The following is a 57,671-nucleotide window of genomic DNA, read 5'->3' on the forward strand; positions in this document are numbered from 1 at the left end:
TCCGTGGAAGGTGAAAATACCCCTGCGGGGGAAGGAGCCTATACGGATACCCCGGGACCAGAGGAAACCGTCCGGGCAGAGGCGGTAGTTCGAACGGCCCTGACCTATACAGGTACCCGTTATCGCTATGGAGGCACCACCCGCAAGGGCATGGATTGCTCGGGCCTGCTGTATGTGGCTTTCCAGGAACACGATTTCCCCATCCCGCGTGTATCCCGCGAAATGGCGGATGCGGGCAGGCGCGTACGGGTCCAGCAATTGCGGAAGGGCGACCTGCTTTTTTTCAAGACCACCCGGCGGGGCGGTAAAATCAACCATGTTGGAATGGTGGTGGAAGTCGCAGGTGACGATGTGAAATTCATCCATTCCACCACATCCAGGGGGGTGATTGTATCTTCCCTCCGGGAGGGCTTCTGGAATTATGCCTTTGTAAAGGCAACCCGGGTATTCTGACATGGCCCCCCGGCGCACCCCTTCGGTCTGGATGGCCCTGGGGATGTGCTCCGGTATTTCCACTGCTTTCCTTTTGCATCCTGACCCCGGGACCTATGCCATGGTGTTGGTCACCTCCCTGTTCCTGTTGGCCGTCTCCCTGTACCGGCTACCCGCCTCCCTGTGCCGGTTAACCGCCTCCCTTTTCCCCATACCCGCCGGAATCCACCGGAAGCGGCCCCTTTGGCCCCGTATGTTTATGGGTGCCGCCTTCCTGGCATTTTTTGCGTTTGGCGGATGGTCGGCCTCCCAGCGCCTTCCCACGAACCAGCCCCGGCATTACATCCATTTTCCCGCAGATACCAATACCTCCTGGCAGGTCCGCCTTTCGCAGCGGCTGCGGCCTACCCCCTACTCCCTCCGTTGGGTCGGCGTGGTGGAAAGAAGGCAGGGGGAACCTGCCCAGGGCAAAATCCTGGTGCAATTGCCCCCGGACACCCCGCAAAAAGGTTGGAAACCGGCCGATGTCCTGATCATCCGCGGGCAGGCCGAACCGTTTCCCGAACCCCTCAACCCCCACCAGTTCGACTATGGGCGCTATATGCGCTCCCTGGGAATTGCCGGGCGCATCCGCCCTGTCCATAATGGGGTCTTTCATTTTCCCTCCGGTGCCAGGGGGATCGCGGAACATGCGGGGAGGTTGCGGCACCGGGTACTGGGTCTACTCGAAAATACCCGGTTCGGGGCCGAAACCAACGGGATGCTGCAGGCACTCATCCTGGGGGAGCGTTCCGGGCTGGACCCGGGGCTCTACCGGGCCTACCAGGAAGCAGGGGCCGTACACCTGCTGGCGGTTTCCGGGTTGCATGTAGGGATCTTTGCCGGGCTGGCCGGTTGGCTATTCTGGCCCCTGCGCAGGCTCAAGCGGGGCAAATGGCTGCATTTCCTGGCCGGTTTGCTGCTGCTGTGGTGCTATGCCGCTCTGGCGGGATTCGGTCCCTCCGTGGTCAGGGCCTCGGTCATGTGCTCCTTCCTTTCCTATGCCGTACTGTTGAACCGACGGGGCGACAGCCTGCATTTCCTGGCGCTGGCCGCGCTGATCATGCTCGGGCTGCTGGACCCGCTTTGGTTGTTCCAGGCCGGATTCCAGATGAGCTTTGCCGCGGTCTGGGCCATCCTGTCCCTGTATCCGTTCTGTATCCGCAAGTGGCCCTTTAAGCGGGGTATCGGAAAGAAAATCGGCCAACTGCTATGCGTCAGCGGGTGTGCCCAACTCGGTGTCCTGCCGGTCAGCCTGTACTATTTCCACCAGTTCCCCCTCTTGTTCTGGGTATCCAACCTGTTGCTCGTCCCGCTCATGGGCATGGTGATCGCGTCGGGGTTTCTGCTGCTCCTGCTGGCGCTGACGGCATCCGTGCCGCCCTGGCTGCCAGGTCCTGCCGAGGCGTTCTTCGCCACCTTCAACCAGCTGGTGCACATCCTGGGCGGGCAGGGAAAGTTTCTCCTTACCGGTATTCCCTGGGACGGCATCCAACTGGCCGCCAGCCTGCTGGCACTGGCCGCATTTGGGAAATATACCGAAACCCTCCGGATCCGGTGGCTCGGCTATGCCGGGATCCTCCTGGTAGCCGTACAGGTACAGGACCTCCTGTCCACGCTTCAAAGCGCCCAAACACAGGAATGGCTCGTCCCCCACCGCTACGGGCAGAGCGCCCTGCTGATCCGGCAGGGCAGGGAATTAAGCCTCTGCACAACAACTGCCGGGGAATTTGAGGGCCTGGTCCGGGATTTTTCAACCGGGGAGCGAATCGGGAAAGTTTCCATAGCCCCCCTGTACCCGGCCTATGTCCTGGGGGGCAGGCGGTTTTTGCACATCGATGGCAGCGGGAATTACAACCCGGGGGGTGGTGCCCCGGCCTACCTGCTGCTGACGGGGTCGCCAAAAATCCATTTGGGCCGGGTACTGGACGAACTCAGGCCCGGGGTCGTCATCGCAGACGGCAGCAATTACAGCAGTTTTATCCGGCGTTGGGAAACCAGCTGCCGGGAGCGGGGCATCCCTTTCCACGACACGGCAGTGCAGGGCGCATACCGGTCGCCCATGGCCCGGTTGGCTAGTGTACGTTCCCCATCAGGCGCTTCATCAGGGGTGCCGTGACGAGCACGATGACCGCGGCACCCAGGGCATACTGGGCGATGAGTTCAAAACCCCCCGTATATGTATCCAGTGTCTGCAGGCCGCGTACGTCCGGGTCATCGCTTTCAATGGCGAGCTGTTTCCCGATAAAGCCCACCACCTGGAAGGCGAAGGCCGAGGAAAGGAACCACACCCCCATCATAAAAGCGACGATCCGTTTGGGCGACAGGTCGGTGATCTTGGATAGCCCCACCGGGGACATGAAAAGCTCCCCCACCGAAATCAGGAAGTACATGATCAGCAGGTAGGAGAACGGCACCATCCCGTTTTCATCCGCGCTGCCACCGCTCATCGCCAGGATATAGAAACTGATGCCGGCAAAGGCCAGCCCCAACCCGAACTTATAGGGGGTTCTGGGGTTGAGGTTCTTTTTGGAGAGCCAGGTAAACAACATGGATATGGGGATGGACAGGATGATGATCCACATGGAATTCAGCGCATTGGTCTGGGCTGCATCGATTACAGAGAGGTTGACGTTCCGGTCGGCAAAAAGGGTGATCACACTACCCGACAATTCGTGAAAACCCCAGAAGATGGTCATAAAAAGGGTAATAAGCACCGCCATAAACAACTTCTTCCGCTCATCGAGGGTAGCCTTGTACATGATGTAGCCCAGATAGCCCAGGATGAAAAAGGCAATCCCCTTGAAGATGATGTTTACGATATTCTGGTCCTCGAAGAAGCTGCCCGATTCACCAAGGGGCCTGTAGGAGGCCAGCAGCAGGGCCACCACGGGTGCGGAAAGGGCCGCGATCAGGGGTACCATCGTTTTCTGGGGGATCCCGGCCAGGCGCTTGTCAAGTACCTGCTGGCTGGGGGCCTTCCCCCGGTCCCCGAACACGTTCTTTTTGATCCCGCTCCAGAAGAAAATCAAACCCGTGAGCATCCCGATGCCGGCAAGGCCAAAACCGTAATGCCAGCCGAACTCCCGGCCCAGCCACCCGCAAAGCAGGGGGGCGACAAAGCCGCCGATGTTGATCCCCATGTAGAATATCACAAAACCCGAATCCTTGCGCGGATCCCCCTCCTTGTAGAGCGAGCCCACAAACGTGGAGATGTTTGGTTTGAAAAAGCCGTTGCCCACCACGATGAGCGCCAGGGCCAGGTAGAAGGCCACATTGTGTTCCACCGCCAGTACAAAATGGCCGATGGCCATGAGGATACCGCCCAGGAAAATGGACCGCCGCATCCCCAGGATGGTGTCGGAAACCCGCCCGCCGATCACCGTGGAGGCATATACCAGGGAACCGTAACTCGAATAAACAGCCGCCGCCGCATAGTCCCTTTCCACCAGGGCTTCAAAGATAACGTTGACCATGTACAGGGTGAGCAGCGCGCGCATCCCGTAAAAGCTGAAGCGTTCCCAGAGTTCTGCAAAAAAGAGATAAAAAAGGCCCTTTGGATGCCCAAAGAGCTGCTTTTCTTCCATGAATTCAGAGCGTGTTTCCATCGGTTGGTTGGGTTTGGTTATCAGTTGGTTTTTTTTACAGGTTCTCCAGGACAAACCGGGTCATCTTGGCATACAGGTGGAGCCTTGTGTTCCCCCCGTATATCCCGTGGTTTTTATCCGGGTAGATGGCCCATTCAAAGGGTTTGTTCGCCTGGACGAGCGCTTCGATCATGCGCATGGTATTCTGCACGTGTACATTGTCGTCGGCCGACCCGTGTACCAGCAGGTAATCCCCCTTTAACCGTTCCGCAAAGGACAGGGGGGAATTTTCGTCGTACCCGCCGGGGTTTTCCTGGGGGGTCTGCATGTAGCGCTCCGTATAGATGGTGTCGTAAAAGCGCCAGCTGGTGACCGGGGCCACCGCGATGGCCATTTCAAAGGTGTCGTTCCCCTTGAGGATGCAATTGGTGGACATAAAGCCGCCATAGCTCCATCCCCAGATACCGGTGCGTGCCGCATCGATATAGGGTCGCTCACTCAGCGCCCTGGCGGCGGCAATCTGGTCTTCCACCTCGTATTTCCCCAGTTCCTTCTGGGTGACCTTTTTAAAATCCCGGCCCTTGAGGCCCGTCCCCCGGCCATCCACACAGGCGATTATATACCCCTCGGAGGCGAGCATCTGATGCCAGTAGTCATTGCTGCCGTGCCAGCGGTTTGCCACCTGTTGGGAACCGGGTCCGCTGTACTGGAACATGAACAACGGGTACTGCTTCCCCGGGTCAAAATCGACCGGTTTGATCATGTACATGTTCAATTCGTTCCCGTTCACCTCCAGGGTGCTGAACTCCTTGGCGGCCATTTCGAACCCGGCCAGGCGGTCCAGGAGGGCCTGGTTGTTCCGGAGTTCCTTGATCGGCGTGCCGTCTGCTGCATCGTGCAGCGTATACCTTGGCGGGGTATCCACATTGCTGAAGGAATCGATAAAATAGCTGAAGTCCGCACTGAAAGTGGCCTGGTGCGTCCCGGCTCCCTGGCTGAGCCGGCGGGTGCCCCGGCCCCGGTCGGAGACGCTGTAGATATCCCTCAGGATGGAGCCCTCGGTGGTAGCCTGGTAATAGATGCGCCCCTTCCGGGCGTCATAGCCGTAATACGCAGTCACTTCCCACGGGCCGCTGGTCAGTTGCCGAAGCTGTGCCCCATCCCGGTCGTGGAGGTAGATATGGTTGAAGCCGTCCTTCTCGCTGGTCCAGATAAAGCGGTCGTCCGGGAGGAAGGTGAGGTTATCGGTCACGTCCACATAGGCGGCATCCACCTCCTCGAGCAATACGCTGCTCGCAAGGCTTCCCGCATCCACCTTATGCAGGACGAGGCGGTCCTGGTGGCGGTTCAGCGTCTGAACGCTCAGGTGGTCGGGATGGTTCATCCACTGGATCCTGGGGATGTAATAGGCTTCCCCCAGGTCGACCTCCCGGGTGGATCCGGAGGCGAGGTCGTGGATAAAGAGCGTAACCACCGAATTTGTTTCCCCGGCTTTGGGGTACTTGAATTGCTGGGGGCTCGGGTACAGGTCGCTGCCGTAGACATCCATGGAAAATTCCGGCACCTCCCGCTCGTCGAATCGGAGGAAGGCCAGCTTGTTGCCTTCGGCATTCCATTCAAAGGCCCGCACAAAGGCAAACTCCTCTTCGTAGACCCAATCGGTCACCCCGTTTATGATGGCGTTGCGCACCCCATCCGTGGTTATCTGTTGCAGGGCGCCCGAGCTGAGGTCCAGCACAAAGAGGTTGTTTTCATCCACAAAAGCCACTTTCCCGCCATCGGGGGAAAGGGTGGGTTCCTGAATCTTGCGGTCGGAAACCTGGGTAAGGCGCTGGCTGTCCAGGTCGTATACGTAATATACCCCCAAACGCGACCTCCGGTAGATGGGTTCCACCTGGGTGGCAATCAGCAGTTTCGATTCGTCCGCGCTAAAGGTATAAGAGGTGAAAAAGGGGATCCCCCGGGCAGAATCGGTCTTGAGGAGGGTGGCTACCTGCTGCTGGGTCCGGTATTCATACTTGTCGACCGAGGCTATCTGTCGCTGCCGGTCCGTATTCAGGACGGTATAGTGCTGCCCGTCCTGCATGGACCTCAGGGCTTCAAGGCCCTCGGTGCGGAATGTGCCCCCCCATATATCTTCCAGGGTGATTTTTTGCGTTTGGGCCAGCAAGGCAGGGGCCGATAATATCCAGAGCAGGATCAGCCCGTTTCGGAATTTCATAGGATCGGGAAAAGGGTTACAAACTTTCAAGTTTATGAATATTTTGCCAGAAAGCGCAACAATAGGCCCAAATTCTTACCCTGTCCCCGGGGCCTCAAAAGCGCCGCAACTTTTGGGGTGATTCCGTATCTTTAGCCCCAGAACCCCAAGTAAATGTCCGATCCCGTCCAAGGATTCTCCCGGTTTACCAAAGAAGAAAAAATCCAGTGGATTGCGCGCCGCTACACGGCCCATCCCCAACAAACCGAGGAGCTCCTAAAAAAATACTGGAACGCCGACGATCAGCTACAGCGGCTCCACGATGAATTCATAGAAAATACCATCAGCAACTTCTACCTTCCCCTGGGGGTTGCCCCCAATTTCAACATCAACGGTGACCTGTATGCCATCCCGATGGCCATTGAGGAAAGTTCCGTGGTTGCCGCGGCCAGCAAGGCCGCCAAATTCTGGGGTAGCCGGGGCGGTTTTCGCACCCGGGTCCTCGGGACGCGAAAGGTAGGCCAGGTGCACTTCCGGTTCCCGGGCGACCCCGGGACACTCAAGGCCTTCGTCGAGGCGGCCATGCCCGCCATTATGCAGGATTCCGAGGGACTCACGAGGAACATGGAGCGGCGCGGGGGCGGGATCAGTTCCATTACCCTCCGGGACAAACGCAACGCACTCCCGGGATACTACCAGTTGCATTGCGAGTTTGAGACCCGGGATGCGATGGGGGCCAATTTTATCAATTCCTGCCTGGAGCAGTTTGCAGCCACCCTGGTGGCAGAAGCCCGAACATACCCCGCTTTCAGGGATATGGACCAACCGATCGAGGTGCTGATGAGCATCCTCTCCAACTATGTCCCCGACTGCCTGGTCCGTGCCGAAGTGAGGTGCCCGGTGGCCGACCTGGACCAGGATTTCGGGATGGACGGGAAGACGTTCGCCAAGCGGATGGTGCAGGCGGTACAAATTGCCGAAGCGGAGCCCTTCCGCGCCGTCACCCACAACAAGGGCATCATGAACGGCATCGATGCGGTGGTGATTGCCACGGGCAACGATTTCCGGGCAGTTGAAGCCGGAGTGCATGCCTATGCTGCCCGCAGCGGCACCTACCGGAGCCTGAGCCATGCGGAAATCTCTGAGGGGGAATTCCGGTTTTCCCTGGAGGTCCCCCTTGCACTGGGCACGGTCGGCGGGCTGACACAGCTCCACCCCCTGGTCAAAATGGCCCTGGAGATCCTTGGGAACCCCTCCGCACCCAAACTAATGGAGATTACGGCTGCCGCGGGGCTTGCACAGAATTTCGGGGCACTGAGTTCCCTGGTTACTGTCGGGATACAGCGCGGCCACATGAAGATGCACCTGTTGAATATCCTGAACCAGCAGGGTGCGAGCCAGCAGGAAAAGGAATACCTGATCGATTATTTCCGTACCCATACGGTGAGCCACAGCGAGGTAATGGAGCAATTGAACCTATTGCGGAACCCCGGATGAAAACCGAATTTTTTGCGCATGGCAAATTGTTGCTGTCCGGCGAATATGCCGTGTTGGACGGCGCCCTCGCCCTGGCACTGCCAACACGCCCCGGGCAGCACCTCAGGGCAGAAACCGGGAGTGGCGCGGAGCTTCACTGGACCAGCCTGGAAGCCGATGGCAGCATCTGGCTGGAGGCCCGCTTCGGCCCCGGGGAACTGGACGCCCCTTTAGAAAGCCGCAGATTCCCGGCAGCACCAAAGCAACGCCTGTTGTACCTCCTGCAGGCTGCAGTCCGGCTACATCCCGGTTTCCGGGATCGGATTTCGGGTACCCGGGTGGAGACCCGGCTGGACTTCCCCAAAAACTGGGGCCTGGGGACTTCCTCTACCCTGGTGGCCAACCTGGCTGCCTGGAGCGGTGCGGACCCCTATGAACTCCTTGCCCTTACCTTTGGCGGCAGCGGGTATGACCTGGCCTGTGCCCGTGCCGGGGGCCCCATTTTTTACCAAAAGCGCAATAACGGGCAACCGCTCGTGGAACCTGTGGATTTCCGTCCCCCGTTTACGGATTCCCTCCACCTTATTTACCTGAACGAGAAACAGGACAGCCGGGAAGGGATCCGTCGGTACCTCAGCCTGGGAAAACCTTCGCCTGCCGCCTTAGAGGAGGTATCCGATCTCAGCCGGGCCCTGGCGGCCGCAGCAGACCTGCCAACCTTCCGGGAAATCCTCGAACGGCACGAGGCCCTGGTATCCTCCTGGCTGGGGATGCCCCCGGTAAAGCATCGGTTGTTCCCCGATTACCCCGGGAGCATCAAGAGCCTGGGGGCCTGGGGAGGGGATTTTGTACTGGCCGCCGGCCAACCCGGGGACGCTGCATATTTCCGGGAAAAAGGCTACGCCACCTGCCTCAGCCTCCGGGAACTGGTACTGCCGTAAGTAACCCCACAAAAAAAATCCCGCAGCTGCCAGGCAGTGCGGGACCTTTTGATTTTCTGCTACCGCATCAATAATAGATGGCGCGGTTATCCTCGATTTCCGCCTTTTCGCGAAGGGCCTGGTAAACCTCCCCGCTGACCCTCGGGCCCAGGCTGCTGCGCAGCGTCTTGGCGTAGGGCGCATAATTGTCCAGGGCTGGCGCCTCGGTTTTGGAGGTCACTTCGAGTTTGAACACCCCGGTCTCGCCTTCGATCAGGTCGGAGGTGCTTCCCTGGTCCATAACCGCGGCAGTACCAACTACCAGGGGTTCCCGGCCAGCACCCGGGATGGTCGGCGATTTGATGTTCAGGGCCGTAGCCGTGGAGACGGCCACCCCGTTGGAGGAGGCGATCTCGTCAATGGATTTACCCTGGTTGGCCGCGGTGATGATTTCGGCTTTACGCTTCCGGCGCAATTCCGGCAGCACACGTACGGAAGCGTCTTCGACAGCCATGGTCCCGGCCCTGTAAGTACCGGTAAGCTGTGCGATGGCGTAGCCGTTGGCGAGGTCAAACCGGCGGATGTCCCCGATTTCGGTATCCCCGTTGAAGGCCCACTGCACGATACGCCGCTGGGCCCCGAGTCCCGGGAGGTTTTCATCCATTGCCCCTATTTTATTTACCGGGCGTACGGTATATCCCTTTTCCTCGGCGATGGTGCGGAAAGTCTCCGGGCTTTCGGTGACCGCCATTTCCAGGCTGGTTGCCTCGGTAAACAGGGTGTTGACCGTTTCATCGGAGGGTTCGATGGTGCGGGACAGGGTCGCCAGGCGCACCACGTCCCGTTTGTCGTCGACTTTCACGACATGGAAGCCGAATTCGGTTTCGACCAGCCCGATGGTACCCACCGGGTTCTCAAAGGCAAAATCGTTGAAGGCCTCGGTCATCACCCCTTCCTGGAAGTAGCCCAGGTCCCCGCCGTTGGGCGCGGAGGGTCCGTCCGAATTTTCCCTGGCCAGCTGGGCAAACTGCGCATCCGCCTTGCGGGCTTCGGCAAGCAGTTCTTCCGCCTTTTCCCGGGCCTCTTCCTGAGTCCTTGTAATGGATGGGTTGGCGCGCTCGGCCCCCTGGTAGGTGATCAGTATGTGGCTCGTTTTCACCGAACCGTTGGGTTTGCGGTCCATCATCCGGCTTACCTTGAAGTTGTTGCCGTCGCGGTAGGGCCCGAAAACCTCCCCGACCTCAAGGGCCATCAGGGTATCTGCCCATTGGGCGGGCAACTCGGCTTTCGCCTTGTAGAGGGTATCGTATTTGGTATCGGAATTCCGGTCCAGGAAGGCCATCATGTCATTGGTGTTCCGGAAGCCCGGGGTAACCACCGTGGAATCCAGTTCCTGCCGGTATTCCATTTCGTCTTCGAGCAGGGCTTTGAGGGATGCCTCGATTGCCGCCTCATCGGCAGCAGAAGCCTTTTCCTCAAAGTATACATAGCGGATGTCGCGGGCCGCCTCCTGCTTGAACTCCTTGGGGTGTTCCTTGATGTAGGCGGCGATTTCCTCCTTGGAAATCGATACGGTGCTGTCCGGGACCGAGGTATAGGGTACCCGGACGTACCGGATATCCACCTTGTCGTTGGCCAGGCGGTAGTCCATCTCGCCTTCATTCAGCGTGGCGCCCACCCCGGCGCGGACCAGGTCAAAATAGGTCTGTTCCTTGGCGGCCTGTATCAGTGCCGCTTCGCTTTGCAGCCACAACTGGTATTGCTGGGGCTGGTTGACGCGCAGCTCGGCGATAAAATTCCGGAAGGCATCCTCGTCGAAATTTCCATTGGCATCCTGGAATTGCGGGTTCTGGGTGAAGTTCGGGTTATTGCGGATCAGGTCCATGATCTGGTCCTGCTGGATTTCGATACCTAGTTTCTCGAATTCCTGGCTGAGGATGGTGGTCCGCACCGTCTGGTCCCAGATGGAGTTCACGATCTGGGTGGAGGTCGCCTGGGGCCCGAAACTGCCTTCGGCCGCTTCCATCCTGGCCCGGAAGTCATCGATGGAAATCGGTTCCCCGTTGATCTCGCCAACGGCCGAACCCACTTTGTCGGATCCGAATCCGCCCCTTGTCAGGACATCCGAAACCACAAAGGCAAAAAGCGCCATCCCGATGATCAGGATAAGGACGGTGGTCCGCTTACGTATCTTCTCTAAAATCGCCATGCTAAGGATTGTTTAAATCAGTGGGCGAAATTACCATTTTCCAACCAATAATAAAAGGGAAAATAACCGGCTTCGGGAAAGGCCTTATCCACCCTCCTGTACCTCCAGGGTCACCAGGTCGATCTTGTTGTTGGAGACCTCCAGGATACGGAACAAAAAGCGGCCCAGGCGGATCTCGGTATCCTTCTTGGGGATCTCCCCGGTTTCGTTGAGGATCATCCCGCCCAGGGTGCCGTATTCGTCGCTTTCGGGCAGTTCCAGCCGGTATTGCTCGTTCAGGTATCCCACCTCCAGGCGGGCCGAAAACTTATAGGTATCCTCCCCGGTCTTCTCCTCGAACAGGTCCGTGGAATCGTGTTCATCCTCGATTTCACCGAACAGCTCCTCAATGATATCCTCCACGGTGAGGATGCCAGAGGTGCCCCCGTATTCGTCCAGCACCACCGCGATACTCTTGCGCTTCTTGGTCAGGATGTTCAGGATGTTCTGGATGAGCATGGTTTCCGGGACGAATTCCACCGGGAGCAGGATGCTCTTGATGGTCTTGGGTTTTTTGAAGAGTTCGTAGGAATGGATATACCCGATGATGTTGTCGATGGTATCCTTGAATACAAGTATCTTGGAATAGCCGGTCTCCGTGAAGAGCCTGGTGAGGTTGCGGGGGGTTTCATGCAGTTCCACCGCCGTGATCTCGGTGCGGGGCACCATCACCTCCCGGGCCTTTACCTCTGAGAATTCAAGGGCATTCTGGAAGATCTGGATTTCCGAATCCACCTCATCCTCCTCCTCCACGGTTTCCATTTGTTCGGTGATATAGTCTCCAAGTTCGAGCTTGGTAAAGGAGAGTTGCACCTCGTCCCCGTCCGAGCGGAAAAGCGTCTTGAGGATAACGTCCGAGATAAACATCACCCCTTCCGACAGGAGCCAGAAAAGGATATAGAAAAAATAGGCGGGAAGTGCCAGGAGCTTTAGCAGGGAATTGGAGTAGATCTGGAAGAGCACCTTGGGCAGGAACTCGGCGGTAAAGAGAATGATCAGGGTGGAGATCACCGTTTGGGTCACCAGGGAAAAATCGGTCAGCAGGGCCTGCAGAAAAGGGTTCTCAAGGGGCAATAGACGCCCGAACCACCCCATGAGCAGGTCCCCCATATAATAGGCATACACCACCAGGGCAATGTTGTTGCCTATGAGCATGGTGGTGATAAACTTGGAGGGTTTGGCCGTCAGGCGGGAGAGGACACCCGCAAGCAGCCCCTGTTGCTTCTTCTCGATTTCGATGTGGATCCGGTTGGCCGACACGAAGGCGATCTCCATCCCTGAAAAAAAGGCCGAACAAACCAGCGAAATAACAATGATGGCTACCATACCTGCCCGGGTCCTTTAGGAGTTTTCCTCTTCCCGTCGCTTCTCAAAGCGCTTGCGGTACCGGCGCCTGAAGAAAAACATCCCCAGGGAAACCGCGGCGAAGAAAATAAAGAGGTAGCTCCGCTGCCTGTCCACGTTCCAGAATTGCGTCAACTCATATATGGAGATGATCGCAATGACCAGGTAGATGTATTCGGTGTATTTGAGGATTTTAATCATGATGGGTCTTCTTCTTCCTCCGGGACCTCCATTTGGCCGCCGGTCTGGTGTGCATTAAAATAAGTAAAATCCCGGTTAAAGTCCATCCCCGTTCCATTCAGCAGGGTGCCTTCCTCCGGGTTGGTAAGCGTAAACCGGCCTTCCGTGAAAATCCAGTCGTTATTCCGGTCCCAGAAGAGCTGGTCCGCGACCAGCCGCTTCCCGTCGTGGGTTTCCAGCACCACATGCCCCTGAAGGTCATAGATGTTCGTCTGGGCGTAAATGATGGCATAATCGGCCTCGATGGTGCTCAAACGCCCCTGGTCGTCGAAATACTCCACCCGCAACCCGTCGGGGAAGGTCCGGTACTGGAACTCCAGGTTGGTAAAATCCTCGCTCAGGGGGCTCCGAAGCACCGCGATGACGCGGGTATCGCTGGAATCCTCGCTGGAGAGGTCCTGGCGGGTCTCCGTATAGGTAAGGGAAAAATCCCGGGAGACCCCCTGAGGATAGATCGGGTCCGCCGCTTCGTTCCCGACCCGCTTATAGCGGTCTTCACAGGCTAAAATGCACATTGCCACGGCAAAAGCCATGGCAATGAGCGCTAAACCGGGTATGTTCGGTTTCATAGGTTCTTAGAGGTTCGGCACCGTCACGCTGCCGCCCACCCAGCAGGAGAAAGACACGGTCTTTCCGGCCATCCCGGATTGGAATATATCCGTTTTGGATGGGGCCTTCGCTGCGTAGCTGGCTGCAGCCTGGTTGGCCGTAGCGCTCACAGCAGGATCTACCCGGGCCGCCTGGCGAGCCAGGTCCGCAGCCTTCCAGTAGATGGCGCGCTTCTCAAAAGTGGTGCTGCCGCAGTCATTGGCGCTGGAGGCATACAGATTGGCGATGAGCAGGTAGGCCTTGCCGTTGGAGGCAAAGGCATTGATTGCCTTCTGCGCGTAGCTCCTGGCCTGGGACTTGCTGAATTTCCGGGCAATGGTAGCCGATTTGTAGAGGATATCCGACTTCTTGCGGGCATCCGTTTCCAGGCTGGCTGCCTTGTCGAAGTCTGCTATCGCCCCCTGGTTATCGCCGTCCTTGGCCTTTAGGGTACCTCCATAGAGATAGGCGCTTGCCGAGGGTTCCAGGGCGAGTTGGGCTTCGAAAAGCTTGCGGAAAAGCGGGTCGTCCGTACATTCCTTGGAGAACATGCGGCCCACGGCGCGTTTTACCCAGGTAATGTCCCCTTTCTTCTCTGCAAAATTCTTTTCGTACAGCGGGATCAGGTTGGCGCAATCCGCCAGGCTACCCAGTTTGGAGTCGATGCTGCCGGAGATTTTCCCGTAGTTCTCGGAGTAGCTGTTGTAGGCCCGCAGCTGCTGCTTCTCCTTGGAAGTCAGCGTTCCGAGGGAATCTTTGGGCAGGAGCTTGTTGATCTGCACCAGGTACTTTTCGTTTTCCTCCTCAATCTTTTCGGTGACGTTGTCGTACACGTCGAATACTTCCTGCAGGTCCTTTTTACCGGCATTGTGCAGGTCTACCAGGGAAGAGAAATACAGGTAGAGGGCCTTCGGGTTGTCAAAATTTGCCCGGTCCTTCTCAAAGGCCTGGGAAAGCATGCTGTAGAGCTGTTCATCCGTCGCCTTTTTATAGTCGTAAAGGCGGGAGGCCTTGTCGCTGGCTACCTGGGCTGCCGAGTAATTGCTGGGGAAATACTCCATGCTCTTGTCATACAGCGTCATCAGGTCCTTGATATACGCTTCTTTTTCGGCCCCGGAAGCATTCTCTATTTTATAGTCCAGGATGCGTTCCCCGTAGGAGAAATTAGCCTTGTTGATCCCCGGGCAATTTTCATATACCATTTTCCAGGGGGTGTAAGCTGCCTCATAATTCTTTACCTTGACATGCTCGGCATAAATGGAGAGATTGGTCATACATTCGGGATTCTGGGCTTGTCCGAAAACCATTGAGAAAGCCCCGAAAACCGCAATGATCATCAAGTAAAAATCCTTTTTCATCTTATTTGTCATTTATTAGAGGGGTGGTAAAATACTAATTTTTTATCAATTAATTCGCCTCTTCTGGAACCATCTGTTGGTAAAGGAAAGGCCCAAACTCACTTTGAAGTAGCTTTCCCTCACTAAGCCATTCATCGTGGTGCCCCTCCTTCCGAGTTCGAATCCGAGGTTCAGGTTTGAAAATTCATTTTCCATTCCCAGCGGTACTCCTAGTCCAAATGTTATGCCAAAGTTTTCAAGCGGCTTGTTATTTATGACATAACCCGTGTTATCCAGACGCAGGCCGGCCCGGTAGGTAACCCGGCTGAAGTAGGAATCGATTGAGGTGTAATCGGGGATGTAGAACCCGCCCAGAGCCATGCTGCTCCCGTTTTCATACACCACGTTGTCCCCTTCCAGGAAGTCATTCTGGAAATCGCTGAATTGCTGCAGACTGTACTCCCCGCCCACAAACCAGTGCTTATCCTCCCCGTAACCCAGGCCGAGGGAATACGTGGTAGGTACCTTGATTTCGGTAAAGCGCAGGAAATCCCGGTCCAGGTTTACATCGATCCCTTCGATTTCCACCCCGGTTAGCGGTACAAAAGAGGCGATGCGCCGGTTGTTGGAGGAAACCAGGTTGGTCTGGGTGTTGATGCGGAGGGAAGTAAACAGCGTATGCTTGCTGCTCACCATGGGTTCGTAGGTGAGGGCATAGTTAAAGTCGAACCCGCTGATGTCCGACGTCCGCCGGTCCAGTGTACCGTAGGCAATCCCCTCATTTACCTGTACCCTTGAGGTCTCTACCCGGCCAAAATGGAAATTCATGGTGGCCCCGACATACAGCCTGGGAAGGATCTGGAACCCGGCGGATACAAAAGCCTGGTTGACCCCGCCTTCGCCCCTGTACTGGTTGGCGATGGAATTCCCCTCGGCATTGGTACGAAGGTCCTCCAGTTCATAGCCAACGGAACTGTAAGGCTTGATACCGAGGGCCAGACCCGCCTTCTGGGCGATCAGCGGAAACGCCAGACCGAGGTACTCAAAATTGGAGACAGATGGGCGCTGTTGCTGGTTGTAGGTCTCCAGCCGGATTTCTGTATGGGTAAACCCCGCGGCGTAGGCGGTGAGGCCCAGCTTCCCAAGGGATGCCGGGTTGTTGAGCTGCAGGTGGATACTGTCCGTATACACGCCCAGCCCCCCCATCATCTGGGTTTCGATGCTGTTAACAGACCGGAAATCGCCGATGCCCAGAGAAGAATAAGGAGAAAGCGTGCCGTTTTGAGCGGACACTGAATACATCGCAATACTCACTATTGCGAGAACCAATCGTTTTACCATCTAACTTTTGTTGTATTCCAGCAGCTGGTTTAAGCCCTCCAGGAGAAAATTAGGAAGGGCAAATATGGTATTTTTTAACCGGTTAGACAAAAATTGGGCATCACCCCCTGTTAAAATAACTGTTAAATCTGAATATCTGGATTTATATTGATCGATCGCCCCGTCCAGCTCAAAAAGGAGGCCGTTGACCACCCCGCTGTGCATGCTGCTCCGGGTGGCGTTCCCGATAAGGTCCAGGGGCTCTTCCGGCTCCAGCATGGGAAGGCGCGCCGTAAACTCATTGAGGGCCCGGTAACGCATACGGAGACCTGGCGATATCGCCCCCCCGAGGTATTCCCCGTAGTCGTTTACAAAATCAAAGGTAATGCAGCTCCCCGCGTCGATCACAAGGCAATTCTCCTTGTGGTATCTGTAAAATGCCGCAGTGGCGAGTGCCATGCGGTCGGCCCCCAGGGTCTGGGTGGTGGCATAGGAGTTCCGGTACGGCAACCGCGTCTGCCCGGAAACCACATGCACCCTGCAAAAAACCGTGAGCGCATCCCGGTAGCACTTTTCCAGGCGACCCACCGAGGCCAGGATCGCATTGTCGATGGCCGGGTACCGGCTGAAAACCGATTTCACATGCCCTGTAAAATCCTCCTCGGCCGTGGATTCCACGTGCAACAGGCGACCCTCGCTGAAGACCCCCAGCTTGATTTGCGTATTCCCTGCGTCGATGACCAGATTCATACTTCAAAGATCGGAAATTGAAAAAAAACACCCTCCTTTTTTTCCGAATTTGTTGGTTATTCCCGGATTTGAAATTATATTTGCCCCCGCCTTTACAGGGTCCTCCGCGACCCCGTCCGAGGCAAGCTGAAATCCCGGTACCTTAGCTCAGTTGGTAGAGCAACGGACTGAAAATCCGTGTGTCCCTGGTTCGATTCCTGGAGGTACCACTTAAAGCGCAAAAACCCGCTCCGAATGGAGCGGGTTTTTTGTTTCCGGGACGCGTCGAAAGCTTGCTTTCGCAAGCGGACAGGGAACAAAAAACACCCGCTGGCTCGCCAGCGGAGGGTTTTTGCATTTTCAGGCGGGGGACCAAAGGAACAACGAGCGCAGCGAAGTTAGTCCTGGCACCCAGTAAAACTGGTGGACCAAGGGAACACCGACTGAAAGGAGGTATCTCCTGGCACCCGGTGAGGCGGGGGACCAAAGGAACAACGAGCGCAGCGAAGTTAGTCCTGGCACCCAGTAAAACTGGTGGACCAAGGGAACACCGACTGAAAGGAGGTATCTCCTGGCACCCGGTGAGGCGGGGGACCAAAGGAACAACGAGCGCAGCGAAGTTAGTCCTGGCACCCAGTAAAACTGGGGGACCATGGGAACACCGACTGAAAGGAGGTATCTCCTGGCACCCGGTGAGGCGGGGGATAAGCCAAGGGTGAGTTGGCCGTGTGGCGCACGAATAGAATCAAGTAATCTATTATTTCTTAAAGCTTACCTGCAAAATTATAATCCCTTTGGGATATCATTAAAGCCCATTTCAACAATTAATTTGTCCCATCGGGGATCGTCATATAGAGGTTCGAAGGGAGGCTCCACCTTAAGCCAGTACAACTCCACTTCCTTGTCTTCAATCGCTTTGTCAAGCCACTGAAAAGCGGCTTCATGATCACCGGTTTGGGCACTAACCATAGCAAGGTGAAATGCCGGACTGCCAATGGGTGAATTGGCAGTCTGGTCCTTAAGTTCTTCCATTAGGGATTCGTATTCTTCTAGATTACCGAGTTTGTAATGAGCTGCTGCCAGGTAACCCAGGATTCGGGCAGGTCTAATACCAGGTACCTGATCAAAATACGATTCCCCAACATTGATAACCCTCCTGTACTTTTCCAATGCGTAAAAGACACGCACGGCCGTTCCCTGAATAACGCCAGTTTTGAACTTTTCCAGGGCCTCTTCTATGGTCTGTATAGCAGCATCATCCATTCCGTTGAAATATTCGGCCAGGCCCTTGGCGGTCCATGGACTTGGCTCGTATGGTGATTCCCTCACGCTTTCTATAGCCCACTGGTAATGCAGTTCTGGATTGTCACCCAATGCAGGTAAAAACAGGTTGCCCGAGCCTCTCTTTTTGGGAGTCAATTCCACACCTTTCATATACATTTCGTAGGCATCAAGTTCCTGTTTATACCAGATTTTGTTAATAGCCAAGCTAATATAGGCTTGGCCATAGGTGGGTGCTTTTTGAATTGCGAATTCAAATAGTCTATTTGCTTTTTCGATGTTCTCCTCATAATCATCTATTGATTCTCCGTCCCATGTATACTGAGATGACCAGTAGTATCCCAAATCGACGTAAGCCGCATAGAATGAGGAATCCAGTTCAATCGCCTGTTCGAGGTATTCTTTTACAATAGGGGGTTCTGCACCAATAACCTTACTTCCTTCATACCTCGCTTTTTGCAACAAGTCCCAGGCCTGTGTGTCTGATGTTCGTTCAGCAGCCGGTATACTGATCTCTGAGAATTTAAACTCATAATTGAGTTCACGCCCGATTGAGGTCGCTACATCATCAATGATTTCGTTGATTGAAGCCATGTCCTCGTCAAAATTTTTAGACCAAAGCTGTGAAAAATCATCACTGGAAATTAATTTGACAATGATTTTGATTCGATCTCCAACCCGTATTACACTTCCCTCCAGGTAATGTGTCAAATCGAGGTTTTCCGCAATACTTTCAGGACTGGAATTGGTGCTCTCCAAATAAGCGACCGAGGGTCGTGTGATTACCCTGAGCCCGTCAATATTTTGCAGAGAATTATTTATGACATCTACCAATGCAGAGGCGAGCCATTCGTGGTCCGCAGCCGGACTATTATCCCTGAACGGCATAACCGCAATAGACTTTACCGTTATATCCGATTCTATTTGAGTATTGGGAGTCTTATCTGGTTCTGCCTGGGAACGCCCAAATTGATTGTACAATAACAAGACTACCGCCAGTGACAAAAACCCAATAATCACCCGGTTCAGGCGGCGTCCCTTGATCCCGGAAGGTGTTTTTGACTCCGGCAGATCATCTGTTTTCTTAATTCCGTCGGGTGTCACATCATAAACCCAGGAAAAGACGAGATTGACAGGAAATCCCAGTGCGAGCAGAATAATAAATGCTTTTAGAACAAAGGGAGGGGTGTCAAATGCGGGCAGCACCGCAGAGGCAACCTCAATCAGCACCCAGGCCACAGCCAGGTAGGCCACCGCCGATTTAAAGACTTTGCGCCTTTTAAGCTCTTCAAAGTATTTTTTGAAATCCATGTGGCCCTCAAGATACTAAAATCCGATAGCTCACTAGGGCGCTTCATGCTCCAAATCAATTAATTTCTTATCTTGAAACGTAAGGGTTGCCACCGCAAAACCCTTGGGACTAGAATACTATATAACGTTAGACTGTATAGACGATGATTTAGACCACTGATTGTTTCCCAGAAGAAAAGCTCTAAAATAAAATCAGCCGCTATGAAACTGTTTCGTATTCTGTCCATCCTAACCTTTATTTTGACTCTGACTTCAATTAATGCACAAAAGGCCAAACCCTACAAAGCCTGGGTAAAAACAATTACAGGGACAAAGGTTAAAGGAATCTTGTATTCTGCTGACCAAAGCGGGCTTCTGCTTGTGGATAAAAATCTCATGGATACCATCGCCAGCCTCGAAATAACCAATATCGATGTACTGAAAGTGAGGAAGAAGGGAAATATTGGTAGGGGTGCCTGGATAGGTGCCGCCAGTGGGGCATTAATGGGTGCTGTATTGGGCTATGCAGAAGGTGATGCCCCTCCCGATTGCTGGCTCTTTTGCCAAACGGCGGAAGAAAAGGCATTAATGGTTGGTATTGTCCTTACCGTGCCCGGGACGGGAATAGGGGCACTGATTGGAACGGGAAGGAAAAAATACTTAATTGGTGGTGCTGCTGATTCGTATTTACCGATCCTCCCGGAGTTGCAGGGATATGCGCTACATTGAATATACCCCCTGACAGCCCCGGAGAAGGGGTCCCGGGAGCAGTCCGGCACTCCCAAGCAGTACGCCGGACAGGAGCAGCATCTCCCGCGCATTATGCCTGCAGACTGAATAGCCCCAGCAGCAGGAAAGCCATTGCAAGTACAAAGGACAGGTAGAACTGATAGTACAGGCTACCTGTCTTACCCTTTTCCCGCAGGGTCACTTCCTTGTACAAAGGGAGATACCGGAAGATTTTTCCCTTGATAAAAAACCCACTGTCGAACAGGCTTACCTCCCTGCCCCTTGACTTCAGGTATTTCATGATTGAAATACTCACCGCCAAATTAAACCATAGAAAAACAAGGGTGATAAATCCAAAAAGTATCGGGATTTTCATGATTCCACTTACCCATTAAAGTTGGGATAACCGGTCCTTTAAATTGACCACTTCATAAGATAACAAGAATTCATGGTGGGACCAATCCCTGCCCAGTAAATTGTACAACCTCTTCCGAAAACCCTTTTGATTTATCTTGTACCTTTAGAAGTAAAGCGCTTTTCATAAAGTAAAGCGCTTGCCGCAAATGTTACCCGGAACCATGAATAAGGCCAGTTTTTTCCTGTGCATCCTGTTCTTCGGCCTGACGACCTCCCTTCCCTCCTATGGCCATACCGGCCATACAGACCCGGAGCTGGAAGAAATCAACGATTATCTGATGGCCATCCAGTTAATGCGCCACTACGATCCACAGGCGATTGGCATATTTGAGAAATGGCGGGAACTCCGGGAGGCCTCGTGGAAGATCAGGGAACTGACAGATAATGAAAATCTCCTGGTCAACTCTGGCAGCGTACTGGAGCAGATCGCCCAGGCCAGGAGCCTGCAAAAAGACCTTTTATTGGCATGCCGCAACTATTTCCTGCAACTGGAAAGCAAGCAACCGGTAATCCGGTTTGCGTTTGGTGCGGAATCTGTCAGTACAAGCTGGGATGACCCCGTTTTTGAGGTGGAAGTAGAACACCCCCGGGTGGTACTGGTCAAACTGACTAACCAGACCCCTGAACCGCTTACGATCAATATGTCGGGGGAATACAGCGATGACATCCTTTTTTGGAAAAAGGACATCCTGCTAAAGGGGGCAGGTTCACGGTATACCTTTGTAGTTTTAAAACCTTTCCGGGAGGGGATTTCGGAGAGCGTGCTTCATGTAAGCAATGAAAAAGGCCGGCAGGCAGAGGCCCATATTGTCCTACATGGAGTTGGCATGAAATCGGTTCCCTCACGGGTCTATCCCGGGAAATCCATAGACCTGCTGCCGCTGTCCGCATACGACCATGTAGGAAACGACCTGTTGCCGGATTTTAAACAGGCGATCCGTTTTAAGGTGTCTGATGCGCAGACGGGACGCGCGTTGACCGCCCGGGTGGAAGTAAAAGACAAAAACGACAATCTGTACTGGACGCCCCTGAAAGGCCCTTCTTTTGCCATCGATCGGACCAGGGGATGGAATACGACCTTGTGGGAGTTTCAGCCCGGGCCCTACTTTTACATTGCGGATGAGGCCCGCCTGGGTGTGGACCCCAAGGGAAAAACGGCCACTTTGTACCATGGATTCGAGTATAAACCAGTGACTGTAGAAGTACCCGATGACGGTTTGGTCAACGTTGCGCTGGAGCGCTGGATAAATATGCCCGAACTTGGCTGGTATTCGGGACAGACCCATATACACACCACCGACAGCGGCGTACCTGTCATGTTCTCCAGGTTCTGGCCCTTGATCACCCGGGCCGAAGACCTCCACGTATCCGCCATCCTGACGCTGAAAGGGGAATGGGATACCCATGCCATCTACGCAAATGAATATCCCATGGGGTTGCGGGAAGCGTTCAGTACCGGGGAACACCTGGTTACGTACGACCAGGAATACCGCAGCAATCCCTACGGGCACCTGATCTTCCTCGGGCTGGACTACCTGATGCAGCCCATCAGTTCCGGGGCGCTGGGGGAACTGGCCGGGCCGGATTATCCGCCCAATGCACTGGTCTTGCAGGAAGCAATAGATGACGGGGGGACCACCATCGGCGCACATTTTGGCAATTATATCACAAATGGAGAACCCGTTAAAACCCCATGGCCATCGACCGGTTTCGAAATGCCGGTGGATGTGGCCCTGGGGAAAATCCACCTTGCCGAGATCTATGGCAACGGGGGCCAGCAAAGCGTATGGTACGACCTATTGAACTGCGGGTTTCGGGTCATGGCCACCGCGGGGCCTGACTGGGATATCAAAGATACCCCTAGGGTTTACGTCAACCTCGAAGGAAAACCTTTTACGCTGGCCAATTGGCGAGCGGCTTTGCAGTCTGGAAGAAGCTTTATTACCAAGGGCCCGATGCTTTTCTTCAGTGTAAATGGGAAATTGGCCGGATCGGAAATCAACGTAAGCGGGAAAAGGGCAATACTGAAAATTGAAGCCAATGGGCTGACCCCCGATGGAAAATTGCCCGTCGAAGTCGTATTCAATGGGAAAACAATCCGGTCAGGGATCGATCTGAATGAAAACATCACCGTTGAAGATTCCGGCTGGCTGGCTGTGCGGACAGCCGGGGCCCATTCCAACCCCGTGTTCATAAATATTGAGGGGCGCCCGGCCGGCATGTCGGCACCTGCTGAACGGTTTATTGAAATCACGGATCAGTTGGAGGTATGGGTCAAAACCAGAGGGCTTTTCTACTCTGAAGAACAGAAGCAGCAGGTCCTGGACGTTCTGGAAGCCGGCAGGAAGGTTTTCAGGGACGTGGCGGAGAATGCCAGAATGCAGGGCCGGTAATGGCCTAATGAGCAACAAGCACCACGCAGTTAGTCCTCACTCCTGGTAAGTGGGGTGACCACAGGAACACCGAGCGCCAGCGAGGCATCTCCCGGCATCCGGCAAGTCAGCGCAATATCTCCCCAGGAACGCAGCTTCCCGAACCCTTCGAAAACTCAAAAGCAGCTGGTTGCGGCACACCGTAATAAACTGTACCTTGAAGCAATTTCGACTCTTTTCCATATAGCAACCCACAAAACCCAACCCAACCACCATGCGTACCACCTTTCGGCGAACCTTAGCATTGCCTTTTTTAGGCCTTTTAGCCTCGATTTATGTCCACGCCCAGCAGGGCTCGGGCGAAGTTTACAAAGAACTGGCCAGCGGCCTGAAGCTCCGCGAGATCGGCCCGGCCCTAATGGGCGGACGCATTGCCGATCTCGCAGTCAACCCCCGCGACAAAAGCAACTGGTATGTAGCCGTGGGTTCGGGAGGGGTGTGGAAAACCAGCAACAGCGGCACGACCTGGGAACCGGTATTCGACCATGAAAACTCCTATTCCATCGGATGCGTGGCCATCGACCCGGCCAATCCGAACATCGTCTGGGTAGGCACGGGCGAAAACGTAAGCGGCCGGCACGTAGGCTGGGGCGACGGGGTCTACAAAAGCCTCGATGGGGGGCAGACCTGGCAAAATATGGGACTGGGGAAATCGGAGCACATCGGCAGGATTTTGATCGACCCCAGGGACAGCGACGTCATATATGTAGCCGCAGAAGGCCCGCTATGGTCATCGGGCGGGGATCGCGGCCTGTACAAAAGCACCGACGGAGGCGCGACCTGGGTCCTGTCGCTGAAAATCGACGCAGACACAGGGGTTACCGATGTGGAGTTTGACCCGTCGAACCCGGATGTGGTCTATGCGGCCGCCTACCAGCGCAGACGGCATACCTGGTCGCTGCTGGCGGGCGGGCCCCAATCCGGGATCTATAAATCGACCGACTCCGGGACATCCTGGCGGCTGATAAAAACAGGGTTACCCAAGGGCGACATGGGCAAAATCGGCCTGGCGGTCACACCGGCCGACCCGGAGCGGGTATATGCCACCATAGAAGCGGATGAAAAGGAAAGGGGTTTTTACCGGTCCATGGACAAGGGCGAGAGCTGGGAAAAACGCAACAGCTATATCTCCGGCGGCACGGGGCCGCATTATTACCAGGAACTGGAGGCCTCCCCGGCCAACCCCGACCTGGTCTATCAGATGGATGTATTCCTGCATGTGACCCGTGACGGGGGCAAGACCATCGACTACCTCGGAACCGGGAGGGAAAAACACAGCGACAACCACGCACTGTGGATCGACCCCGACAACGGGAAACACCTGCTTGCCGGTTCTGACGGAGGGTTATACGAATCCTTTGACGAGGGACTTACCTGGAGGCATTTCCCGAATCTGCCGATCTCCCAGTTTTACAAGATTTCACTCGACAATGCCGAGCCTTTTTTCAACGTGGTGGCCGGTGCGCAGGACCTGGGAACCCTCATCGGCCCTTCCAGGACCACCCATACCGAAGGGGTGCGCAACCAGGACTGGTATGTGCCCTTGGGGGCCGACGGGTACGATTGCGCGTTCGACCCAACAGACCCCGACATCGTCTATATGGAAATCCAGGAAGGCATGTTATACCGGCTCGACCGGGCCACTGAAGAAACCCTGTTCATCCAGCCCGAGCCAGCCCCCGGCGAAGCCCCGGAACGATACAACTGGGACAGCCCGATCCTCATCAGCCCCCATGATCCCAAGACGATCTACTACGGGTCGCAACGTGTGTGGCGGAGCAACGACCGGGGGGATTCCTGGACGCCTGTCAGCGGGGATCTCACCACCAACAGGGTGCGGTACGAATTGAAGATGTTTGAAAATGTACCCGGCGTGGACGCCCTCCATGATACCGGTGCCATGTCGAAATACGCCACCCTTACCTCGATCTCGGAATCTCCTTTGAAAAAAGGCCTGCTGTACACCGGCTCGGATGACGGCCTGGTCCATATCAGCGAAGACGGCGGAATGAGCTGGCGCCGCGCACCGGGCCTTCCCAAGGTACCGGCCCTTTCGTTCATCAACGACGTGGAAGCCTCCGGCCACGATCCCAGGACGGTTTTCGTTGTGGCAGACGCCCATAAGTTGGGCGATTTCAGTACCTACCTCTTTATGAGCAACGATGGGGGAGCATCGTGGAAATCCATCAGGGGGGATTTGCCGGCGAATACCACCGTGTGGGTTATCAAGCAGGATCACGTGGATGAAAACCTATTGTTCATAGGTGCCGAATACGGCCTCTACTTCTCCCCAAACAAGGGGGAAAACTGGATCCGGTTGGGCGCCGGGGTACCGACCATCCCCTTCCAGGACGTCGAATTGCACCCGCGCGACAACGACCTGGTGGGCGCTACTTTCGGCCGTGGGATCTATGTGCTGGACGACTATTCTGCCCTCCGGGAGGCCGGCAAGGTGGCCAAATCAGGGTTGAATGCCCTGTTCAGTGTGCGCGACGCCTGGTGGTATGTGCCCAATGTGCCCTCCCAGGCCAAAGGCATGCCAACGGCCGGGTCCACGAGCTTCCGGACTCCCAACCCGCCTCACGGCGCGCTGCTGACTTATTATATCGGCGACCTGCCCAAAACTGCCCGGCAGAAGCGGGAGGAAAAAGAAAAAGAACTCAGAACCCAGGGGGCCGACATTCCTTTTCCGGGGTGGGATGTCCTTAAATCGGAATCCCTGGATACCGAACCCAAAGTACTGTTGCTGATTTCGGACGCCGAAGGCCGCGCCTTGCGCTGGCTGAAAGGAGCATCGGAAAAAGGGGTGCATCGCACCCATTGGGATTTACGGTTGGCAGCGCCGGATCCCATCGACCTGTCCCAACCTTCGTTTATTCCACCCTGGGTAGAAGATCCCCAGGGGCCACTGGTCGCACCCGGTACTTACAGCGCCCAGTTGTACCTGGTCGATAATGGTCAACTCCGGGCACAGGGAAACCCCCAGTCATTCAAAGTAAAACCAACCCCTCAGTTGCGGGCCGATACCAACTACGAACTATATGCCGCCTTTACCCAAAAAACTGCTGATCTCGCCCGAAGTGCGGGAGCCGCCGGGAGAAAGCTCGGTGAAGCGGCCGAAAAGCTGCGCTATATGGAGGAAGCCCTGGTGCAGACCCCCAGCCTGGAGCCCTCCTTCTTTGAACAGCTGAAAAACCTCAACAACCAAATTTCCACCCTTCGGGAAAGCCTCTATGGAGATCCCATCCGGTCCTCCAAAAATGAAGCAACGGCCCCATCTGTTGCCGGCAGGATCTGGAGCGTGAGCTATGGCCACTGGGGCACCACCCAGCTTCCGACGGCAACGCAGCAGCGAAGTATCGACCTGGCCGGGCAGGAATTGGAAAATGTGATCGGGGGCATTGAGGCCTTCGAGAACAAACTGGCTGCTTTCGAGTCCTCCCTGGTAAGGGCCGGGGCCCCTTATACGCCGGGACGTAAGATCGATTAATGGGTCCTTTCACCTGATAGGAAGTGGCAACCCCTTTCAATGGATGCTGTTTGGATTGGACCAGCCGGGAACTAAAATTCCGACCGGGTTAGCAAATCCCTGCATTCGGCCATCACCACTTTTTTGTAATTTGTGGTTACAACCAACCATTGCATGCTCCACTTCTTCCGCCAACTCCGCCATAGCCTCCTGACCCAAAATCGGACCAGCAAATACCTGCTCTACGCACTTGGCGAAATCGCATTGGTGGTCATTGGAATCCTGATAGCCCTCCAGATCGACAACTGGAATGAATCGCGCAAGGAACAGGCCATTTACTACGCGTACCTGATACGGCTCGAATCTGATTTTGAGTCGATCATCCAAACCGTAAAGGAAAAGAAAGTGCTCGAATCCGATTTGATAGATCTGGCCCAATACCAGCTGGATTTCCTAACCGGCAAAGTCGAAAACCCGGATGTTCTTAAACTGGCCATTTCGATGGAATTCAACGCATCGGTCAACCGGTATGAACTTTCCAGCCAGGTATTTAAAGAGTTGACTTCCACTGGCAGGTTAGCGCTCATCGAAAGCGACAGCCTGAGAAACATGCTTTCCGGATACGACCAGTGGCTCGCCTTGCGGCAAGACGGGAAATCGGAATGGGATCCCTGGGTTCACGAATACCGGTCCATGATCCGGAATTTACTCGAACCGGAAGACCGGGAGTATATCGATTTCCAATTCAACATCGAACATGCGGCGGATCCAAACAGCCCTGCCTGGGATGGTTTCAGACTAAAAACTCAGGAGCAACCGCTAATTGCTAAGTTGTTAGCCATGGACTTCCTGAAAGGGATTCTTCAGGACATCAAGACTTCCAGGCGGATCACGCTTTTCTACCAGGAACAGGAAATTGCCGCTGGCAACCTCATACTGTCGCTGATCCGTTCGGAACGCTGTCGGCTGAAACCTGATACCTGCAGCCAAAATTCAAATTAGGGCCCGGTTTGGCCTCGTTTACCTGTAAAATCGCCCGGTTTACCGAATTTTCACCCGAATCGGGAGGTTTGGCCCGGCTCTGGATTGTTTCCTGATAAAAGACTCAAAAACTAACGTTATGGAAACTGTATCACTTATCCGTGAAATTTACCGGGAAGCCTTCCGCGACCTGGGCCACTTCCTCATCAGGAACTACTTTAAGATGTTTGCCCTGTTCAGCCTGGCCATGTTCATCGTGGTCCTCTACGCTTTTATCTTCCGATTGGCCACCGGGTTTGCCTTTGATTAATCCCGGGGGCACCATTCAGGAAGCAGGGAGATTCTTCCTATCTTTCGGGGAAAATGCATCCCCTTGAAAGAATTTGATACCCAAACCCCCCCGGCAGAGATCACCGCGGGCCTGACGGCCCTCGGGTGGCTGGAAACAGGCGAAACGGTGCGGGAAGTTTCCCTGGCCGGAGAGGGCAACATGAATGTGGTCCTCCGCCTGCAGACCGACCGGCGCAGCCTGATTTTAAAACAGTCCAGGCCCTATGTGCAGAAATATCCGGACATCCCCGCCCCTGTCGAGCGCATCCGCAGTGAATACCGCTTCTACCGGGAAGTGAACGGTGCGGGCATCGACGATTACCTGCCGACCATCCTGGGCTTTGACGACGAAGGCTGCCTGATGCTGATGGAGGACCTGGGGCAGGCCGAGGACATGACCTTCCTCTACCGTACCCGCAAACCCGAACCCGGGGTCGTGAAGTCCCTGGTAACCGCACTGGCGCGTATCCACAAATGCACGCTGCTCCCCGATTATCCCGAAAACAAGGAGCTCCGCCACCTGAACCACCAACACATCTTTGTACTGCCCTACATGGAGGACAACGGGTTTTCCCTGGACTCCGTGCAGCCCGGGCTGGCTGGCCTCGCCAAACCCTATACAGGCGATCAGGAGCTCACCCATGCCATTGCCAGCCTGGGCGAACGCTACCTCTCCAGGGGAAATACGCTGCTCCACGGGGATTACTATCCCGGAAGCTGGTTGCAGGCATCGGGCAGGGCCTTCATCATCGATCCGGAATTTACATTTCCCGGATTTCCCGAATTCGATTTGGGGGTGATGGCGGGGCACTTGCTGATGGCCACCATGGACCCGGGGATGCTCCCGGAAATCCTCAAACTATACACGGCGCCGGCCGACGCCCCCCTGGTGCGGCAGGTGGCGGGCACCGAGATCCTGCGCAGGCTGATCGGTCTGGCCCAATTGCCCATGGAGCGGAGCCTGGAAGAAAAAAGCAAATTGCTGGAAACGGCTCGTAAACTGGTGCTTGATGAAAATTAAATACTACTTCCTGCTGGCAGCCTGTTTCCTGGGGTTCCCGGGCTGTAAAACGGAGCCGGCCCATGAAACGGAAATACCGGCCCCGGTAAAATTGGCTTACGGCGATGCAATGCGCCCCCTGGACGGGGATGCCTATTACAACAAGGTGCTGGGGGCCCTGGCCGGCTCCGCCATCGGGGATGCCATGGGGGCCTCCACCGAAATGTGGGGGCGCTCGGAGATCCGGAGGACCTATGGTTACCTCCTGGGCATCACCCCGGCCATCCGCCCGCAATCGCCGGAAGGGACCTGGGACCACAACCTGCAGGCGGGCGCCACTACGGACGATACGCGCTGGAAAGCCGTCATGGCGGATTACATCGGCGCCAACCGCGGGGAGCTTGGGCCAAAGGCCTTTGCCAGGACATTGACAGGCTATTATGAATCGGTCGTCTCCGAACTCGACAACGAGGCGCTGCTGGAATCCACCGATGCCATCGACAGTACCCTGGAACGGGTCGACTGGATCCGGGAATGGGCCCGGGTGGCCAAGGCCTACCAGGCGGGACCCGAATCCTACAACCTGGCGCGCGACCGGTTTTACGGCGGGGACCTCACCTGTGCGGGGATGCTCTACACCCCGACCCTGGGGCTGGTGGCGGAAGACCCGGAAGCGGCATACCGCCTGGCCTATGACCATGCGCTTTTTGACCTGGGCTACGCGCGCGACATTTCCGCCCTGGTGGCTGCCATGACCCAGATGGCCCTGCAAACCCGGCAAACGGATTCCCTGCTGAACACAGCGGTATTCATTGACCCTTACCGGTTTGAGGACAGCCGGCTGGTGGGGAGGATCTCCCTGACCATTGCGCTGTCTGCCAGGAACTACGTCAAACGCGCCCGGCTGATGCGGCCGCTCCCGCCGGGGGCATTAAGGGACTCCCTGGTACGCTCGGTACCCCCGGGATACCCGGACGGTCCGGATGCCTGGCGGCAACAGGAATCCATTTATGCCAACCTGGAGAACGACCAAAAAGCCCACGCCTTCCACGCAGGTGAAATCTGGCAGATCCTGGTGGCGGGTATCGAATTCGGGCAGGGGGATTTCCTGAAATCTATGCAGTTCATCGTCAACTACGGACGGGACAATGACACGGTGGCGGCCGTCGCTGGTATGATCCTCGGGGCGCAGACCGGCTTCGACGGGTTGCCGGAGGCCGAGCGCAACCTCGTCCTTCGGGTGAGCCGGGAGCAGCTGGGGATTGACCTGGAGGCGATGGCCCGTGAGATTTGCGGGATACAGCCCTGAAAGCAGCCCGGCAATTACCACCATCCGATTCCCCTGTACGGCAGGTTAACAATTCGGCAACTTAAGTTTGACACTTTCCTAATATCCGACAGGATTTAAAGAGGGATATTTGGGTCTCATTCATTGCTAAGCCAGAATTGAGTTAGTTTGGTTGGAACCGGTGCCGGAGGGCACCGGTTTCTTTTTGCCCGCTCCTGAGAAGCCGGGTGCGCCTTCCTCCCCAAAAACCCCTTGCCGTTCATCGGGATATTTGGACAAAGCCCGAATAGCCCAGGATTGTGGTAGGCAGACCAAATACGCCGATTCTCGGCCAAAGGTCAAACCGGGTGCAGGTCAACGGGGGAATTGCGACAAAAATCCAAAGATCCGGTGAATTTCAAAGGTTCGTGTAAACTTTGCTCCAACGAAAAATTAATCCGTAGAAAGCAATTTTATGAGAACAGTTTTACTCCTTAAAGAAATCTACCTGGAAGCATTCAAAAACCTGGGCAGCCTGATTGTCCGGAACTATTTCCGGATATTCTTCTGGTTTAGCTTCGCAATGTTCCTGGTAGTGCTTTACGCTTTTGTTTTCCGCCTGTATACAGGCTTCCCCTTCGACTGATCCAAGGGATATAGCCCAATGTGGGAAACCCCTGGCCGAACACCGGGGGAAGGAAACTCTCTGAAACTCTTTTACGGGAACACTATACGTTATGAGAATTCAAAGCTACCTGGGATACCTGATCCAATTGGGTACCCTCCTCTACAGATTCAGGACGCCGATTCTTTTCTGGCTGTACATCCTTGCGATGATGGCCTACGCCTACCGCTGGATGCCGGAATAATCTGCTGACCGGCAGCCTGGAGCTGCCAAAGGACCAAAGTTTCCCGCCCGGATCCATTTTAAAGCCGGGCGGTAACTCCTATCTTTGGGACATCCATCTGCTGCTGCCCGAACCAGGCCCGGCAGCCCTTTAATCGCATACCGGTGTCCCGAACATCCGAACAAGCCTTACTCATTTTTACCCGGAACCCCGAACCCGGGAAATGCAAGACCCGCCTGGCCGCCACCATTGGTGACCGCGCGGCTCTAGCCATTTACACCTTCCTGCTTCGGCATACGGCTGCGCTGGCTGCGGTCGTTCCCGACACCGACAAATTCGTCTATTTCAGTGATTACCTGGGCGATGGCTCCCTGTGGGACCCTGCCGTATTCCGGCCGCGACTCCAGGAGGGCCCCGACCTGGGGGTGCGCATGGAACGCGCCTTTGACGCCGCCTTCAGGGAAGGATACCAGCGGGTGGTCCTCATCGGCAGCGACCTTTACGACCTGAGCTCGGCAGACCTGGCGATTGCCTTCAAATCCTTAAAAAAGCATCCGGCCGTCATTGGCCCCGCCACAGACGGGGGGTACTACCTGATCGGGTTGACAGCTCCAGTACCGGGACTATTCCGGGACAAGGCCTGGGGGACGGATACGGTATGCTCCGACACCCTGGCCGACCTGGAGGGAATGGAGCCCGCATTGTTGCCCCCTCGCAACGATGTGGACTATTACGAGGATATCGCGGGGATCCCCGCTTTTGAACCCTTTCTAAAAGACATCGGAACCGATGATGACAAAAGAACTCGATAAATCCGTAACCTACCTGGAGGAACGGGGTTTTGACGCCCCTGAAATAGGTATAGTGCTGGGCAGCGGGCTCGGCCGGATGGAGGAGGAACTCGACGACCTCCTGGTGGCGCATTACCACCACATCCCCTTCTTTCCGCTTGCCACGGTGGAATTCCACAGCGGCAAGCTGCTCTGCGGCACCCTGTACGGCAAAAAAGTCGTGATGATGCAGGGGCGGTTCCACCTTTACGAAGGCTATGACTTTATCGATATCACCTACCCCATCCGGGTGATGCATCGGCTGGGCATCCGCAAACTGCTGATTTCGAACGCAGCCGGGGCCATCAACCCGGGTTTCCGCAAGGGGGAGCTGATGCTGATCACCGACCACCTCAACCTGCAGGGGGGCTCCCCCCTGGCCTTCAAAAGTGTGGCTGAATTCGGCGAGCGTTTCGTGGATATGAGCTGCCCGTACGACCGGGAAATGCAGGACATGGCCCGGGAAATAGCCGCCGATTCCGGCATCGTCCTGAGAGAGGGCGTCTATGCGGCAGTGGTGGGCCCGCAGCTGGAGACCCGGGCCGAATACCGGATGCTTGGGCGGCTGGGGGCGGATGCCGTGGGCATGAGCACGGTACCGGAGGTCATCGTGGCCAACCACCTCGGGTTGCCCGTCGCTGCCATCTCCGTCCTCACGGACGAATGCGACCCGGACCACCTGGAGCCTGTGGTGGTTGCCGATATCCTTGCGACTGCCGCGAAGGCCGAACCCAACCTGGTCCGGTTGTTCAGGGGGGTGATAAATCGCATATAGTTGCCGTCCTGGTGTAAGGGTGGCCCGGATCCGCTGACTTAAGACAAACAAATCCTTAAATATCCTCATGGCAGTTTTGAAACTCTTCCTTTTCCTGTTGTTTGTGGTTCCGTTGGCGGCACCGTGCAGCTCCCAGGCTACCCCGGGTCTGGCATCCGGCCCAAGCCATGAAATCTGGGACGGGCTGGTCCGAAAAAACGTGTATCCGGACGGCACGGTCAACTACAACGGCTTTGCCCGGGATCGTGAAAAACTCGATCGCTATATTTCGGGGCTGGAACAGACCCCGCCTGCGGAGGGCTGGAGCCGGGAAACCAGGCTTGCATATTGGATCAACCTGTACAATGCAGCTACGGTCCGGCTCATTCTGGACCACTTTCCGCTGGAAAGCATCATGGGCATCCGGAACCCCTGGGGGCAGAATATACTGTCCGTGGGCGGCGAACCTGTGAACCTGAACCAAATCGAACACGATGTCCTGCGTCCCATGGGCGACCCGAGGATCCATTTCGCCATCAATTGCGCCTCGGCCTCCTGCCCGGTGTTGCAGCCTTTTGCGTTTAATGCGGAAAAATTGGATGAGCAGCTGGACCAGGCTGCCCGCGGGTTCATCAAGGATCCCGCCCGCAACAAAACCACCCGGGGCGCGGTAGAACTCTCCCGGATTTTCAAGTGGTACAAAAAGGATTTTACCGATGAATCGGGCACCCTGATCGCCTACATCAACCAATACCTCGAAAACCCGCTTCCGGAAGGGACCGATGTGGGTTTCCTGACCTACGACTGGAGCCTGAACCGACCCTGATTGCACATGCAGATCAGCATTATCATCCCGGTGCTCAACGAGGAGGAAAACCTCAGACGGCTTTTACCGTACCTCAGGCAGGAGGCGGCAACCGACCGTATCGCCGAGGTCCTCGTTGTGGACGGGGGGAGTACCGACGCGAGCCGGGACACCGCCCGAGCCCTGGGGGCCAGGGTACTCTGCACCGGCTGCGGTCGGGCCCTGCAGATGAATGCCGGGGCCCATTCGGCCAAAGGGGAACTGCTGTATTTCCTGCACGCGGATTCCATACCTCCCCGGGGTTTTGACCGGCAGATCCTACAGGCCCAGGAAGGAGGGCCTGCCGCCGGGTGCTTCCGGCTGCGTTTTGAGGGGGGGAACCGGATCCTGCGGTTTTTTGCCTGGTTTTCGCGATTCAATTGCCTCCTGTGCCGGGGAGGGGACCAGTCCCTGTTCGTGCCTGCTGCCTGGTTCCGGGAACTGCAGGGGTTTGACACCTCCTACCGGATCTATGAAGACAATGAATTCATCTCCCGTTTGTACGGCCGGTACCCCTTCCGGATACTGAAAGCGCCCATTTATACTTCCGACCGGAAATACCGGAAAATCGGGACGCTGAAATTGCAGTATTACTTTGGGGTCATCCACCTGAAACGATTCCTCGGGGCCGGGCCCGAATCCCTATACGAGTATTACAATCGTAAAATCGGGGGCCGGCTTCAGCGGTCCTCGTAATCTGCCAGCACCCCTTCGCAGATCCAGTTGGCCAGGGCCTGGCGGTTGTCCGGGTCCAGGATCCGCCGCTGGTCCCGTTCGTTCCTGATGTTGCCGATTTCGATAAACGCGGTGGCCGGCAGGGTGTTTTTCACCAGGTACAGCGTACTGCGGTCCTCGAAGGTCCCGGAATAATTCCGGCCGGGCTGGTAGTAGGCATATTTCGCTTGGAAGGTCTTGTGGATGTGTTCCGCGAGCTTCTTGCCGCTGCGGCTTTTGTTGTGGTGGTAGAAGAACACGTCAATGTTCTGCCCCTTGCTGCGGCTGTCCACGTGGGTGACGATGAGCCGCTGGTGTTTGCCCTTGTTTTCCAGGTACAACCGGTTGACGACTTCCACCCGCTGCCGGAGCCGCGCCAGCTGGTTAAGGGGGATTTCCTGCTGCGGCAGGGCCACCTCATCCCGGTCCATTTTCAGTACCCGGTCGTCCCGGATGCCATCGTCGGGATCCCGGATGATGATGTGCACCACTGCGCCATGGGCAAGGAGGTTCCGGGCCAGCCGCAGGGTCACATCGTAGGCGTACTCGTCCTCGGAAATCATCTGCCCGTTGTATTGGGTCATGGCCCCCGGGTCCGGGCCGCCATGGCCGGAAACCAGGTAATATACGGTGCCTTCCAGGCGGGTGCTTTCCGGCCTGATCTCGGCGTATTTCTCCCCGAAGATCTCGTATCGCGGAAAGTCGGAGGACGGTTTTTCATCGGATTTCGAGGGTACTGGTGTCGTACTTTCTGGAGCCCCTGACCCGTCGGGGGGCGTCACCACAGCCCCGGACTCAATTCCTGGTCCGGATTTCGGGGCCTCTGGGTCCCGGGCCGGGTCGTCCGCGATGGCGGACGGGCGCTCCGTGCTTTCAGACAAATCGAGCGGGATCAGGTAGGTTGCGCCTTCATACAGGCTCTTGCCCTCCCCCAGGTGGGGCTGGTTCAGCGCAATGAAGTCTTCCAGGTGACGGGCCGGGTCGGCCCCGTGTTTGCGGAGGAGGGAGAAGATGCCGTCCCCGGGTTCTGCCACTACCTGCAACAAGCTGTCCTGACCGGCAACCGGCGCGGAAAACAAGCAAACCGCAATAAATAGTGTGGAAACCCCGAAGCCCCTCATCCGTCATGTGTTTCACAAAGATTATCAAAAAAGTTGCCAATTTGCAAGCGGGGACCCGGGGGAATCGTCACCGGAACCGCCCGTAGTATTCGCGGATGACCTTTTCGGCAGGTTTGTTCTGGGGGGTAAACCGGTTATCGTCCGGACCGCCGGAGACGGGGTGGTGCAGGAACCATTTCCAGACGAAACCACCGGCAAACCAGGGTTCCTTCCAGAATTCCTCTAAGATGGCCCGCTGCGCATCGGCCTGCGCCCGGAGGTTGACCCGTTCCTCGTTCCGGTCTACCAGCCAGGGCTTTTTGGCCGTATAGTCCATGCTCCGGTACCCGTATTCGGTAAAGAGTACCGGCCGGTCCAGCTCCAGGGAGAGTTCACGGATTTCCCGCTTCCAGGGCTCCCAGCCCCTGCGCATTTCGTCCAGATCAGGATCCCGCGCATCGGAGAGGGGGAAATACGCATCAATGCCGATATAATCCAGGTCCTTCCAGAACGGGGTACGCGTATACTCGTCCCAGTTGGCCGCATAGGTGAGTTTGCCGCCGTACAATTCGCGGACCTCCGCAATCAATTGCGTCCAGAAGGCCGGCCGCGCCTTTACGAATTCCTCCAGCTCGGTCCCGATGCAGAACATGTCGGCGCCCGTTTCACGCGCCAGGTCTGCGTAGTTGAGGATAAAGTCCCGGTAGGAAGCTTCCAGCTTTTGCCAGTCGGCTTCGCTTTCCATGACCAGGTCGCCTGTGAACAGGCCGCGCCAGACCCATAGATGGGGTTTGATCATCACCCGGATCCGGTTGGCGTGCAGCATTTCCACATACTGCCTGGCGCCCTCGCGGGTTTCGCCAAACCACTGCTGGTCTGTGTCGTAAATAATTTCGGGGGTGTCCGGTTCCCGGATGAAACCATAGGGCATGACCGAGGCGTAATCGGCATGGATGGAAACCAGGGCATCCACATGCCCCTGCCTGGCTCGCTCCGGGGAGCCGACAAAGCTTACCCCATTGATCTTTTCAATACGCTGTCCGCTGCAGGAAGCCAGCAGCAGGAGCAGGAGGAACCATCCGATTCTTTTCATATATCCCGGGTTAACGCTTTTAAAGATAGGCATATTTGGCATGTGCTGCCGGCGGCATTTGTTAAGTTCGTAACTTCATGCCGACCAATCTTTCAACCCGCATCCACAAAACATGCATATCCTCATTATCGGCAACGGGATTTCAGGGATAACGGCCGCCCGCCACATCCGCAAGAGCTCCGACCACCGGATTACCGTTATCTCCGGGGAAACCGATTACTTCTTTTCGCGTACGGCCCTCATGTACGTCTATATGGGACACCTGACCTTTGAGCAGACCCAACCCTACGAGAATGGCTTCTGGGAAAAGAACCGGATTGAACTCAGGAATGCATGGGTGGAATCCGTGGATGCAGGGGGTAAATCCGTCCGACTGCAGGGAGGGGAAACCCTGGAATTCGACAAACTGATCCTCGCCACGGGTTCCCGGCCGAATAAATTTGGCTGGCCGGGCCAGGACCTGGAAGGGGTTCAGGGCCTGTATTCCAAACAGGACCTCGAAAACCTGGAGGTCTGTGCGCCCGACAACCGCACCTGCAAGCGCGCGGTGATCGTGGGCGGAGGGCTGATCGGTATCGAGCTCGCCGAGATGCTCCGCACCCGGGACATCCCGGTCACCTTCCTGGTGCGGGAGGCCAGTTTCTGGGACGGGGTACTGCCGTCCGGGGATTCCGCCATGGTCAATGAACACATACGCGAACACCATATCGACCTGCGGCTGGATACCAACCTGAAGGAAATCATTCCGGATGACAGGGGAAAGGCCCGCGCCGTGGTTACGGACAAGGGGGAAACGATCCCCTGCAACCTGGTGGGCCTCACCGCCGGGGTTACCCCGAATATCGGCTTCCTGGAAGGGAGCGGCATTGAAACGGACAAGGGCGTACTGGTCAACCGCTTCCTGGAAACCAGCCGGCCGGACATCTATGCCATCGGGGACTGTGCCCAGCAGCGCGACCCCATCGGCCGGAGGCGCCCTGTGGAGGCCGTATGGTATACAGGGCGGATGATGGGCGAGGTGGTTGCCCGGACCCTTTGCGGGGACCGGCGGGAGTACTGCCCCAGCCACTGGTTCAACTCCGCCAAATTCCTTGATATCGAATACCAGACCTATGGCTGGGTATCCAGCGATCAGAACAAAATTCCCGGGGAAAGGCATTTCCACTGGAGGCACCCGCGGCAGAAGGTATGCATTACCCTGGCCTATGAGGCCGGTAACCGGCAGTTCCTGGGCATCAATACCTTTGGCATCCGGATGAAGCACGAAGCCTTCGATACCTGGCTTACCGAAAGCAGGACCGTGGACGAGGTGGTCCACAGGTTGGAAGACGCCTGTTTTGACCCGGAATTCTACCGGAGCCACCAACCTCAGATCCGTGCCGCCTTCGAGAAACACCAAACCGTAAACGCCTGAAAATATGCAATCCATGTCCCTGGCCGGCGGCCCCCCGAAAGCATTGAACACCTCGCAGCGCCTCGCGGTCCTGCTGGGATTTTCCGGCCTGTTTATCCTCTTGCTGGCCACCTTTGGCAGCTCGTTCCCCCATACGGCCGCCTGGCTCACGGCATCCCTGGGGGCCATCGGCCTGGGCATCGTCTGGTTCAGCCGGGCCGCCTATTCGGGACATGGTGCCGGCATCAAGAACGATGGGGTCTGGTTTAAATCGATTTCCGGACGCGGCATCTGGGCCTGGGGGCTGGGCATCCTGCTTACCGGCTTCTATATCGTCCTGTATTTCTACCCGGAGTACCTGGGGCTGGTGGCCGACGGGCCCAACCGGGGGCTGATCTCCTTCTTTGACCCGCTGAGCCGCGCCCTGAGTGGTAACCCGGCCAGCCAGTGGTTTGTTTACGGGACCCTGTACACCCTGGCCATCCTGGCTTTCGGCATCAAATTCATCTGGAAATACCGGCACAACCGGTACGAAATCCTGCGCACCCTGAGCGTGATGTTCTTCCAGCTGGCCTTCGCCTTTATCATCCCGGAAATCATGGCCCGCCTCAACGGCGACCTGCCCTATTACGACCTGAAGAATATCTGGCCCCTGAACTACTACAATTTTGAGCGTTATCGGATCAATGGGTTTATCAACGCCGGGGACATCGGGCTCTCCATGCTGCTCTTCGGCATCGCCTCCACCCTGGTCATCACCCCGGTACTGACCTATTTCTACGGCAAGCGCTGGTATTGCTCGTGGGTATGCGGGTGCGGCGGCCTGGCCGAAACGGCCGGGGATTCGTTCCGCCACCTGAGCGACAAAAGCCTTTTTGCCTGGAAGGTGGAGCGCTGGGTGGTCCACAGCGTGCTGGTGTTTGTGGTGCTGATGACCACGGCGGTCATCTATTCGTACCTGGGGCCTGACAATTCCAAATACTGGCTCAGCCGGGGCCAGTTCCTGTTAGGCGTGGCATCCCTGCTCACCGCAGTTTTTGCGTGGGTGATGGTGTTTCGGCGCAAAGAGCTTAAAAAGGACGCCCGGTACGGGGCCATCGGGTATTTTGTCATCATTGCGGGGTTGCTGGCGTTCCATTTGCTCAGCGACTCCCGCCATGTCTTCCTGTTTAGGTCGGAAACCCTCCGGACCACCTACAGCTTCCTGATCGGCAGCATTTTTTCCGGGGTAATCGGGACCGGCTTCTACCCGATCTTCGGCAGCCGCGTCTGGTGCCGGTTCGGCTGTCCGATGGCAGCCATCCTCGGGCTGCAGCAACGCCTTTTCTCCCGCTTCCGCATAACCACCAACGGGGGGCAGTGCATTTCCTGCGGCAACTGTTCGGCCTATTGCGAGATGGGTATCGACGTCAGGGCCTATGCCCAGAAGGGGGAAAACATCGTGCGGGCGAGCTGCGTCGGATGTGGTATCTGTTCAGCGGTTTGTCCCAGGGGCGTGCTGAAACTGGAGAACGGGCCGCGAAAAGGACGGATCAACCCCCGGGAAGTCCTGCTCGGGAATGACGTGGACCTGATGAACCTGCTCAACGAGAAATGAACCAGAAACCCACCGAGCCCGTGACCCCGGAGATCTGCCTCATCATCCCGGCCCAGAATGAAGCCGGCTCCATCGGGAAGGTGCTGGACGAGGTGCCCCCGCTGGTCGCCGAGATCGTGGTGGTGGACAACGCCTCCACGGACGAAACGGCTGCCGTGGCCCGGAATCACGGGGCAACTGTCCTTAGCGAACCCAATAAGGGCTATGGCTATGCCTGCCTCAAAGGAATTAATTACCTGGCCGGAAGATCCAAAGTACCCGACATCGTCGTATTTATGGATGGTGACTATTCGGATTACCCCGAGGAACTCCCGAAAGTCGTCGCCCCGATCCTTGAAGGCCGGTGCGACTTCGCAATCGGCGCCCGTCAAAAGGCGCTTCGGGAACCCGGATCGATGACACCGCAACAGGTCTTTGGAAATTGGTTGGCCACATTTTTAATGCGGCTATTATTCGGCGCCCGGTTTACCGACCTGGGCCCCTTCCGGGCCATCCGCTACGATGCCCTCCAACGTTTGAACATGGAGGATAAGACGTACGGGTGGACTGTTGAGATGCAGCTGAAGGCCCTTCGGCACAAGCTCACATATACCGAGATACCAGTGCGTTATAAAAAAAGAATTGGGGTCTCAAAAGTGTCAGGCACGATAAAAGGTAGTATATTTGCCGGCGTTAAAATTTTGGGTTGGATTTTTAAATACAGTATACGATAATGGGAATTACACTTGCTTATGTTATTATTGCCATTTACAGCCTGGCCTTGGTGCTGATCTTTTTCTACAGCCTGTCACAACTGAACCTGCTGCTGAACTACCTGGGCTTTAAGCGCCGCAACCAGGAGGCGCCCAAATTCAACCTGCTCGACCCGAAGGAAATCCCTTTTGTGACCATCCAGCTCCCCATCTACAACGAGGAGTACGTGGTGGAACGCCTGCTGGAGAATATCGCCAGGATCGAATACCCGAAGAGCAAACTCGAAATCCAGGTGCTGGATGACTCCACAGACGACTCAGTGGACCAAACAGCATCCATGGTCGCAGAACTCCAGAAAAGCGGCCTGGACATACAGCATATCCGCCGGGAAAACCGGGAAGGCTATAAGGCCGGGGCCCTGAAGGAAGGCCTGAAGATTGCCAAGGGGGACTTCATCGCCATCTTTGATGCCGACTTCCTGCCCGGGGCCGACTGGCTCAAGAAAACCGTCATCTATTTCAAGGATGAGGAGATCGGTGTGGTTCAGACCCGCTGGGGACATATCAACCGGGACTATTCCACCCTGACCAAAATCCAGGCATTCGCCCTGGATGCCCACTTTACCCTGGAGCAGGTAGGGCGGAATTCCAAAGGGCATTTCATCAACTTTAACGGTACGGCCGGTATCTGGCGGAAGGAATGTATCCTGGACGCTGGCAACTGGGAAGGCGACACACTCACCGAAGACCTGGACCTCAGCTATCGCGCTCAGCTCAAAAACTGGAAATTCAAATACCTGGAGGACGTGGAAACCCCGGCCGAACTGCCGGTGGTTATCAGCGCGGCCCGCTCCCAGCAATTCCGCTGGAACAAAGGGGGTGCGGAAAACTTCCGCAAGACCGTCTGGAGCGTGGTTAAGGCCAAAAACATCCCCTTCAAGACCAAATTCCACGGGGTGATGCACCTGCTGAACAGCTCCATGTTCCTGTGCGTATTTATCGTGGCCCTCTTCAGCATCCCCATGCTGTATATCAAAAACACCTTTGGCCACCTGGACTGGATCTTCGAGGTGACCAGCTTCTTCATCGTGAGCACCATCATCCTGTTTGTCTGCTACTGGTTCACCTACAAGAGCATACAAGGCAGCAGTTTCGATAATTTCGTGGACTACATCAAGTTGTTCTTTACCTTCTTTTCGGTGGCGCTTGGGTTTTCCCTCCACAACAGCGTGGCCGTGCTCGAAGGGCATATGGGCAAGCGTTCCGAGTTCGTGCGGACGCCCAAGTTCAACATCAACAACCTGACCGACAGCTGGAAGGGCAATAAGTACCTGGCCAAAAAGCTGTCGCCGAACATGATCCTGGAGTTCGCCCTCATGCTCTATTTCCTCTTTGGCATGTACAGCGCCATCCCGCTGAATGATTTCGGGTTGTTCCCGTTCCACTTCATGCTGTTCCTCGGCTTCGGCTTTGTGTTCTTCAACTCCCTTTTGTCCAAAGCCTGATCGGGGGGTTCGCGCTCCTGCAAAAACTAAAACCAACCCCGGTCCTCAAAAGGCCGGGGTTTTGTTTAGTCCCTTTTAAAAATTTAGCGCAACTCGGTGCCTCAGGATTTCGGGGGGCCGACCAACTCCAGGAAAACGCCGTCCGGATCCCGGATAAAAACCAGTCGGTAGCTGGAGGTATTCACCTCCCCCAGAATAGGGACGCCGGCAGCGGCAACCCGGCCCAGCACGGATTCCAGGTCCCGGTAGTGGAGCGTGATGTAATTCACCCCCGCATACGAAGACACTCCTTCCTGCTCCGGCCGCTCCGGTACGCTGTCAAAATACGCCAGCTTTAAAACCGTTGCCGAAGGGGTTTCCTGCATCTTGAAGGTCCGGACCGAAAAGGGTTTGCCCCCGGCAGCCCCGGCATCCCTGCTCCAGGCGGCATCCAGGTCAAAACCACCGGTGGGGTGCATCCCGATTACAGAGGTATAGAAAGCGTCGGAAGCTTCGATGTCGGATACCACCAGCCCGATGGCAGCCACCCCCAGGTCGGCCGGGGAAGTCTGCCCTGAGCCGGATAGGGTAAAAAACAGCACAAGTAAAGGGATCAGCTTTTTCATGGGTAAATATTTTTATTGTTTTTAAGGACTGAGGCGGTCAAGATAGGAAAGAAATCCGGACCTTCTCCCTCTCAAACGCTTTGCAGCCCCTTATGAAATCCTGATAATTTTTAGTTATTTGCAGGGCCAAACCAAACTCTATGACGCGCCGGGCCCTGGTCACCTTCTGGAATCTGCACCGGATCCCCATCCTCATGCTATTGCTGAGCATAGGTTTTTACGCCGCATTTGCCTATGACCTGGAGCGCAGCGACTCCCTGAAGCTCCTGGCCCTTTTCGGGGCCCTTTTTTTCCTCTGCTACAAGCTGATCCAGTTCGAGAAGTGGAATTTCCGGTTCCTGGTGGCTGCAGGGATCCTCTTCCGGCTGGTACTGCTGTTTTCCGTCCCGAACCTCTCCCAGGATTTTTTCCGCTTCCTCTGGGATGGCAACCTGATGGTGCAGGGAGTCAACCCCTACCTGCTTACCCCCGACCAGTGGATGGAGCAGGGCCGGGTACTTTTTGCGCATGCAGGGGAACTCCACCAGGGCATGGGCAGCCTCAGTGCCCGTAATTTCAGCAATTACCCGCCCGTAAACCAGTATTTCTTCGGCCTGTGCCGGTGGCTGGGAGGGGAATCCCTTTTGGGGCCCCTGGTTGCGATGCGTCTGCTATTGATCCTGGCGGACCTGGGCATCCTGTATTTTGGCCGCAGGCTGCTCCGCCACCTCAACAAGCCCCCCCACCTGATCTTCTGGTATTTCCTGAACCCCCTGGTCATCATTGAACTCACGGGCAACCTTCATTTTGAAGGGGTGATGGGGTTTTTCCTTATCCTCTCGATCTTTCTCTCCCTCCGGTACCGCTGGTACTGGGGCGCCCCGGGTTTTGCCCTCTCCATCGGGGTAAAACTGATGCCCCTGATGCTCCTGCCGCTGATGCTTCCCCTGCTGGGGCTGCGCAGGGCCATCGGGTTTTATGCCCTGACGGGTACTGTCCTGGTCGCCTGCTGCTACCCGCTTTATTTCCCGGACTTCGGGGCCCATTACATACAGACACTGCGCCTGTGGTTCTCCAATTTTGAATTCAATGCAGGGATATACAACCTCGCGGAACACCTTGCCGTCTTGCAAGGGGCCAAACCCTGGGAATTCATCGGGTCCTATGGGAAATGGGTCCCCTGGATAACCGGAGGCACTGCCCTGCTGGTCTGCCTGCACCCCAGGATGCGGCAGGCCCGTTCCTGGTTTACCGGTGCCCTGGCCGTGGTAACCGTCTATTACCTGGTCGCGGCCGTGGTACACCCCTGGTACCTCGTCTTCCCGTTGTTGCTCAGCCTTTTTACGCGCATGCGGTTTGCCCTGGTCTGGTCCCTCACGGCCATGGTGTCCTATACCGCCTACAGGGAAGCGGAGGTTGTGGAGTCTGCGGCATGGCTGCTCGTTGAATATCTTTCGGTATTTGGCTTTTTGATTTATGAAATTGTAAAATACCGGAAGGATTTTGTTTCATTTCTAAATTTTTCGGGATCAAAAACCGATGCATAAATAATATTTGTACATTTGATGCATCATGGAATTGAAGCAAGTACTACCTACTTTTCCGACAGTCGCTTTCATCGCTGTCCCATACCGACGCCCGGCGCGCCGTCGCCCGTAAGGGTGTGCTTCAATTTTGGAATTAGGTGTGTCCATTTCCGTTTTCCCCGACCATTTCACTTTTTCTCTTTTTCTTTAATTAACTTGATTGGCAATGAATATTGTAATTGCTAATGCGTCCCACGTAAAATACGCCCAGGTCATCTGCGACACCATCGCAGAATCTGCCCGTGTCCGCGGCACCGGTATTGCGAAGCGTACCCCGGAATATATCGTCAAACGCCTGTTGAACGGGAATGCTATTATCGCCCTGGACGGGGACCAGTTTGCCGGCTTCTGCTATATCGAAGTCTGGGGCCACCAGAAATATGTGGCCAACTCCGGGCTGATCGTTCACCCGGACTACCGGAACCAGGGGCTCGCAAAGCAAATAAAAAAGGCCATTTTTGACCTGTCCCGCAAGAAATTCCCCGATGCGAAGATATTCGGCATCACCACCGGCCTGGCCGTGATGAAGATGAACTACGAACTGGGGTACCGGCCGGTAACCTTCTCCGAACTGACGGACGACCCGGAATTTTGGAAGGGCTGCCAGACCTGCAAGAATTTCGATATCCTGACCCGTACCGAAAGGCGTATGTGCCTTTGCACGGGGATGCTTTACGACCCGGACGACCCGGCCCGGGCCAGGGAAAAAAAGATCGACAAAAAATCATTCGAGCGCCTTAGAAGCATCAAGGAAACGCTCCTCCTCAAAAAGAAGAAGCAATGAAGAAACTCGTATTAGCCTATAGCGGCGGTCTGGACACCTCCTACTGCGCCCACCAGCTTTCCCAACAGGAAGGCTACGAGGTGCATGCGGTGACCGTGAACACGGGCGGCTTCGATGCCGGCCAATTGTCCGGCATCGAAGCCCGCGCCCTTGAATTGGGTGCGACCTCCTATACGGCCATCGACGCGGTACAGACCTTCTATGACAAGGTGGTCAAATACCTGATATTCGGGAATGTGTTGCGCAACAATACCTACCCGCTCTCGGTGAGCGCGGAGCGGATTGTGCAGGCCCTGGAAATCGTTGGCCATGCCCGGAAGCTCGGGGCAACCCACATTGCACACGGCAGCACCGGCGCGGGGAATGATCAGGTGCGTTTTGACCTGATTTTCCAGATCATCGCTCCCGAAATCGAAATCATCACCCCGATCCGGGACCGACAGCTTTCCAGGGAAGCCGAAATCGCCTATTTGCAGGAAAACGGCATTACCTACAGCTGGGAAAAGGCCAAATATTCCATCAACCAGGGGCTCTGGGGCACCTCCGTGGGTGGGGTGGAAACCCTCAGCTCCCGCAAGGCCCTGCCGGAACAGGCCTACCCGAGCCAGCTCACCGAAAAGGAACCCCGCAGCATCGCCCTGACCTTTAAAAAAGGAGAGCTCACCGCCATCGACGGGAAACAGGCATCTCCCGTTGAAAACATCCGGTCGCTGGAAGCCATCGCGTCCGCCTATGCGATCGGGCGGGATATCCACGTGGGGGATACGATCATCGGCATCAAGGGCCGGGTGGGTTTTGAAGCGGCATCGGCCCTGATCACCATCAAGGCGCACCACCTGCTGGAAAAACACACCCTGAGCAAATGGCAGCAATTCCAGAAAGAGCAGCTCGCCAACTTTTACGGCATGCTCCTCCACGAAGGGCAGTACCTGGATGAGGTGATGCGGAACCTGGAAGCCTTCCTTTCCGATACCCAGCGCCACGTGAGCGGGGACGTTTTTGTCACCCTGCACCCCTACCGGTTCGAACTCGAGGGCATCGAGTCCGAAAACGACCTGATGAACGCCTCCTTTGGGAGCTACGGGGAGATGAACAAGGGCTGGACGGCCGAAGAAGCCAAAGGGTTTATCAAAATCCTTTCGAACCCCGGGAAGATTGCCCGGAAAACCCAGGCCAAATGATTTCTGCAGGCATCATCGGGGGCTCGGGCTATACGGGGGGCGAACTCATCCGGTTGCTGCTCCACCATCCGGGGGCCGACCTTTCCTTTGTCTACAGTACCACCCGGGCGGGAAAACCGGTGAGCAGCGCCCACCCGGACCTGCTGGGGGTTACCGATCTGCTCTTTACCGATACCGCAAACCCGGAGGTGGATGTGGTCTTCCTGTGCCTGGGGCATGGAAACTCCAGTGAATTCCTGGTAAACCACCTATTTGCAGGGCATACCCGCGTCATCGACCTGAGCAACGATTTCCGCCTGAGGGAAGACGCGGATTTCCGGGGCAGGGAATTCGTGTACGGCCTGCCCGAACTCAACCGGGAGGATATCCTGGAAGCAAAGAATATCGCCAACCCGGGCTGTTTTGCGACTGCCATCCAACTGGCCCTGCTGCCGCTGGCCGATGCCGGGCAGCTCACGGAGACCGTACATGTAAATGCGGTGACCGGCAGCACCGGGGCGGGCGTCGGCCTTTCGGACACCACGCATTTCAGCTGGCGCAACAACAATGTTTCCTGGTACAAGCCCTTTACCCACCAACACCTGGGCGAGATCCGCCAGAGCCTGAGGGCCCTGGACCCGGATTCCGGAGAGGTGCTCTTCCTGCCCATGCGGGGGAATTTTGCCCGCGGGATTTTCGCCACCGCCTATACCCGGTTTGAAGGTTCCCTGGCAGATGCCGAACGCCTTTACCTTGAGTATTACGACGGGGCCGCTTTCACGGTGGTCTCAGACGAGCCCCTGCAGCTTAAGCAGGTGGTCAACACCAATTACGCCCACCTGCACCTGCACCAGCACGGGGACGTGCTGTTGGTGAGCGCCGTCATCGACAACCTGCTGAAGGGGGCTTCCGGCCAGGCTGTGCAGAATATGAACCTGCTCTTCGGCCAGCCTGAAAACGCCGGCCTGCAACTGAAAGCCAGCGTATTTTGAGACCAAACAGAACCATGAATAACCCAAACAATTAATCCAATGAAGATCGCAATCATCGGTGCCGGGAACCTCGGTTTGTCCATCGCCACGGGGATCCTCCACAGCGGGGGGGCCACCTCCATGTACCTGACCCGCCGGAACCTGAACTCCCTGAAAGGTTTTGAGGAGTATGGCAACGTGAACCTGAGCAGCGACAACCGGGAGGCCGTGGCCGCATCGGACATCCTGATCTTTGCGGTGCAGCCGGGGCACTTCGGGTCCATCCTCGAGTCGGTGAAGGACCTGTTGCACGAAAACCATGTGGTCATCTCCACGATCACCGGGTTCAGCATTGAACGCATCGAATCCCTGATCGGGACCGACCACCACATCATCCGCGCCATGCCCAACACAGCCATCTCGGTCGGCCGTTCCATGACCTGCCTCTGCGCCAACGAAAAGGGCCGCAAACGCCTGGAGCTGGCTTCGGCCATCTTCAACCGGATGGGGCATACCATGGTCATCCCGGAAGCCCGGATGCAGGCGGCCACGGTGATCTGCGCAAGCGGCATCGCCTTCTGGATGCGGCTGATCCGGGCCACCACCCAGGGCGCCATCCAACTGGGCTTCGACGCCCGGGAAGCCCAGGAACTCGCCATGCACACCTGCCAGGGGGCCGCCGAACTGCTGATTACCTCGGGCAGCCACCCGGAAGAGGAAATCGACCGGGTCACCACCCCCATGGGCTGTACCATCGAGGGCCTGAACGAAATGGAGCACCAGGGCCTGAGCTCCTCCCTGATCCGCGGCATCGTATCCTCTTTTGACAAGATTTCACAAATACGCAAAGGCTGACCATGGAACTTTTCGACGTATACCCGCTTTACGACATCACCCCCGTCTCGGCCCTGGGAAGCTGGCTCACGGATAACCGGGGCGCGAAATACCTGGACCTCTATGGCGGGCATGCCGTGATTTCCATTGGCCACACCCACCCGCGCTTTGTAGAGCGGATCACCCGGCAACTCCAGAAGCTCGCCTTTTACAGCAATTCCATTCAGAATCCCCTGCAACAGCAAATGGCGGACCGCCTGGGGGAACTTTCGGGCTGCGGGGATTACCGGCTCTTCCTGTGCAATTCAGGGGCCGAAGCCAATGAAAATGCGCTGAAGCTCGCCTCCTTCCACACGGGTCGGGCCCGGGTAATCGCCTTCCACAACAGCTTTCACGGCAGGACATCCGCAGCGGTAGCAGCAACGGACAACCCGTCCATCGTTGCCCCCCTCAATGCGGGTCACGCCGTCACCTTCCTCCCCCTGAACCGGGAAGACCTGCTGGAACACGAATTGTCCAAGGGGGACGTTTGTGCGGTGATCCTGGAGGGGATACAGGGTGTGGGCGGGCTCGATATGGCGACCCCTGAATTCTACGAGGCCGCCTCACGACTGTGTGATGCGCACGGATCCGTGCTCATTGCAGACGAGGTGCAGTGCGGGTTCGGGCGGAGCGGGAAATTCTTTGCTTTCCAGCATACCGGCGCCCGTCCTGGCATTATCAGTATGGCCAAGGGCATGGGGAACGGTTTTCCGGTTGGCGGCATCCTGATCCGCGACGACTTCAAAGCGTCCTACGGCCTGCTGGGCACCACCTTCGGGGGGAACCACCTGGCCTGTGCGGCTGTGAGTGCAGTCCTTGAGGTCATCGAAAGCGAAGGCCTTATTGCACACAGCCTGGAGATGGAAGCCCATTTCCGGAGCCGGGCCGCAGAGCTTCCGGGCATCCTGGAAGTCAAGGGGAAGGGGCTGATGCTCGGGCTGGTATTTGATTTTGAGGTGGCTCCCTTGCGGAAGATACTGATCTTTGACCACCATATCTTTACCGGAAGCGCCAAGAACAAACACGTATTGCGGGTCCTGCCCGCCCTGAATATCAAGTCCGTGGAGCTCGACCTGCTCTTCGATGCCCTAAAAAAGGAACTGGCATGAACCATTTTTGCAAAACAACAGATATCCCGGACCTGGCAGACTGGCTGAAACTGGGACGCAGGCTGCGGGAGGAACCCGAGCTGCTCGGACTCCTGGGGCGGGGAAAAACCCTATGCCTGCTTTTCTTCAACAACAGCCTGCGAACGCGCCTAAGCACCCAGAAGGCTTCCCAACTCCTGGGCATGGAGGTGATGGTCATGAATTTCGGGAGTGAAGGCTGGAGCCTGGAGTACCGCGATGGGACCATCATGGACGGGGGCCCGGCAGAGCACATCCGGGAAGCTGCCCCGGTGGTGGCCCAATACGCCGATATCATCGGCATCCGGGCCTTTGCAAAGCTCACCGACCGGGAGGCGGATTACGCCGAGGAAGTCCTGCAGGGCTTTGTACAGCACGCAGGTGTGCCGGTACTCAATATGGAAAGCGCCACGGCCCACCCGCTGCAGGCGCTGGCAGACGCCCTCACCATCGAACAGTTCCGCAAAAGTAAGCGCCCCAGGGTGGTCCTGAGCTGGGCCCCCCACCCCAGAGCACTCCCCCAGGCCGTCCCCAATTCCTTTGTGGAAATGATGCGGGCCCTGCCGGTGGATCTCACCATAACGCACCCCGAAGGCTATGAGCTCGCACCGGAATTCACCGGCGGCCTTGTACCGGAATACGACCAGGAAAAGGCGTTGCGGGAGGCCGATTTCGTCTACGTAAAAAACTGGAGCAGTTATTCGGACTACGGGGCCATCCTCAGCCAGGACCCCGACTGGATGATGACGGGATCCAAACTGGGGAACGCGCGGTTCATGCATTGCCTGCCGGTGCGGAGGAATGTGGTGGTAGCAGACGGGGTCCTGGACGGGGACCGCTCTTTGGTCCTGCAGCAGGCTGCCAACCGGACCATCGCCGCCCAGCTGGCACTGGCCCACCTCATCCAGTCGAACTTTTAAAAATCAACCCGTGAAACCCACCTTGTCCATCGTAAAAATCGGCGGGGCCTTCCTGGAGGAGCCGGGCCTAGTGGAATCCTTTACGGAGGCATTTACCGCCCTGAAGGGACTAAAGCTGCTGGTCCATGGGGGCGGCAAGCGAGCCACTGAGCTCAGCCACCGCATGGGGATCGAGCCCCGGGTAGTGGACGGGCGCCGCATCACAGATTCGGCCAGCCTCGAGGTAGCCGTCATGGTGTACGGCGGCTGGGCCAATAAAACACTCGTGGCCCGCCTCCAGGCGATGGGGTGCAATGCCCTGGGGTTGAGCGGGGCCGATGCCAACCTCATCCGTGCCCGGAAACGGCCGGCCGGGGACATCGACTACGGCTTTGTGGGGGACATCGAATCGGTGAATGTACCCGCAGTTTCCGCCTTGCTGGAAGCAGGTTTTGTACCGGCTTTCTGCGCTCTCACCCACGACGGGCAAGGGCAGCTGCTCAATACGAATGCGGACACCATTGCCGCAGACCTGGCGGCCGGCCTGAGCCAGCGATACGCTACCCGCCTCCTGTACTGTTTTGAAAAAGCCGGGGTCCTGGAAGATATCGCAAACCCCTCCAGCGTCATCCCGCGGATCGACAGGGCAGCCTACGACCAGCTCCGGGCGGAGGGAAAGATCGCCGCCGGGATGCTGCCGAAACTGCACAACTGCTTCCAGGCCCTGGAAAAGGGCGTTGGGCAGGTATTTATTGGCGCGCCGGAAATGCTCCGCCCGGGCCATCACATCCATACTGAAATCCGCCTATGACCACTCAAACCGCACAACTCACCCGCCGGGCAACCGACCTGCTGAAGGACCTGATTGCCACCCCGTCCTTCTCCGGTGAGGAAGAGCAGACGGCCATGCGCATTGCCGATTGGCTGGCGCGCGAAAAGATCCCCTACAAGCGGCAGGGAAACAACATCTATGCGTTTAACCGGGACTACCGGGAAGGCAAACCCCTGTTGCTGCTGAATTCCCACCACGATACGGTGCGGCCCAACAGCGCCTACACCCGGGACCCTTTCCGGGCCGAGGTGGCAGACGGGAAACTCTACGGGCTGGGGAGCAACGATGCCGGTGGCTGCCTCGTTTCCCTCATGGCTGCCTTTGCCCATTGGTACCCGCAGGAAGGCCTCTCGCACAACATCGTACTGGTGGCCTCGGCCGAGGAGGAAAATTCCGGGCCCAATGGCCTGAACAGCATGCTCAAAATCCTCCCGGAGATCGATGTGGCCATTGTAGGGGAGCCCACCCTGATGGACCTGGCCATAGCGGAAAAAGGGCTGGTCATCTTTGATGCCGAGGTGAAGGGCACCCCCTCCCATGCGGCCCATCCGAACGACGACAATTCCATCTACAACTGTATCCCCGTCCTCGACTGGTTCCGCAACTATCGGTTCGAAAAGGTTTCCGACGTACTGGGGGAGGTCAAACTGACCGTTACGCAGATCAATGCGGGTACCCAACACAACGTGGTCCCCGCAAAGGTAGACCTGGTGATCGACGTCCGTGTGAACGACTGCTACACGAACCAGGAAATTGCAGAGCTGCTCCAGTCGCAGGCCCCCTGCAGTCTGAAGCCGCGTTCCCTGCGGCTGAATTCCTCCTCCATCGCACCGGACCACCCGCTGGTACAGGCCGGAGTAGGGCTGGGCAGGAAGACCTACGGGTCACCCACCCTCTCGGACCAGGCGGCCCTGAGCTGCCCCTCCCTGAAACTGGGCCCGGGAGACAGCCGCCGCTCCCATTCCGCCGATGAGTTTATCTTTGTCTCGGAAATTGAACAGGGTATCGACCTGTATATACGGATCCTGGACCAGTTCCTGACCCGCTAACGCGTTTACGGCCGGTGAGACCGGCCCAAAAACCTCAAAACCAACACGGCCATGAAACTATGGGACAAGGGCAGCAGCCCGGACGAAAAGACAGACCGCTTCACAGTGGGCAACGACCGCGAACTGGACTTGCTCCTGGTGAAGTACGACCTGATCGCCTCCAGGTCACACGCCCGTATGCTGGGGAAAATCGGGTTGCTCTCCGACTCGGAAACGGCCGACCTGGTGCGGGAAATCGATGCCTTGCTCCGGGAAGAAGCAGCCGGCCGCTTTACCATCGAAGAGGGGTTTGAGGACATGCATTCCAAAATCGAATTCCTGCTCACCGAAAAACTGGGGGATACCGGTAAAAAGATCCACACCGCCCGTTCCCGAAACGACCAGATCCTGGTGGCCCTCCAGCTCTACCTGAAAGAGGCTTTGGGCGATATCATGGAGCAGACGCATGCGCTCTTCGGATTGCTGATGGAACTGGCGGAAAGGCACAAAGCCGTTTCCCTCCCGGGGTATACCCACCTGCAAATCGCCATGCCTTCCTCCTTCGGGCTGTGGTTTTCGGCCTATGCCGAAAGCCTGGTGGACGATGTCTACCTGTTGCAGGCCGCCCTCCGCGTAGCCGACCAGAACCCCTTGGGCAGTGCCGCCGGATACGGCAGTTCCTTTCCCATCGACCGGGAATTCACCACCAGGGACCTGGGGTTCGCCGAGATGAAATACAACGTGGTGGCAGCCCAGATGGGCCGGGGCAAGGTGGAACGGACAGCGGCCACGGCGCTTGCAGCCGTTGGGGCCACCCTCGGCAAGATGGCCATGGACATCTGCCTCTATATGAGCCAGAATTTCGGGTTTGTATCCTTCCCGGATAAGCTGACCACGGGGAGCAGCATCATGCCGCATAAAAAGAACCCGGACATCTTTGAGCTGATCCGCGGGAAATGCAACCTCCTCCAGGCCGTCCCCGCCCAATTGGGGCTGGTGACCACCAACCTGCCAAGCGGGTACCACCGGGACCTGCAACTCACCAAGGAGGTGCTGTTGCCGGCAGTGGAAACCCTTAAGTCCTGCCTGGAAATGGCCCGGACCAGCCTGGCCGAGATACGCGTGGAAAAGCGGATCCTCGATGACCCGAAATACGATTACCTGTTCAGCGTGGACACCCTGAACCAGAAGGTGCTGGAAGGCGTGCCTTTCCGGGATGCCTACAGGGAGATGGCCGCATCCATCGCCGATGGTTCCTTTGAACCGGTCAGGGATGCCCCCCATACCCATGCCGGCAGCCTGGGGAACCTCTGCCTGGAACGCATTGCCGCAAAAATGGAACGGGCCCTGCAGGGGCCGGCAGCCTGATTTCAGGTCCCGCGTACTCCCACCCCACCCCCCCGGACATTTCGTCCTCGAAATTTCCCGGGCGACTCCGGAGCATGCCGCTCAGCATTTGGATTCGGGACGTATTTATTTCAATACCAATCGTTTGGGCAGCCCCAGTTTCGTATCTTACTGCTTCATTACACAGAATAAGAACAACTTAAACCCAAAAAATGAGAAAGAGCATGAAACGTATAGTATTTATGGTCGTATTACTGACCGTTATGGCAAGCTGGAGTTGTCGCGACACCAAAAAGTCCGAGGAAATGGAAGACAACATCGAACAGATGGCAGACGATGCCGAAGACACCATGGACGAAATGGGGGACGATATTGAGGAAGGCGCCGAAGAGATCGGCGATGAAATGGAAAATGCCGCGGACGAAATAAAAGATGAGGTAGAAGACGCAACGGACGACAACTAGTTTTCCGCTATGAGAAAATCAGGCCCGGGGAAATCCCCGGGCTTTTTTAATGGGGCGGCTACTGGATCATCCGCAGGTTGATGACCTCCTGTTCGGTCAGGTGGCGCCAGTGCCCGCGGGGCAGGTCCTTTTTGGTCAGCCCGGCCAGAACTACCCGGTCTAGTTTGACCACCTTGTAACCCAGGTGCTCAAAGATCCGTCGGACAATGCGGTTGCGGCCGCTGTGCAGTTCGACCCCGACTTCCTTCTTGGATGCCCCGTCTATATAGCTGGCTTCATCCACCTGGATGCGGCCGTCCTCCAGTTCGAGCCCCTCCCGCAATTTGCCGAGGTCCGTCGATTTGAAGGCCTTGTCCAGCTCCACGTGGTAGATTTTCCGGACTCCGTGCCGCGGATGGGTCAGTTTTTTTGCCAGTTCGCCATCGTTGGTGAAAAGCAACAGTCCGGTGGTATTCCTGTCCAGACGGCCAACCGGCACCAGCCGGGATTTGGTGGCCCTGGAAATGAGTTCCATCACGGTCCGCCGTCCCTTCTCGTCCCGGGTGGTGGTGATAAAATCCTTGGGCTTGTTGAGCAGGACGTATTCCTTCTTCTCCCGCTGAAGCAACCGGCCGTCGAACCGGACCTCGTCTTCGGGTTGCACCTTGTAGCCCATTTCAGTAATGGTCTTGCCGTTCACCGTAACATTGCCAGCAGCGATATAGGTATCGGCTTCCCGTCGCGAACAGATCCCGGCATTGGCGATGTACTTATTGAGCCGGATCAGTCCGGGTTGGGAGCTTCCCCCTTCCGTGGAACGCCGGATGGGCGCATTGCCCCGGGCATAACTCTTGCTCCGGTAGTTGCCGCCCTGGCGACCCGATGCCCTGCGGTCATCGCCACCACCCTGGCGTCCGGAAGATTTCCGGTCCGCGCTGCCGCCCTGGCGTCCGGAAGATTTGCGGGCCCCGCCGCCTCCCTTGCGACTGGAGCTGCCTCCCTGACGGCCGGAACCGCCGCCCTTTCCATTCCTGTCGGATCTGTCCATGTTACTTTTTTTCAAAGGTACGAAATCGGCCCGCTACCGATCGGGCGGGCTCATAATATGCGGTTCAACACCAGGTCCACATCGATCAGCAGGATACCGAATACCCCAGATACAATAATGAATTTCAGGATATTGTGCAGCCAGACATAGTGCTTTTTGCTGTTTGCGCCCCACAAGAGGACCAAAAAAAGCAGCAGCAACAGGCTGCAGGCAATGAAGTAGAGGTACATATAACCCACGTCAAAATAACGGATCAACAGGAAGGAGGGGATAAAGGTGAGAAGTACCAGCAGGCTGATATACCGCTTGGAAGCGACGGTGCCGTAGCGCACGGCAATGGTCCTGTAGTCCTGCGCCAGGTCGCCGGCGAGGTTTTCCATATCCTTGATCAGTTCCCGGCTCAGGATCAGCAGGAAAAGGAAGAGGGCATGGACGAAAATGACCGTCTCAAAATTCTTGTAATAGACAAAGACGGCAAAAAACGGGGCGATGGCCAGGGTGGCGGACACGAAGTTTCCCACAAAGGCGATCTTCTTCAGGCGGTGGGAATAGAGCCAGATCCCGAATATGTAGGCCGCAAAAAACAGGGCAGCCCGGAAGGATACATAGGCCCCCAGCAAAACGGCCAGGAAATTCAGGATAAAATAGCTGTAGATCTTGACCCGCTGGCTGACCAGGCGGTCGAGCATCGTTTTACGGGGCTTGTTGATCAGGTCCTTTTCAGAATCGTAGAAGTTGTTGATGATATATCCCCCGGCGATCACCATGGCCGAACACAAAACGATCACAAACAGGTTGCCGTCCAGTACTACCTGCCGGAGCGGGCGGTCGGGTGCCAGGATATAAATGGCGGCCAGGTACTGGGCCAGGATGATTATCAGGATGTTGTAGCCGCGTACGATGGAAAAAAGGCTCAGGGCCTTCAACAGGAAAATGCGTTGCTTGCGGCTGAGCATGCCGGCGGTTTTTAGAAGTTGTAAACGACCTCGAGGCGATGGCCCTTCAGGGCCTTTTTGGCATTCTCAAGGTCTTCCGTGAAGCCAAGGATATATCCCCCGCCCCCGGAACCGCAGAGTTTCAGGTAATACGCGTTGGTCTCGATCCCCTGTTTCCAGAGCTGGTGGAATTCCTGGGGGATCATGGGCTTGAAATGGTCCAGCACCACGTGCGACAGCTTTTTGATATTCCCGAAGAGGGATTTGACATTCCCGCTGATGAAATCCTCCACGCAGGCATCCGTATACCGGACAAACTGGTCGCGGATCACATTCCGGAACCCCTCGTGCTTCATTTTTTCCATGAAGATCTGCACCATGGGGGCTGTCTCCCCCACACTGCCGCTGTCCAGCAGGAAGACGGCTCCTTTTCCTGCAGGGTTCTGGGAGGGGATGCTGGTCGACTCGATGTTGTCTGAGGAGTTGATCAGTATAGGCAGGCTCAGGTAGCTGTTCAGCGGATCCAGGCCGGATGACTTCCCGTGGAAGAAAGATTCCATGCGCCCGAAGATTTCCTTGAGGTGCAGCAACTTCTCCCGCGTCAGGTTCTCCAGGATGGTAATTTTGTTGATGGCATAGCGGTCGTAGATGGCAGCCACCAGTGCGCCGCTGCTGCCTACCCCATAACCCTGGGGGATAGAACTGTCAAAGTACAGCCCTTTGTCCAGGTCGGAACGCAGCAGGTCCAGGTTGAAGCCCGTGTCCGGGAACTCCTGCTCCACCGTTTCCAGGTACTCCGCAAAGGCCCTGAGGCTTTCGTTAGACCGGAGAGCCCTGCCGCTGAGCGGTTCCTTCATCTTGAGGGCGCCCTTGAAAAAATTATAGGGGATGGAAAGGCCTCTGGAATCTTTAATGATCCCGTATTCCCCGAAGAGCAGGATCTTGGAATAAAACAGCGGTCCTTTCATAAACTAGTGGTAACAGGGTCAAAAGTACAAAATCTTTCCTTTAACATTTGCAAATTCTTTCCTAAAGCCCCAGACCCAACTGATTGGGCCATAATCCAATGGGATAAGGTGCCGGCACCATATCATAACCGGCGGGCACCGGCGCCTACCCGGTCGCAGATGTGCTGGCCCCCGGGGCAGTGCTCCAACAGGGCTTCCCGGATAAATCCGTATACCGCGCCTGCCGCTGATGCCGGATAAAGCACGTGTACATTGGCCCCCGCGTCCAGCGTAAAGCAGACGGGTTGCCCACCGGCCTCCCGGTATCCCCGGATCTTTTCGATGATCGCCAGGGTGTCCGGTTTCATCAGGATAAAAGAGGGGGAACTGGTAAGCATCATGGCATGCAGTGAAAGCGCCTCGGATTCGACCAGGTCGGCGAAAGCAGCAAGGTCCCCGGAGGCCAGTGCCGGCCCCAGCAAATCCAGGTGCCTCCTGGCCTGGTTGAAGCGCTGGGAAGCGAAGGGATGCCCGTTCATGAGGCCGTGCCCGACCGTGCTGCTGACGGGCTTTTGGCCCTTGTCTACCAGCAGGACGGTATCGTGGTAGGTCCCAAATACCGGGTGTACCTCCCCGGGGTATCGGATTCCGTAAAGGTCGGAGCTGCCGGCAATCCCCGGGTGTTCCCCCCAGAAGACCAGGCCGCCGTCCACGCTGCGGGCCGCCGACCCGGATCCCAGTCGGGCCAGGAAGGAGGCTTTCCGTTTTGACTGCGCAGTGTCTGCCCCAGGGTCGAGGCGCTCCTCCAGGGCCACCAGGCAAAGAGCCAGGGCAGCCATCCCACTTGCAGAGGAAGCGATGCCGCTGCTGTGCGGAAAGCTGTTTTCCGTATGGATTTCCAGGCTCAGGTTTTCCAGAAACGGCAGGTAAGGCAAGGCCAGGTCCAGGAACCGCCGGATTTTGGGTTCGAACCCCGGGGCGGGTTCCCCGTCCAGGAAGACGCGGAAAACAGGCCCTTTTGCCTTTGGGGACGCGGGCGCATAGGCAAGCCGGGTCCGGGTGTTGCAGGCATCCAAGGTAAAGCTGATGGATGGGTTGGTGGGGATTTGTCCTTCCCTTTTTCCCCAGTATTTGACAAGGGCGATATTGCTGGGAGCCTGCCAGGCTACTTCCCCGGGCGCAATCGGGCCGGAAGCAGCGCGGCTCAGGAATTCCTGGTGGACCATCGGTGCGTTTTTGGCAAATATAGCCCTATTTGTGGCGGAGCCACAAGGCAAAAATTCCTACCTTGTGGGAAATGCAACGCAGCCGCAAAAAATATATCCGCATCCTTATTTCCGTAGGGATTTGCCTCCTGATCGGCCTGTTGGCGGCGTTTGCCACCCAAAGTTCGGTCGATACCTGGTACCCGGGCCTGGCCAAACCCACCTTCACCCCGCCCAACAGCTGGTTCGGCCCGGTCTGGACGATCCTGTATATCCTGATGGGGGTTGCGGCCGGGCTGGTCTGGGCAAGGGGCTTCCACCACATCTGGGTACAGACGGCCCTTTACCACTTTGGGATACAGTTGTTGCTCAACGGTACCTGGAGCCTGGTTTTCTTCGGCTTGCGCCAGCCTGCCTGGGCCCTGGCCGTCATCGCGGGACTGGTCCTGGTCCTGGTCCTCACCATCCGGTGTTTCCGGGTGGTCAGCAAAACCGCAGCCTGGCTCCTGGTCCCCTACCTGGCCTGGGTCCTCTTCGCCACCCTGCTGAATCTGCGCATCGTCCAATTGAATTAGCAAAAAGGCCCATTTGGGCCGGTATTGGGCCGTAACGCATAAATCCCCTATTTTTAAAACGAACAAACGCAACTAAACTAAACCCCATCCCCTCCTATGGAGCAATATGTCCTCGCCCTGGACCAGGGCACCACAAGCTGCCGGGCTGTCGTCTTCAACAAGAAAGGAGCCATCATTTCCACTGCCCAGAAGGAATTCACCCAGCATTTCCCGAACCCGGGCTGGGTGGAACACGACGCGGAAGAAATCTGGGCGGTACAGTCCGGGATGGCCTCCGAGGCATTGGCGCGGAAAGGCC

General features: G+C 56.7%; 52 protein-coding genes and 1 tRNA gene (2 of these 53 running past the window's edge). 35 read left to right on the forward strand and 18 right to left on the reverse strand.

The window, feature by feature from the left end; translation table 11 throughout:
• Window positions 1–453, forward strand: partial view of a C40 family peptidase gene (locus H7F20_RS00500; protein WP_185784190.1) — the 3' portion only. The gene continues 129 nt to the left of window position 1, outside the view; only the last 453 of its 582 coding nucleotides appear in the window; its start codon lies beyond the left edge, outside the window; its stop codon occupies window positions 451–453.
• 1 nt (window position 454) lies between these two features.
• A complete protein-coding gene (locus H7F20_RS00505; RefSeq protein WP_185784191.1) occupies window positions 455–2,590 on the forward strand; it encodes a ComEC/Rec2 family competence protein in 2,136 nt (711 codons plus the stop codon).
• Here H7F20_RS00505 and H7F20_RS00510 read toward each other — a convergent pair.
• Both H7F20_RS00510 and H7F20_RS00515 read right to left on the reverse strand, forming a co-directional pair.
• Window positions 2,547–4,079: a peptide MFS transporter gene (locus H7F20_RS00510; protein WP_185784192.1), complete on the reverse strand. Its 1,533-nt coding sequence runs from the start codon at window positions 4,077–4,079 to the stop codon at window positions 2,547–2,549. The two genes, H7F20_RS00505 and H7F20_RS00510, sit on opposite strands and share 44 nt — an antisense overlap.
• 34 nt (window positions 4,080–4,113) lie before the next feature.
• Window positions 4,114–6,279 (reverse strand): S9 family peptidase, encoded by a 2,166-nt coding sequence (locus tag H7F20_RS00515; protein WP_185784193.1) that lies wholly within the window; start codon window positions 6,277–6,279, stop codon window positions 4,114–4,116.
• A 153-nt stretch (window positions 6,280–6,432) separates the two neighbouring features.
• On the opposite strand from H7F20_RS00515, the gene H7F20_RS00520 reads away from it, so the two are divergent.
• Together H7F20_RS00520 and H7F20_RS00525 are read left to right on the forward strand one after the other, a co-directional pair.
• Window positions 6,433–7,755 carry a hydroxymethylglutaryl-CoA reductase, degradative gene (locus tag H7F20_RS00520; protein ID WP_185784194.1) on the forward strand — a complete coding sequence of 441 codons (1,323 nt, stop codon included), beginning with the start codon at window positions 6,433–6,435 and terminating at the stop codon, window positions 7,753–7,755.
• Complete coding sequence (locus H7F20_RS00525; RefSeq protein WP_185784195.1) at window positions 7,752–8,675, forward strand: GYDIA family GHMP kinase; 924 nt, start codon at window positions 7,752–7,754, stop codon at window positions 8,673–8,675. The genes H7F20_RS00520 and H7F20_RS00525 overlap by 4 nt, the downstream gene beginning before the upstream one ends.
• 67 nt (window positions 8,676–8,742) lie before the next feature.
• Here the strand turns inward: H7F20_RS00525 and H7F20_RS00530 are convergent, their stop codons facing one another.
• The 7 genes from H7F20_RS00530 to H7F20_RS00560 all read right to left on the reverse strand — a co-directional run bounded on the left by H7F20_RS00530 (window position 8,743) and on the right by H7F20_RS00560 (window position 16,481).
• Window positions 8,743–10,863 (reverse strand): peptidylprolyl isomerase, encoded by a 2,121-nt coding sequence (locus tag H7F20_RS00530; protein ID WP_185784196.1) that lies wholly within the window; start codon window positions 10,861–10,863, stop codon window positions 8,743–8,745.
• Window positions 10,864–10,947: 84 nt separating this feature from the next.
• The gene (locus tag H7F20_RS00535; protein WP_185784197.1) at window positions 10,948–12,228 is read right to left on the reverse strand and encodes a hemolysin family protein; all 1,281 of its coding nucleotides are present in this window, start codon (window positions 12,226–12,228) and stop codon (window positions 10,948–10,950) included.
• Between the two features lie 15 nt (window positions 12,229–12,243).
• Window positions 12,244–12,447, reverse strand: a complete 204-nt coding sequence (locus H7F20_RS00540) for a hypothetical protein (protein ID WP_185784198.1) — start codon at window positions 12,445–12,447, stop codon at window positions 12,244–12,246.
• The gene (lptC, locus tag H7F20_RS00545; protein ID WP_185784199.1) at window positions 12,444–13,055 is read right to left on the reverse strand and encodes an LPS export ABC transporter periplasmic protein LptC; all 612 of its coding nucleotides are present in this window, start codon (window positions 13,053–13,055) and stop codon (window positions 12,444–12,446) included. Before lptC ends, H7F20_RS00540 begins: the two co-directional genes overlap by 4 nt.
• Before the next feature lie 6 nt (window positions 13,056–13,061).
• Window positions 13,062–14,432, reverse strand: a complete 1,371-nt coding sequence (locus H7F20_RS00550; RefSeq protein ID WP_185784200.1) for a M48 family metallopeptidase — start codon at window positions 14,430–14,432, stop codon at window positions 13,062–13,064.
• A 45-nt stretch (window positions 14,433–14,477) separates the two neighbouring features.
• Window positions 14,478–15,713, reverse strand: coding sequence for a hypothetical protein (locus H7F20_RS00555; protein ID WP_255443936.1), 1,236 nt, complete (start codon window positions 15,711–15,713; stop codon window positions 14,478–14,480).
• Window positions 15,714–15,752: 39 nt separating this feature from the next.
• Window positions 15,753–16,481, reverse strand: a complete 729-nt coding sequence (locus tag H7F20_RS00560; protein ID WP_185784202.1) for a type III pantothenate kinase — start codon at window positions 16,479–16,481, stop codon at window positions 15,753–15,755.
• Between the two features lie 136 nt (window positions 16,482–16,617).
• Between H7F20_RS00560 and H7F20_RS00565 the strand changes: the two genes are divergently transcribed.
• Window positions 16,618–16,690, forward strand: a tRNA-Phe gene (locus tag H7F20_RS00565).
• Between the two features lie 553 nt (window positions 16,691–17,243).
• Here H7F20_RS00565 and H7F20_RS00570 read toward each other — a convergent pair.
• Complete coding sequence (locus tag H7F20_RS00570; protein ID WP_185784203.1) at window positions 17,244–19,052, reverse strand: hypothetical protein; 1,809 nt, start codon at window positions 19,050–19,052, stop codon at window positions 17,244–17,246.
• A 201-nt stretch (window positions 19,053–19,253) separates the two neighbouring features.
• On the opposite strand from H7F20_RS00570, the gene H7F20_RS00575 reads away from it, so the two are divergent.
• Window positions 19,254–19,760, forward strand: a complete 507-nt coding sequence (locus tag H7F20_RS00575; protein WP_185784204.1) for a hypothetical protein — start codon at window positions 19,254–19,256, stop codon at window positions 19,758–19,760.
• A gap of 91 nt (window positions 19,761–19,851) precedes the next feature.
• Here H7F20_RS00575 and H7F20_RS00580 read toward each other — a convergent pair whose 3' ends face one another.
• Entirely contained in the window at window positions 19,852–20,061 is a 210-nt protein-coding gene (locus H7F20_RS00580) for a hypothetical protein (protein ID WP_185784205.1), read from the reverse strand.
• Window positions 20,062–20,338: 277 nt separating this feature from the next.
• Between H7F20_RS00580 and H7F20_RS00585 the strand changes: the two genes are divergently transcribed.
• The 12 genes from H7F20_RS00585 (at window position 20,339) to H7F20_RS00635 (ending at window position 33,628) form a co-directional block, all read left to right on the forward strand.
• Window positions 20,339–22,570 carry a CehA/McbA family metallohydrolase gene (locus H7F20_RS00585; RefSeq protein ID WP_185784206.1) on the forward strand — a complete coding sequence of 744 codons (2,232 nt, stop codon included), beginning with the start codon at window positions 20,339–20,341 and terminating at the stop codon, window positions 22,568–22,570.
• Between the two features lie 253 nt (window positions 22,571–22,823).
• Window positions 22,824–26,099: a glycosyl hydrolase gene (locus H7F20_RS00590; RefSeq protein WP_185784207.1), complete on the forward strand. Its 3,276-nt coding sequence runs from the start codon at window positions 22,824–22,826 to the stop codon at window positions 26,097–26,099.
• 153 nt (window positions 26,100–26,252) lie between these two features.
• Window positions 26,253–27,080, forward strand: a complete 828-nt coding sequence (locus tag H7F20_RS00595) for a DUF6090 family protein (RefSeq protein ID WP_185784208.1) — start codon at window positions 26,253–26,255, stop codon at window positions 27,078–27,080.
• A gap of 118 nt (window positions 27,081–27,198) precedes the next feature.
• A complete protein-coding gene (locus tag H7F20_RS00600; protein WP_185784209.1) occupies window positions 27,199–27,369 on the forward strand; it encodes a DUF6747 family protein in 171 nt (56 codons plus the stop codon).
• Between the two features lie 63 nt (window positions 27,370–27,432).
• Window positions 27,433–28,410, forward strand: coding sequence for a phosphotransferase (locus tag H7F20_RS00605; RefSeq protein WP_185784210.1), 978 nt, complete (start codon window positions 27,433–27,435; stop codon window positions 28,408–28,410).
• A complete protein-coding gene (locus H7F20_RS00610; RefSeq protein ID WP_185784211.1) occupies window positions 28,400–29,698 on the forward strand; it encodes an ADP-ribosylglycohydrolase family protein in 1,299 nt (432 codons plus the stop codon). Before H7F20_RS00605 ends, H7F20_RS00610 begins: the two co-directional genes overlap by 11 nt.
• Before the next feature lie 433 nt (window positions 29,699–30,131).
• Window positions 30,132–30,302 carry a DUF6747 family protein gene (locus H7F20_RS00615; protein WP_185784212.1) on the forward strand — a complete coding sequence of 57 codons (171 nt, stop codon included), beginning with the start codon at window positions 30,132–30,134 and terminating at the stop codon, window positions 30,300–30,302.
• 91 nt (window positions 30,303–30,393) lie between these two features.
• On the forward strand, window positions 30,394–30,525 hold the full coding sequence (locus H7F20_RS15895) for a hypothetical protein (RefSeq protein ID WP_255443937.1): 132 nt from the start codon (window positions 30,394–30,396) through the stop codon (window positions 30,523–30,525).
• Between the two features lie 143 nt (window positions 30,526–30,668).
• Window positions 30,669–31,316 (forward strand): TIGR04282 family arsenosugar biosynthesis glycosyltransferase, encoded by a 648-nt coding sequence (locus tag H7F20_RS00620; RefSeq protein WP_185784213.1) that lies wholly within the window; start codon window positions 30,669–30,671, stop codon window positions 31,314–31,316.
• Entirely contained in the window at window positions 31,294–32,109 is an 816-nt protein-coding gene (locus H7F20_RS00625) for a purine-nucleoside phosphorylase (RefSeq protein ID WP_185784214.1), read from the forward strand. Before H7F20_RS00620 ends, H7F20_RS00625 begins: the two co-directional genes overlap by 23 nt.
• Window positions 32,110–32,176: 67 nt before the next feature.
• Window positions 32,177–32,914 carry a DUF547 domain-containing protein gene (locus H7F20_RS00630; protein ID WP_185784215.1) on the forward strand — a complete coding sequence of 246 codons (738 nt, stop codon included), beginning with the start codon at window positions 32,177–32,179 and terminating at the stop codon, window positions 32,912–32,914.
• Window positions 32,915–32,920: 6 nt separating this feature from the next.
• Complete coding sequence (locus tag H7F20_RS00635; protein ID WP_185784216.1) at window positions 32,921–33,628, forward strand: TIGR04283 family arsenosugar biosynthesis glycosyltransferase; 708 nt, start codon at window positions 32,921–32,923, stop codon at window positions 33,626–33,628.
• On the opposite strand, the gene H7F20_RS15900 is transcribed toward H7F20_RS00635, so the two are convergent.
• Both H7F20_RS15900 and H7F20_RS00645 read right to left on the reverse strand, forming a co-directional pair.
• Complete coding sequence (locus H7F20_RS15900) at window positions 33,613–34,767, reverse strand: N-acetylmuramoyl-L-alanine amidase (protein ID WP_185784217.1); 1,155 nt, start codon at window positions 34,765–34,767, stop codon at window positions 33,613–33,615. The genes H7F20_RS00635 and H7F20_RS15900 overlap by 16 nt on opposite strands.
• 67 nt (window positions 34,768–34,834) lie before the next feature.
• A complete protein-coding gene (locus tag H7F20_RS00645) occupies window positions 34,835–35,839 on the reverse strand; it encodes a glycoside hydrolase TIM-barrel-like domain-containing protein (protein ID WP_185784218.1) in 1,005 nt (334 codons plus the stop codon).
• 112 nt (window positions 35,840–35,951) lie between these two features.
• Between H7F20_RS00645 and H7F20_RS00650 the strand changes: the two genes are divergently transcribed.
• Genes H7F20_RS00650 through H7F20_RS00665 form a run of 4 tightly spaced genes read left to right on the forward strand, consistent with a single transcriptional unit; the run spans window position 35,952 to window position 41,026 of the window.
• Entirely contained in the window at window positions 35,952–37,253 is a 1,302-nt protein-coding gene (locus H7F20_RS00650) for an NAD(P)/FAD-dependent oxidoreductase (RefSeq protein ID WP_185784219.1), read from the forward strand.
• Window positions 37,254–37,266: 13 nt separating this feature from the next.
• Window positions 37,267–38,829, forward strand: a complete 1,563-nt coding sequence (locus H7F20_RS00655) for a 4Fe-4S dicluster domain-containing protein (protein ID WP_185785779.1) — start codon at window positions 37,267–37,269, stop codon at window positions 38,827–38,829.
• Entirely contained in the window at window positions 38,826–39,542 is a 717-nt protein-coding gene (locus H7F20_RS00660; protein WP_185784220.1) for a glycosyltransferase family 2 protein, read from the forward strand. Before H7F20_RS00655 ends, H7F20_RS00660 begins: the two co-directional genes overlap by 4 nt.
• Window positions 39,542–41,026: a cellulose synthase family protein gene (locus tag H7F20_RS00665; protein WP_185784221.1), complete on the forward strand. Its 1,485-nt coding sequence runs from the start codon at window positions 39,542–39,544 to the stop codon at window positions 41,024–41,026. Before H7F20_RS00660 ends, H7F20_RS00665 begins: the two co-directional genes overlap by 1 nt.
• 101 nt (window positions 41,027–41,127) lie before the next feature.
• Here the strand turns inward: H7F20_RS00665 and H7F20_RS00670 are convergent, their stop codons facing one another.
• The gene (locus H7F20_RS00670) at window positions 41,128–41,631 is read right to left on the reverse strand and encodes a VOC family protein (protein ID WP_185784222.1); all 504 of its coding nucleotides are present in this window, start codon (window positions 41,629–41,631) and stop codon (window positions 41,128–41,130) included.
• A gap of 140 nt (window positions 41,632–41,771) precedes the next feature.
• Here H7F20_RS00670 and H7F20_RS00675 point away from each other — a divergent pair, with 140 nt between their 5' ends.
• The 11 genes from H7F20_RS00675 to H7F20_RS00725 all read left to right on the forward strand — a co-directional run bounded on the left by H7F20_RS00675 (window position 41,772) and on the right by H7F20_RS00725 (window position 52,684).
• Window positions 41,772–43,157, forward strand: coding sequence for a mannosyltransferase (locus H7F20_RS00675; RefSeq protein ID WP_185784223.1), 1,386 nt, complete (start codon window positions 41,772–41,774; stop codon window positions 43,155–43,157).
• 205 nt (window positions 43,158–43,362) lie between these two features.
• Window positions 43,363–43,980 carry a GNAT family N-acetyltransferase gene (locus H7F20_RS00680; RefSeq protein WP_185784224.1) on the forward strand — a complete coding sequence of 206 codons (618 nt, stop codon included), beginning with the start codon at window positions 43,363–43,365 and terminating at the stop codon, window positions 43,978–43,980.
• Window positions 43,977–45,161, forward strand: a complete 1,185-nt coding sequence (locus H7F20_RS00685; RefSeq protein WP_185784225.1) for an argininosuccinate synthase — start codon at window positions 43,977–43,979, stop codon at window positions 45,159–45,161. The genes H7F20_RS00680 and H7F20_RS00685 overlap by 4 nt, the downstream gene beginning before the upstream one ends.
• Entirely contained in the window at window positions 45,158–46,132 is a 975-nt protein-coding gene (gene argC, locus H7F20_RS00690) for an N-acetyl-gamma-glutamyl-phosphate reductase (protein WP_185784226.1), read from the forward strand. Before H7F20_RS00685 ends, argC begins: the two co-directional genes overlap by 4 nt.
• Window positions 46,133–46,171: 39 nt before the next feature.
• Complete coding sequence (gene proC / locus H7F20_RS00695; RefSeq protein ID WP_185784227.1) at window positions 46,172–46,966, forward strand: pyrroline-5-carboxylate reductase; 795 nt, start codon at window positions 46,172–46,174, stop codon at window positions 46,964–46,966.
• A 2-nt stretch (window positions 46,967–46,968) separates the two neighbouring features.
• Complete coding sequence (locus H7F20_RS00700; protein ID WP_185784228.1) at window positions 46,969–48,096, forward strand: aspartate aminotransferase family protein; 1,128 nt, start codon at window positions 46,969–46,971, stop codon at window positions 48,094–48,096.
• A complete protein-coding gene (locus tag H7F20_RS00705; protein WP_185784229.1) occupies window positions 48,093–49,034 on the forward strand; it encodes an acetylornithine carbamoyltransferase in 942 nt (313 codons plus the stop codon). The genes H7F20_RS00700 and H7F20_RS00705 overlap by 4 nt, the downstream gene beginning before the upstream one ends.
• A 10-nt stretch (window positions 49,035–49,044) precedes the next feature.
• Window positions 49,045–49,824: an acetylglutamate kinase gene (gene argB / locus H7F20_RS00710; protein ID WP_185784230.1), complete on the forward strand. Its 780-nt coding sequence runs from the start codon at window positions 49,045–49,047 to the stop codon at window positions 49,822–49,824.
• Window positions 49,821–50,894: a M20 family metallo-hydrolase gene (locus H7F20_RS00715; protein WP_185784231.1), complete on the forward strand. Its 1,074-nt coding sequence runs from the start codon at window positions 49,821–49,823 to the stop codon at window positions 50,892–50,894. The genes argB and H7F20_RS00715 overlap by 4 nt, the downstream gene beginning before the upstream one ends.
• Window positions 50,895–50,945: 51 nt before the next feature.
• On the forward strand, window positions 50,946–52,241 hold the full coding sequence (argH, locus tag H7F20_RS00720; protein WP_185784232.1) for an argininosuccinate lyase: 1,296 nt from the start codon (window positions 50,946–50,948) through the stop codon (window positions 52,239–52,241).
• Window positions 52,242–52,444: 203 nt separating this feature from the next.
• On the forward strand, window positions 52,445–52,684 hold the full coding sequence (locus H7F20_RS00725) for a YtxH domain-containing protein (protein WP_185784233.1): 240 nt from the start codon (window positions 52,445–52,447) through the stop codon (window positions 52,682–52,684).
• A 58-nt stretch (window positions 52,685–52,742) separates the two neighbouring features.
• Here H7F20_RS00725 and H7F20_RS00730 read toward each other — a convergent pair whose 3' ends face one another.
• From H7F20_RS00730 to H7F20_RS00745, 4 genes are all read right to left on the reverse strand, one after another.
• On the reverse strand, window positions 52,743–53,711 hold the full coding sequence (locus H7F20_RS00730) for a pseudouridine synthase (protein ID WP_185784234.1): 969 nt from the start codon (window positions 53,709–53,711) through the stop codon (window positions 52,743–52,745).
• A 50-nt stretch (window positions 53,712–53,761) separates the two neighbouring features.
• A complete protein-coding gene (locus H7F20_RS00735) occupies window positions 53,762–54,667 on the reverse strand; it encodes a geranylgeranylglycerol-phosphate geranylgeranyltransferase (protein WP_185784235.1) in 906 nt (301 codons plus the stop codon).
• A gap of 11 nt (window positions 54,668–54,678) precedes the next feature.
• Window positions 54,679–55,614: a mevalonate kinase gene (locus H7F20_RS00740; RefSeq protein WP_185784236.1), complete on the reverse strand. Its 936-nt coding sequence runs from the start codon at window positions 55,612–55,614 to the stop codon at window positions 54,679–54,681.
• A gap of 122 nt (window positions 55,615–55,736) precedes the next feature.
• Window positions 55,737–56,819, reverse strand: a complete 1,083-nt coding sequence (locus tag H7F20_RS00745) for a diphosphomevalonate/mevalonate 3,5-bisphosphate decarboxylase family protein (protein WP_185784237.1) — start codon at window positions 56,817–56,819, stop codon at window positions 55,737–55,739.
• A gap of 71 nt (window positions 56,820–56,890) precedes the next feature.
• Here H7F20_RS00745 and H7F20_RS00750 point away from each other — a divergent pair, with 71 nt between their 5' ends.
• Window positions 56,891–57,373, forward strand: coding sequence for a TspO/MBR family protein (locus tag H7F20_RS00750; RefSeq protein ID WP_185784238.1), 483 nt, complete (start codon window positions 56,891–56,893; stop codon window positions 57,371–57,373).
• Between the two features lie 96 nt (window positions 57,374–57,469).
• A protein-coding gene (gene glpK / locus H7F20_RS00755) for a glycerol kinase GlpK (RefSeq protein WP_185784239.1) crosses the window boundary here: on the forward strand, window positions 57,470–57,671 show its start. 1,298 nt of this gene lie beyond the right edge of the window; the window shows 202 of its 1,500 coding nt (coding positions 1–202); it begins with the start codon at window positions 57,470–57,472; its stop codon lies off the right edge, out of view.

This window comes from Robiginitalea sp. SC105 (assembly GCF_014243345.1).
Classification (GTDB): Bacteria; Bacteroidota; Bacteroidia; order Flavobacteriales; family Flavobacteriaceae; genus Robiginitalea.

Coding starts and splice junctions, on each gene's coding strand:
- H7F20_RS00510 (WP_185784192.1), bottom strand. CDS start 4,079: ATGGAAACACGCTCTGAATTCATGGAAGAAAAGCAGCTCTTTGGGCAT.
- H7F20_RS15895 (WP_255443937.1), top strand. CDS start 30,394: ATGAGAATTCAAAGCTACCTGGGATACCTGATCCAATTGGGTACCCTC.
- lptC (WP_185784199.1), bottom strand. CDS start 13,055: ATGAAACCGAACATACCCGGTTTAGCGCTCATTGCCATGGCTTTTGCC.
- H7F20_RS00600 (WP_185784209.1), top strand. CDS start 27,199: ATGGAAACTGTATCACTTATCCGTGAAATTTACCGGGAAGCCTTCCGC.
- H7F20_RS00520 (WP_185784194.1), top strand. CDS start 6,433: ATGTCCGATCCCGTCCAAGGATTCTCCCGGTTTACCAAAGAAGAAAAA.
- H7F20_RS00595 (WP_185784208.1), top strand. CDS start 26,253: ATGCTCCACTTCTTCCGCCAACTCCGCCATAGCCTCCTGACCCAAAAT.
- H7F20_RS00590 (WP_185784207.1), top strand. CDS start 22,824: ATGCGTACCACCTTTCGGCGAACCTTAGCATTGCCTTTTTTAGGCCTT.
- H7F20_RS00555 (WP_255443936.1), bottom strand. CDS start 15,713: ATGTATTCAGTGTCCGCTCAAAACGGCACGCTTTCTCCTTATTCTTCT.
- H7F20_RS00525 (WP_185784195.1), top strand. CDS start 7,752: ATGAAAACCGAATTTTTTGCGCATGGCAAATTGTTGCTGTCCGGCGAA.
- argC (WP_185784226.1), top strand. CDS start 45,158: ATGATTTCTGCAGGCATCATCGGGGGCTCGGGCTATACGGGGGGCGAA.
- H7F20_RS00665 (WP_185784221.1), top strand. CDS start 39,542: ATGGGAATTACACTTGCTTATGTTATTATTGCCATTTACAGCCTGGCC.
- H7F20_RS00585 (WP_185784206.1), top strand. CDS start 20,339: ATGAATAAGGCCAGTTTTTTCCTGTGCATCCTGTTCTTCGGCCTGACG.
- H7F20_RS15900 (WP_185784217.1), bottom strand. CDS start 34,767: ATGAGGGGCTTCGGGGTTTCCACACTATTTATTGCGGTTTGCTTGTTT.
- argH (WP_185784232.1), top strand. CDS start 50,946: ATGAAACTATGGGACAAGGGCAGCAGCCCGGACGAAAAGACAGACCGC.
- H7F20_RS00540 (WP_185784198.1), bottom strand. CDS start 12,447: ATGATTAAAATCCTCAAATACACCGAATACATCTACCTGGTCATTGCG.
- H7F20_RS00580 (WP_185784205.1), bottom strand. CDS start 20,061: ATGAAATACCTGAAGTCAAGGGGCAGGGAGGTAAGCCTGTTCGACAGT.
- H7F20_RS00705 (WP_185784229.1), top strand. CDS start 48,093: ATGAACCATTTTTGCAAAACAACAGATATCCCGGACCTGGCAGACTGG.
- H7F20_RS00535 (WP_185784197.1), bottom strand. CDS start 12,228: ATGGTAGCCATCATTGTTATTTCGCTGGTTTGTTCGGCCTTTTTTTCA.
- H7F20_RS00745 (WP_185784237.1), bottom strand. CDS start 56,819: ATGGTCCACCAGGAATTCCTGAGCCGCGCTGCTTCCGGCCCGATTGCG.
- H7F20_RS00685 (WP_185784225.1), top strand. CDS start 43,977: ATGAAGAAACTCGTATTAGCCTATAGCGGCGGTCTGGACACCTCCTAC.
- H7F20_RS00505 (WP_185784191.1), top strand. CDS start 455: ATGGCCCCCCGGCGCACCCCTTCGGTCTGGATGGCCCTGGGGATGTGC.
- H7F20_RS00550 (WP_185784200.1), bottom strand. CDS start 14,432: ATGAAAAAGGATTTTTACTTGATGATCATTGCGGTTTTCGGGGCTTTC.
- H7F20_RS00725 (WP_185784233.1), top strand. CDS start 52,445: ATGAAACGTATAGTATTTATGGTCGTATTACTGACCGTTATGGCAAGC.
- H7F20_RS00635 (WP_185784216.1), top strand. CDS start 32,921: ATGCAGATCAGCATTATCATCCCGGTGCTCAACGAGGAGGAAAACCTC.
- H7F20_RS00515 (WP_185784193.1), bottom strand. CDS start 6,279: ATGAAATTCCGAAACGGGCTGATCCTGCTCTGGATATTATCGGCCCCT.
- H7F20_RS00675 (WP_185784223.1), top strand. CDS start 41,772: ATGACGCGCCGGGCCCTGGTCACCTTCTGGAATCTGCACCGGATCCCC.
- H7F20_RS00660 (WP_185784220.1), top strand. CDS start 38,826: ATGAACCAGAAACCCACCGAGCCCGTGACCCCGGAGATCTGCCTCATC.
- H7F20_RS00630 (WP_185784215.1), top strand. CDS start 32,177: ATGGCAGTTTTGAAACTCTTCCTTTTCCTGTTGTTTGTGGTTCCGTTG.
- H7F20_RS00680 (WP_185784224.1), top strand. CDS start 43,363: ATGAATATTGTAATTGCTAATGCGTCCCACGTAAAATACGCCCAGGTC.
- H7F20_RS00715 (WP_185784231.1), top strand. CDS start 49,821: ATGACCACTCAAACCGCACAACTCACCCGCCGGGCAACCGACCTGCTG.
- H7F20_RS00610 (WP_185784211.1), top strand. CDS start 28,400: ATGAAAATTAAATACTACTTCCTGCTGGCAGCCTGTTTCCTGGGGTTC.
- proC (WP_185784227.1), top strand. CDS start 46,172: ATGAAGATCGCAATCATCGGTGCCGGGAACCTCGGTTTGTCCATCGCC.
- H7F20_RS00735 (WP_185784235.1), bottom strand. CDS start 54,667: ATGCTCAGCCGCAAGCAACGCATTTTCCTGTTGAAGGCCCTGAGCCTT.
- H7F20_RS00615 (WP_185784212.1), top strand. CDS start 30,132: ATGAGAACAGTTTTACTCCTTAAAGAAATCTACCTGGAAGCATTCAAA.
- H7F20_RS00645 (WP_185784218.1), bottom strand. CDS start 35,839: ATGAAAAGAATCGGATGGTTCCTCCTGCTCCTGCTGCTGGCTTCCTGC.
- H7F20_RS00530 (WP_185784196.1), bottom strand. CDS start 10,863: ATGGCGATTTTAGAGAAGATACGTAAGCGGACCACCGTCCTTATCCTG.
- H7F20_RS00670 (WP_185784222.1), bottom strand. CDS start 41,631: ATGAAAAAGCTGATCCCTTTACTTGTGCTGTTTTTTACCCTATCCGGC.
- H7F20_RS00730 (WP_185784234.1), bottom strand. CDS start 53,711: ATGGACAGATCCGACAGGAATGGAAAGGGCGGCGGTTCCGGCCGTCAG.
- H7F20_RS00560 (WP_185784202.1), bottom strand. CDS start 16,481: ATGAATCTGGTCATCGACGCAGGGAATACGCAAATCAAGCTGGGGGTC.
- H7F20_RS00750 (WP_185784238.1), top strand. CDS start 56,891: ATGCAACGCAGCCGCAAAAAATATATCCGCATCCTTATTTCCGTAGGG.
- H7F20_RS00650 (WP_185784219.1), top strand. CDS start 35,952: ATGCATATCCTCATTATCGGCAACGGGATTTCAGGGATAACGGCCGCC.
- H7F20_RS00570 (WP_185784203.1), bottom strand. CDS start 19,052: ATGGATTTCAAAAAATACTTTGAAGAGCTTAAAAGGCGCAAAGTCTTT.
- H7F20_RS00700 (WP_185784228.1), top strand. CDS start 46,969: ATGGAACTTTTCGACGTATACCCGCTTTACGACATCACCCCCGTCTCG.
- H7F20_RS00575 (WP_185784204.1), top strand. CDS start 19,254: ATGAAACTGTTTCGTATTCTGTCCATCCTAACCTTTATTTTGACTCTG.
- H7F20_RS00655 (WP_185785779.1), top strand. CDS start 37,267: ATGTCCCTGGCCGGCGGCCCCCCGAAAGCATTGAACACCTCGCAGCGC.
- H7F20_RS00740 (WP_185784236.1), bottom strand. CDS start 55,614: ATGAAAGGACCGCTGTTTTATTCCAAGATCCTGCTCTTCGGGGAATAC.
- H7F20_RS00625 (WP_185784214.1), top strand. CDS start 31,294: ATGATGACAAAAGAACTCGATAAATCCGTAACCTACCTGGAGGAACGG.